59 protein-coding genes (2 of these 59 running past the window's edge) are annotated in these 55,784 nt (G+C 69.3%); 28 read left to right on the top strand and 31 right to left on the bottom strand.

Translation table 11 applies throughout. The features are described from left to right. Both NA8_RS07215 and NA8_RS07210 read left to right on the top strand, forming a co-directional pair. Window positions 1-52, top strand: partial view of a hypothetical protein gene (locus tag NA8_RS07215; RefSeq protein WP_063049566.1) — the end only. 425 nt of this gene lie to the left of the window's left edge; 52 of the gene's 477 nt are visible here — the last part of the coding sequence; the start codon falls outside the window, past its left edge; the stop codon is at window positions 50-52. Next, entirely contained in the window at window positions 52-273 is a 222-nt protein-coding gene (locus tag NA8_RS07210) for a hypothetical protein (RefSeq protein WP_063049565.1), read from the top strand. Before NA8_RS07215 ends, NA8_RS07210 begins: the two co-directional genes overlap by 1 nt. Before the next feature lie 66 nt (window positions 274-339). Here the strand turns inward: NA8_RS07210 and thiC are convergent, their stop codons facing one another. From thiC to NA8_RS07170, 8 genes are all read right to left on the bottom strand, one after another. Beyond that, a complete protein-coding gene (gene thiC, locus NA8_RS07205) occupies window positions 340-1,992 on the bottom strand; it encodes a phosphomethylpyrimidine synthase ThiC (protein ID WP_040870651.1) in 1,653 nt (550 codons plus the stop codon). Between the two features lie 304 nt (window positions 1,993-2,296). Further along, window positions 2,297-2,734: a hypothetical protein gene (locus NA8_RS07200; protein WP_063049564.1), complete on the bottom strand. Its 438-nt coding sequence runs from the start codon at window positions 2,732-2,734 to the stop codon at window positions 2,297-2,299. Between the two features lie 217 nt (window positions 2,735-2,951). Continuing rightward, window positions 2,952-4,130, bottom strand: coding sequence for a fumarylacetoacetase (gene fahA, locus NA8_RS07195; protein WP_063049677.1), 1,179 nt, complete (start codon window positions 4,128-4,130; stop codon window positions 2,952-2,954). Continuing rightward, window positions 4,127-5,323, bottom strand: coding sequence for a homogentisate 1,2-dioxygenase (locus NA8_RS07190; protein WP_063049563.1), 1,197 nt, complete (start codon window positions 5,321-5,323; stop codon window positions 4,127-4,129). Before NA8_RS07190 ends, fahA begins: the two co-directional genes overlap by 4 nt. A 65-nt stretch (window positions 5,324-5,388) precedes the next feature. Beyond that, on the bottom strand, window positions 5,389-6,015 hold the full coding sequence (locus NA8_RS07185) for a TetR/AcrR family transcriptional regulator (protein WP_063049562.1): 627 nt from the start codon (window positions 6,013-6,015) through the stop codon (window positions 5,389-5,391). Window positions 6,016-6,083: 68 nt separating this feature from the next. Next, window positions 6,084-6,914, bottom strand: coding sequence for an exodeoxyribonuclease III (locus NA8_RS07180; protein WP_063049561.1), 831 nt, complete (start codon window positions 6,912-6,914; stop codon window positions 6,084-6,086). Between the two features lie 34 nt (window positions 6,915-6,948). Next, window positions 6,949-7,956: an N-acetylglutamate synthase, CG3035 family gene (locus tag NA8_RS07175; protein WP_063049560.1), complete on the bottom strand. Its 1,008-nt coding sequence runs from the start codon at window positions 7,954-7,956 to the stop codon at window positions 6,949-6,951. Beyond that, entirely contained in the window at window positions 7,946-8,536 is a 591-nt protein-coding gene (locus tag NA8_RS07170; RefSeq protein WP_063049559.1) for a peptide deformylase, read from the bottom strand. Before NA8_RS07170 ends, NA8_RS07175 begins: the two co-directional genes overlap by 11 nt. Window positions 8,537-8,718: 182 nt before the next feature. Between NA8_RS07170 and napA the strand changes: the two genes are divergently transcribed. The 5 genes from napA (at window position 8,719) to NA8_RS07145 (ending at window position 13,128) form a co-directional block, all read left to right on the top strand. Beyond that, window positions 8,719-9,072 (top strand): nucleoid-associated protein NapA, encoded by a 354-nt coding sequence (gene napA / locus NA8_RS07165; protein ID WP_063049558.1) that lies wholly within the window; start codon window positions 8,719-8,721, stop codon window positions 9,070-9,072. Window positions 9,073-9,120: 48 nt separating this feature from the next. Beyond that, on the top strand, window positions 9,121-9,690 hold the full coding sequence (locus NA8_RS07160) for a LytR C-terminal domain-containing protein (RefSeq protein WP_063049557.1): 570 nt from the start codon (window positions 9,121-9,123) through the stop codon (window positions 9,688-9,690). Between the two features lie 162 nt (window positions 9,691-9,852). Next, window positions 9,853-10,536, top strand: a complete 684-nt coding sequence (gene sodC / locus NA8_RS07155) for a superoxide dismutase[Cu-Zn] (RefSeq protein WP_063049556.1) — start codon at window positions 9,853-9,855, stop codon at window positions 10,534-10,536. 11 nt (window positions 10,537-10,547) lie between these two features. Next, entirely contained in the window at window positions 10,548-11,693 is a 1,146-nt protein-coding gene (locus tag NA8_RS07150) for a glutamate--cysteine ligase (protein ID WP_063049555.1), read from the top strand. A 76-nt stretch (window positions 11,694-11,769) separates the two neighbouring features. Further along, window positions 11,770-13,128, top strand: a complete 1,359-nt coding sequence (locus NA8_RS07145) for a phosphatase PAP2 family protein (protein ID WP_063049554.1) — start codon at window positions 11,770-11,772, stop codon at window positions 13,126-13,128. 7 nt (window positions 13,129-13,135) lie between these two features. Here the strand turns inward: NA8_RS07145 and mnhG are convergent, their stop codons facing one another. The 13 genes from mnhG to NA8_RS07080 all read right to left on the bottom strand — a co-directional run bounded on the left by mnhG (window position 13,136) and on the right by NA8_RS07080 (window position 27,322). Beyond that, complete coding sequence (gene mnhG, locus NA8_RS07140; RefSeq protein WP_063049553.1) at window positions 13,136-13,471, bottom strand: monovalent cation/H(+) antiporter subunit G; 336 nt, start codon at window positions 13,469-13,471, stop codon at window positions 13,136-13,138. Further along, window positions 13,468-13,728, bottom strand: coding sequence for a monovalent cation/H+ antiporter complex subunit F (locus tag NA8_RS07135; RefSeq protein WP_063049676.1), 261 nt, complete (start codon window positions 13,726-13,728; stop codon window positions 13,468-13,470). Before NA8_RS07135 ends, mnhG begins: the two co-directional genes overlap by 4 nt. Continuing rightward, window positions 13,725-14,300: a Na+/H+ antiporter subunit E gene (locus NA8_RS07130; RefSeq protein WP_063049552.1), complete on the bottom strand. Its 576-nt coding sequence runs from the start codon at window positions 14,298-14,300 to the stop codon at window positions 13,725-13,727. The genes NA8_RS07135 and NA8_RS07130 overlap by 4 nt, the downstream gene beginning before the upstream one ends. Next, entirely contained in the window at window positions 14,297-15,910 is a 1,614-nt protein-coding gene (locus NA8_RS07125; protein ID WP_063049551.1) for a Na+/H+ antiporter subunit D, read from the bottom strand. The genes NA8_RS07130 and NA8_RS07125 overlap by 4 nt, the downstream gene beginning before the upstream one ends. Then, window positions 15,907-16,284: a Na(+)/H(+) antiporter subunit C gene (locus tag NA8_RS07120; RefSeq protein ID WP_063049550.1), complete on the bottom strand. Its 378-nt coding sequence runs from the start codon at window positions 16,282-16,284 to the stop codon at window positions 15,907-15,909. Before NA8_RS07120 ends, NA8_RS07125 begins: the two co-directional genes overlap by 4 nt. After that, complete coding sequence (locus NA8_RS07115) at window positions 16,281-19,175, bottom strand: Na+/H+ antiporter subunit A (RefSeq protein ID WP_063049549.1); 2,895 nt, start codon at window positions 19,173-19,175, stop codon at window positions 16,281-16,283. Before NA8_RS07115 ends, NA8_RS07120 begins: the two co-directional genes overlap by 4 nt. Before the next feature lie 110 nt (window positions 19,176-19,285). Next, complete coding sequence (locus NA8_RS07110; RefSeq protein WP_063049548.1) at window positions 19,286-20,587, bottom strand: hypothetical protein; 1,302 nt, start codon at window positions 20,585-20,587, stop codon at window positions 19,286-19,288. A gap of 135 nt (window positions 20,588-20,722) precedes the next feature. Beyond that, a complete protein-coding gene (locus NA8_RS07105) occupies window positions 20,723-22,969 on the bottom strand; it encodes an AAA family ATPase (RefSeq protein ID WP_063049547.1) in 2,247 nt (748 codons plus the stop codon). 63 nt (window positions 22,970-23,032) lie between these two features. Next, complete coding sequence (locus tag NA8_RS07100; protein WP_063049546.1) at window positions 23,033-23,473, bottom strand: hypothetical protein; 441 nt, start codon at window positions 23,471-23,473, stop codon at window positions 23,033-23,035. Window positions 23,474-23,545: 72 nt separating this feature from the next. Then, on the bottom strand, window positions 23,546-23,899 hold the full coding sequence (locus NA8_RS07095) for a UBP-type zinc finger domain-containing protein (RefSeq protein ID WP_063049545.1): 354 nt from the start codon (window positions 23,897-23,899) through the stop codon (window positions 23,546-23,548). Then, window positions 23,896-25,389 carry an ATP-binding protein gene (locus tag NA8_RS07090; RefSeq protein WP_063049544.1) on the bottom strand — a complete coding sequence of 498 codons (1,494 nt, stop codon included), beginning with the start codon at window positions 25,387-25,389 and terminating at the stop codon, window positions 23,896-23,898. Before NA8_RS07090 ends, NA8_RS07095 begins: the two co-directional genes overlap by 4 nt. A gap of 14 nt (window positions 25,390-25,403) precedes the next feature. Then, window positions 25,404-27,071 (bottom strand): NAD(P)/FAD-dependent oxidoreductase, encoded by a 1,668-nt coding sequence (locus tag NA8_RS07085; protein ID WP_063049543.1) that lies wholly within the window; start codon window positions 27,069-27,071, stop codon window positions 25,404-25,406. A gap of 53 nt (window positions 27,072-27,124) precedes the next feature. Then, window positions 27,125-27,322, bottom strand: a complete 198-nt coding sequence (locus NA8_RS07080; RefSeq protein WP_063049542.1) for a hypothetical protein — start codon at window positions 27,320-27,322, stop codon at window positions 27,125-27,127. Between the two features lie 207 nt (window positions 27,323-27,529). On the opposite strand from NA8_RS07080, the gene NA8_RS07075 reads away from it, so the two are divergent. Beyond that, window positions 27,530-27,985 (top strand): SRPBCC family protein, encoded by a 456-nt coding sequence (locus NA8_RS07075; RefSeq protein ID WP_063049541.1) that lies wholly within the window; start codon window positions 27,530-27,532, stop codon window positions 27,983-27,985. Window positions 27,986-28,043: 58 nt separating this feature from the next. On the opposite strand, the gene NA8_RS07070 is transcribed toward NA8_RS07075, so the two are convergent. Beyond that, complete coding sequence (locus NA8_RS07070) at window positions 28,044-29,072, bottom strand: beta-ketoacyl-ACP synthase III (protein WP_040870624.1); 1,029 nt, start codon at window positions 29,070-29,072, stop codon at window positions 28,044-28,046. 221 nt (window positions 29,073-29,293) lie between these two features. On the opposite strand from NA8_RS07070, the gene NA8_RS07065 reads away from it, so the two are divergent. The 7 genes from NA8_RS07065 to NA8_RS07035 all read left to right on the top strand — a co-directional run bounded on the left by NA8_RS07065 (window position 29,294) and on the right by NA8_RS07035 (window position 34,585). Continuing rightward, on the top strand, window positions 29,294-29,566 hold the full coding sequence (locus NA8_RS07065) for a GlsB/YeaQ/YmgE family stress response membrane protein (RefSeq protein ID WP_063049540.1): 273 nt from the start codon (window positions 29,294-29,296) through the stop codon (window positions 29,564-29,566). 102 nt (window positions 29,567-29,668) lie between these two features. Further along, window positions 29,669-30,397, top strand: coding sequence for a phosphatidylserine decarboxylase (locus tag NA8_RS07060; protein WP_063049539.1), 729 nt, complete (start codon window positions 29,669-29,671; stop codon window positions 30,395-30,397). Beyond that, the gene (locus NA8_RS07055) at window positions 30,397-31,323 is read left to right on the top strand and encodes a CDP-alcohol phosphatidyltransferase family protein (RefSeq protein WP_063049538.1); all 927 of its coding nucleotides are present in this window, start codon (window positions 30,397-30,399) and stop codon (window positions 31,321-31,323) included. The genes NA8_RS07060 and NA8_RS07055 overlap by 1 nt, the downstream gene beginning before the upstream one ends. 142 nt (window positions 31,324-31,465) lie before the next feature. Then, complete coding sequence (locus NA8_RS07050; protein ID WP_063049537.1) at window positions 31,466-32,395, top strand: RNA polymerase sigma-70 factor; 930 nt, start codon at window positions 31,466-31,468, stop codon at window positions 32,393-32,395. A gap of 81 nt (window positions 32,396-32,476) precedes the next feature. Further along, on the top strand, window positions 32,477-33,565 hold the full coding sequence (locus NA8_RS07045) for an NAD(P)/FAD-dependent oxidoreductase (protein ID WP_063049536.1): 1,089 nt from the start codon (window positions 32,477-32,479) through the stop codon (window positions 33,563-33,565). Between the two features lie 55 nt (window positions 33,566-33,620). Then, window positions 33,621-34,346, top strand: a complete 726-nt coding sequence (locus tag NA8_RS07040; protein WP_063049535.1) for a Clp protease N-terminal domain-containing protein — start codon at window positions 33,621-33,623, stop codon at window positions 34,344-34,346. A 5-nt stretch (window positions 34,347-34,351) separates the two neighbouring features. Beyond that, window positions 34,352-34,585 carry a hypothetical protein gene (locus tag NA8_RS07035; protein ID WP_063049534.1) on the top strand — a complete coding sequence of 78 codons (234 nt, stop codon included), beginning with the start codon at window positions 34,352-34,354 and terminating at the stop codon, window positions 34,583-34,585. On the opposite strand, the gene NA8_RS07030 is transcribed toward NA8_RS07035, so the two are convergent. Next, a complete protein-coding gene (locus NA8_RS07030; RefSeq protein WP_063049533.1) occupies window positions 34,586-35,260 on the bottom strand; it encodes a suppressor of fused domain protein in 675 nt (224 codons plus the stop codon). 60 nt (window positions 35,261-35,320) lie between these two features. Continuing rightward, a complete protein-coding gene (locus NA8_RS07025) occupies window positions 35,321-37,378 on the bottom strand; it encodes an NAD(+) synthase (protein ID WP_084466585.1) in 2,058 nt (685 codons plus the stop codon). 190 nt (window positions 37,379-37,568) lie between these two features. Here NA8_RS07025 and NA8_RS07020 point away from each other — a divergent pair, with 190 nt between their 5' ends. Both NA8_RS07020 and groL read left to right on the top strand, forming a co-directional pair. After that, on the top strand, window positions 37,569-37,859 hold the full coding sequence (locus tag NA8_RS07020; RefSeq protein WP_063049532.1) for a hypothetical protein: 291 nt from the start codon (window positions 37,569-37,571) through the stop codon (window positions 37,857-37,859). Window positions 37,860-38,073: 214 nt separating this feature from the next. Further along, window positions 38,074-39,699, top strand: coding sequence for a chaperonin GroEL (gene groL, locus NA8_RS07015; RefSeq protein WP_063049674.1), 1,626 nt, complete (start codon window positions 38,074-38,076; stop codon window positions 39,697-39,699). Window positions 39,700-39,777: 78 nt separating this feature from the next. On the opposite strand, the gene NA8_RS07010 is transcribed toward groL, so the two are convergent. After that, window positions 39,778-40,776, bottom strand: a complete 999-nt coding sequence (locus tag NA8_RS07010) for an SMP-30/gluconolactonase/LRE family protein (RefSeq protein ID WP_063049531.1) — start codon at window positions 40,774-40,776, stop codon at window positions 39,778-39,780. Between the two features lie 123 nt (window positions 40,777-40,899). Here NA8_RS07010 and NA8_RS07005 point away from each other — a divergent pair, with 123 nt between their 5' ends. After that, entirely contained in the window at window positions 40,900-41,352 is a 453-nt protein-coding gene (locus NA8_RS07005; protein ID WP_174550054.1) for a MarR family winged helix-turn-helix transcriptional regulator, read from the top strand. A gap of 147 nt (window positions 41,353-41,499) precedes the next feature. On the opposite strand, the gene NA8_RS07000 is transcribed toward NA8_RS07005, so the two are convergent. Beyond that, a complete protein-coding gene (locus NA8_RS07000; protein WP_218019414.1) occupies window positions 41,500-42,618 on the bottom strand; it encodes an MFS transporter in 1,119 nt (372 codons plus the stop codon). Window positions 42,619-42,718: 100 nt separating this feature from the next. Here NA8_RS07000 and NA8_RS06995 point away from each other — a divergent pair, with 100 nt between their 5' ends. The 4 genes from NA8_RS06995 to NA8_RS06980 all read left to right on the top strand — a co-directional run bounded on the left by NA8_RS06995 (window position 42,719) and on the right by NA8_RS06980 (window position 45,932). Then, window positions 42,719-43,039 carry an ArsR/SmtB family transcription factor gene (locus NA8_RS06995; RefSeq protein ID WP_218019413.1) on the top strand — a complete coding sequence of 107 codons (321 nt, stop codon included), beginning with the start codon at window positions 42,719-42,721 and terminating at the stop codon, window positions 43,037-43,039. A gap of 222 nt (window positions 43,040-43,261) precedes the next feature. Continuing rightward, the gene (locus NA8_RS06990; RefSeq protein ID WP_063049529.1) at window positions 43,262-44,086 is read left to right on the top strand and encodes an HAD-IIA family hydrolase; all 825 of its coding nucleotides are present in this window, start codon (window positions 43,262-43,264) and stop codon (window positions 44,084-44,086) included. 307 nt (window positions 44,087-44,393) lie between these two features. Next, on the top strand, window positions 44,394-45,026 hold the full coding sequence (locus NA8_RS06985; protein WP_245663697.1) for a TetR/AcrR family transcriptional regulator: 633 nt from the start codon (window positions 44,394-44,396) through the stop codon (window positions 45,024-45,026). A 48-nt stretch (window positions 45,027-45,074) separates the two neighbouring features. Further along, window positions 45,075-45,932 carry an alpha/beta hydrolase family protein gene (locus tag NA8_RS06980; protein WP_063049527.1) on the top strand — a complete coding sequence of 286 codons (858 nt, stop codon included), beginning with the start codon at window positions 45,075-45,077 and terminating at the stop codon, window positions 45,930-45,932. Window positions 45,933-46,005: 73 nt separating this feature from the next. Here the strand turns inward: NA8_RS06980 and NA8_RS06975 are convergent, their stop codons facing one another. Both NA8_RS06975 and NA8_RS06970 read right to left on the bottom strand, forming a co-directional pair. Continuing rightward, window positions 46,006-48,060: a prolyl oligopeptidase family serine peptidase gene (locus NA8_RS06975; protein WP_063049526.1), complete on the bottom strand. Its 2,055-nt coding sequence runs from the start codon at window positions 48,058-48,060 to the stop codon at window positions 46,006-46,008. Window positions 48,061-48,092: 32 nt separating this feature from the next. Continuing rightward, window positions 48,093-48,635, bottom strand: a complete 543-nt coding sequence (locus NA8_RS06970; protein WP_063049525.1) for an AMIN-like domain-containing (lipo)protein — start codon at window positions 48,633-48,635, stop codon at window positions 48,093-48,095. Window positions 48,636-48,856: 221 nt separating this feature from the next. Here NA8_RS06970 and NA8_RS06965 point away from each other — a divergent pair, with 221 nt between their 5' ends. The 4 genes from NA8_RS06965 to NA8_RS06950 all read left to right on the top strand — a co-directional run bounded on the left by NA8_RS06965 (window position 48,857) and on the right by NA8_RS06950 (window position 52,835). Beyond that, a complete protein-coding gene (locus NA8_RS06965; RefSeq protein ID WP_063049524.1) occupies window positions 48,857-49,831 on the top strand; it encodes a dipeptidase in 975 nt (324 codons plus the stop codon). Between the two features lie 337 nt (window positions 49,832-50,168). Continuing rightward, on the top strand, window positions 50,169-51,572 hold the full coding sequence (gene lpdA, locus NA8_RS06960; RefSeq protein WP_063049523.1) for a dihydrolipoyl dehydrogenase: 1,404 nt from the start codon (window positions 50,169-50,171) through the stop codon (window positions 51,570-51,572). Between the two features lie 5 nt (window positions 51,573-51,577). Beyond that, window positions 51,578-52,006: a hypothetical protein gene (locus tag NA8_RS06955; RefSeq protein ID WP_157106564.1), complete on the top strand. Its 429-nt coding sequence runs from the start codon at window positions 51,578-51,580 to the stop codon at window positions 52,004-52,006. A 121-nt stretch (window positions 52,007-52,127) separates the two neighbouring features. Next, window positions 52,128-52,835: a polysaccharide deacetylase family protein gene (locus NA8_RS06950; protein ID WP_063049521.1), complete on the top strand. Its 708-nt coding sequence runs from the start codon at window positions 52,128-52,130 to the stop codon at window positions 52,833-52,835. A gap of 304 nt (window positions 52,836-53,139) precedes the next feature. On the opposite strand, the gene NA8_RS06945 is transcribed toward NA8_RS06950, so the two are convergent. Next, window positions 53,140-53,568, bottom strand: a complete 429-nt coding sequence (locus NA8_RS06945) for a PPOX class F420-dependent oxidoreductase (protein WP_063049520.1) — start codon at window positions 53,566-53,568, stop codon at window positions 53,140-53,142. 47 nt (window positions 53,569-53,615) lie between these two features. Next, window positions 53,616-54,014: a winged helix-turn-helix transcriptional regulator gene (locus NA8_RS06940; protein ID WP_063049519.1), complete on the bottom strand. Its 399-nt coding sequence runs from the start codon at window positions 54,012-54,014 to the stop codon at window positions 53,616-53,618. A gap of 96 nt (window positions 54,015-54,110) precedes the next feature. Between NA8_RS06940 and NA8_RS06935 the strand changes: the two genes are divergently transcribed. After that, window positions 54,111-54,959, top strand: coding sequence for an SDR family oxidoreductase (locus tag NA8_RS06935; protein WP_063049518.1), 849 nt, complete (start codon window positions 54,111-54,113; stop codon window positions 54,957-54,959). Window positions 54,960-55,094: 135 nt separating this feature from the next. On the opposite strand, the gene NA8_RS06930 is transcribed toward NA8_RS06935, so the two are convergent. After that, entirely contained in the window at window positions 55,095-55,472 is a 378-nt protein-coding gene (locus NA8_RS06930) for a VOC family protein (RefSeq protein ID WP_063049517.1), read from the bottom strand. Between the two features lie 120 nt (window positions 55,473-55,592). On the opposite strand from NA8_RS06930, the gene NA8_RS06925 reads away from it, so the two are divergent. Beyond that, on the top strand, window positions 55,593-55,784 hold the 5' portion of the coding sequence (locus NA8_RS06925) for a TetR/AcrR family transcriptional regulator (protein ID WP_063049671.1). 591 nt of this gene lie beyond the right edge of the window; the window shows 192 of its 783 coding nt (coding positions 1-192); the start codon lies at window positions 55,593-55,595; its stop codon lies beyond the right edge, outside the window.

Genomic DNA, 55,784 nt, shown 5'->3' with positions numbered 1-55,784 from the left:
GTCCGCGCCCCCACCACCCGGTGACCACACCGGTGCGGGAGTGCGGGGGTGATGACCGGCCCGGCAGGGTCTCCGCACCCGGAGGAGCCCGACGTGCACCTGTCGGTCTACCTGCACGACCAGCGCATGGACTTCGCCGCCTGCCTGACCGCCGCCCTGGTGTTCGTGCAGGAATGGAACGCCCATCATCGCCCCGACGCAGTAACTGTGCTGCCCGGCGACCCGACCGGGCTTCCACGCTTACCCTGCGAACGGCTCTACCTCGAACCCTGACCAGGCGACGAACCGGCGTCCCGCCGCCCACCGCAGCGCAGGAATGCGGCGGGCGGCGGGTGGTCGTTACGAGACGACGGGCAGGTAGACGGCGTTGCCTTTGCCTGCGAACTCGGCGGACTTCTCCGCCATGCCCGCTTCCAGCGCCTCGACCTCGTTCAGGCCGTGGCGCTCGGCGTATTCGCGCACGTCCGCCGAGATTCGCATCGAGCAGAACTTCGGGCCGCACATCGAGCAGAAGTGCGCCGTCTTGGCGGGTTCGGCGGGCAGCGTTTCGTCGTGGTACTCGCGTGCGGTGTCCGGGTCGAGCGACAGCGCGAACTGGTCACGCCAGCGGAATTCGAAACGGGCCTTGGACAGTTCGTCGTCCCGCTGCTGGGCGTGCGGGTGTCCCTTGGCCAGGTCGGCGGCGTGCGCGGCGATCTTGTAGGTGATCACGCCGACTTTCACGTCGTCGCGGTTGGGCAGGCCCAGGTGTTCTTTCGGTGTGACGTAGCAGAGCATGGCGGTGCCCGCCTGCGCGATGATGGCCGCGCCGATGGCCGAGGTGATGTGGTCGTAGGCCGGTGCGATGTCGGTGGCGAGCGGGCCGAGCGTGTAGAATGGCGCCTCCTCGCACCACTCCTCCTCGAGCCGGACGTTCTCCACGATCTTGTGCATCGGCACGTGACCGGGGCCCTCGATCATCACCTGCACGCCATGGGATTTCGCGATCTTGGTCAGTTCTCCCAGGGTGCGCAGCTCGGCGAATTGCGCCTCGTCGTTGGCGTCGGCGATGGAGCCGGGCCGCAGGCCGTCGCCGAGGGAGAAGGTGACGTCGTAGCGCGCGAGGATCTCGCAGAGTTCCTCGAAGTGCGTGTACAGGAACGATTCCTGGTGATGCGCCAGGCACCAGGCCGCCATGATCGACCCGCCGCGCGAGACGATGCCGGTCACCCGCTTCGCGGTCAGCGGGATGTAGCGCAGCAGCACGCCCGCGTGCACGGTCATGTAGTCGACGCCCTGCTCGCACTGCTCGATCACGGTGTCGCGGTAGATCTCCCAGGTGAGCGCGGTCGGGTCGCCGTTCACCTTCTCCAGCGCCTGGTAGATCGGCACGGTGCCGACCGGGACGGGGGAGTTGCGCAGAATCCACTCGCGCGTCTCGTGGATGTTCTTGCCGGTGGACAGGTCCATGATGGTGTCCGCGCCCCAGCGGGTCGCCCACACCATCTTCTCCACCTCCTCGGCGATCGAGGAGGAGACGGCCGAGTTGCCGATGTTCGCGTTGATCTTGACCAGGAATTTCTTGCCGATGATGGTCGGCTCGAGTTCCGGATGCTTGTGGTTGGCCGGGATCACCGCGCGGCCGGCGGCGACCTCTTCGCGCACCAGCTCCGCCGCGACGCCTTCGCGCGCGGCGATGAAGCGCATCTCGGGGGTGACGATGCCCTCGCGGGCCCAGGCGAGCTGGGTGCGCGGGCCCGCCCCCTCGGATCTGGTCCAGGTGTCACGCAGCTTCGGTAGACCGCCTTCGAGATCGATCGTCGCAGTCTCGTCGGTGTACGGCCCCGACGTGTCGTAGACGTCGAAGTGTTCGCCATTGGTCAGATTGATCCGGCGCACCGGTATGCGCAGGTCTTCGACTTCGAGATAGTGCTTGACGCTGCCCTCGATGGGGCCGGTGGTGACGCTGTCGACTGGTGCGGTTGCGCCGTCGGACGCAGCGGCGGGTGCCATCTTTTCCTCCCTACGCCGGCATTACCCGGTCAGGTTCATACGGTCGACGGCCCTGACGCCTCTCGGCTAGCCGTCCTCTCAGCCCGCTGGTGCGAGCCCCCGTTGGTTGTGAAATTTTCCTGCCCGACCATACCCGGACCGCCCGGCCGCGTGCCCGGCGATTCGCCGCGATCGAGCGAACTCCCAGGCAGCGGCACCGGGGGGCGAGTGCCGAGGCGCGGTCGAAAGTCGCGTGCCGGGATGAGGCGCCGCTGAATACCCGGGCGACCGGTCAGGCGCTCGTGCAGGGGATTTCCGGTCGAGATCACGAGTCTTCCGGCTCGGCCGAATGGCCGGGCGCGCCGCGGGTGCGGCGGGCTTCTTTCATCTCGGCTTCGTAGAGGTGGCGGCGACCGTCGAGCAATTCGTCTCGGGCGGCCCGTTCGATGTCGCGGAACAGGGCGTAGTAGCCGTCGTCGTATTCCTCGATGATCTGGAACGTCCAGCGTCCGGCCAGCACGTTGCGACCGATCAACTCGGTGGATATCCGGTCGGCGATGCGGGCATGGCCCGCCTCGCGGAACAGCTCCACGGCCTCGTCGAGCGCCAGGTCGCCGCCGCCGGTCAGCTGGTGGAAGGCGTACAGGTGACCGCGGGCGCGTTCGATGATCTCCAGGGCCTCCGAGAGTTTGCCGGTGGCGGCGACGGTGGTGTCGTCGACGCCATCGGGCCTGCGGTGCGCTACGTCCGGCCGATCGGTCATGACCTCGCTCCTTGTCTGGCGGATGCAACCGTAGCCGCGGCGTACCCAGAAGGGGGCGAGCTCAAGCGCTGGAAGATTGCTGCTGCGCTCGGCGGAGCGGGGGACTCTCGCGGCCGTCGGCGCGTTCCACCAGGATCGGTGGAGAGCCTTCAGCGACGGCCGGACCGATGCCGAACGGCCGGCGACAGACCGGGGCAGCACCGCTCGGTAGCGGGGCTCAGCGCGGATGCGCGGGACCGATGCGGCCGGTGACCTCGCCCAATCCTATGCGGGACGTGCGGGGACCGGGAGCCGATGCCGTGATCGTCACTTCGTCGCCGTCTTCGAGAAAGGTGCGTTGCCCGTTGTTCAGCGGAATCGGTCGACTCCCACCCCAGGACAACTCGATGAACGACCCGCGCTGGTCCGGTTCGGGGCCGGAGATGGTGCCCGAGGCGTACAGATCACCGGGACGAGTAGAAGCTCCGTTCGCGGTGAGATGAGCGAGCATCTGCGCCGGTGACCAGTACATCCGGGCATAGGGCGGGTGCGCGACCGGTTGCCCGTTCCACGCCACGGTGAGCTCGATGTCCAGGCCCCACGCCTCGTTACCCAGCAGGTAGGGCAGCGGCGCGGGCGACTGCTCGGGCAGCGGTATGCGCGCGGACTCCAGGGCGGCCAGCGGGGTGATCCACGGTGCGAGCGAGGTCGCGAACGACTTACCGAGGAAAGGCCCGAGCGGTTGATACTCCCAGGCCTGGATATCGCGTGCGGACCAATCGTTGACCAGCGCGACGCCGAAGACCCGGTCGGCGAACTCGTCGATGCCGACCGGCACGCCGAGCCGCGAGCCGACACCGATCACGAAGCCGAGTTCGGCCTCGATGTCCAGCCGCCGCGAGGGGCCGAACTCCGGGGCACCGGATTCGGACCGGCGCTGCCCGCACGGCCGCGCCACCTCGGTGCCGGACACCACCACGGTCCCCGCCCGCCCGTGATAGCCCACCGGCAGGTGGCGCCAGTTCGGCAGCAACGGGTCACCGTCCGGCCGGAACAGGCGACCGAGATTCGTCGCGTGATCGATGCTGGCGTAGAAGTCCACGTAGTCGCCGATCCGTACGGGCAGCCGCAGTTCCACCTCGGACAGGGGATGGACGGCGGCGCTGTCCAGCTCGCCTTCGACTGCCTCGCGAATCCGGTCGCGGACCGCGCGCCAGCGTGCGGGCCCCTGCGCCAGGAAGGCGTTCAGGCTCGGTTCGGCGAACACCGGATCATCCAGGAGCGCGAGCACATCGATGACGTGTTCGCCGAGCCGCACACCCACCCGGTGGCTTCTTCCGCGCGGCGCGAACACCCCGTACGGCAGGTTGTCAGGACCGAACAGGGACTCCGGGGATACCTCGACCCTGGTCCTCACGCGGGGCCCCGCCCGGACCAGGTCCACGCGTAGGTCGGGTCCTCGCAGGCCAGGGCGCCTTCACCGAGTTCCAGCGGGCGGAAGGTGTCCACCATGACGGCCAGCTCGTCGAAGTAGTCGATGCCGATGCTGTTCTCGTAGGCACCGGGCTGCGGACCGTGGGCGTAGCCGCCGGGGTGCACCGACACCGAGCCCTGGGTGATCCCGGAACCCTTGCGCGCTTCGTAATTGCCGCCGCAATAGAACATGACCTCGTCGGAATCGACGTTGGAGTGGTAGTACGGCACGGGAATCGACAGCGGGTGGTAGTCCACCTTGCGCGGCACGAAATTGCAGATGACGAAGTTGCCGCCCTCGAATGCCTGATGGACGGGCGGCGGCTGATGGATGCGCCCGGTAATCGGCTCGAAGTCGGCGATGTCGAACGTGAACGGATACAGGCAGCCGTCCCAGCCGACCACGTCGAACGGGTGGGTGGCGTAGACCATCCGGGTGCCGACGACCTGCCCGCCGGCCCGGTGCTTGACCAGCACTTCCACCTCGGTGCCGGTCGCGGTGATCGTCTCGGCCGGTCCGTGCAGGTCGCGCTCGCAGTACGGGGCGTGCTCGAGCAGCTGACCGAACTTCGACAAGTAGCGCTTCGGCGCAGTGATGTGGCCGGTCGCCTCGATCACATACGCCCGCAGCGGTTCCGGGCCGGTGGGACGCCAGCGATGCGTGGTGGCCCGCGGAATGAGCACTTGGTGGCCCTGCCGCGCGGGCAGCGCGCCGAACACGGTTTCGACCACCGCCGCGCCGGCCTCCACGTACACCAGCTCGTCGCCGATCGCGTTGCGGTACAACGGCGATCCGCCCTTGGCGACGACGTAGGAGATGCGCACGTCGGCGTTGCCGAGCAACAACCGCCGCCCGGTGACCGGATCGGTCTCCGACGGCGTGTCGCCGGGAAACAGGTTGTGCAGCCGCAGATGACGATGGCGCAACGGATGATTCGGCGTGGTCCGCTGATCGGGCAACTCCCAGACCGTCGAATCGACCAGCGCAGGCGGAAGGCCGCGGTGATAGAGCAGCGAGGAGTCGCCGGAGAAGCCCTCCTCGCCCATCAGCTCCTCGTAGTAGAGCCGGCCCTGCTCATCGCGATGCTGGGTGTGCCGCTTCGGCGGTACCGCACCCACTTGCCGATAGAACGCCATGACCGTTCCTCCGCCAACCGGTGGTCGGATAGTTGATCACCATCGTAATGCGGCCGCGTCGCCTATCAGGCGTTTCGCAGGGCGCGGTAGACCGCGGCCCCGACGAACGCGCCGAGATCCGCCGGTGTCCAGCCGTCCTGGTCCGCGAGCAGCGCGCGCACCGCCCCCTCACCCGCGGAGACCCACTGCTCCACCAGCACGGGCAGCTTGCGCTCGGCGTCCGCGGTGCCCCAGGCGCGCAGCGTCGGTCGCAGAAGCTTGGCGCAGCGCTCGATGACCAGCTTGCGGCCACGACCGAACGAGTTCGCCACGGCGGGGTCGGGGTTGCCGTAGACCAGCCGCCAGGCGTCGGGGCGGCTCGCGGCCTTGGTCAGCAGCGCGCGGAACCCCTCGACGAATACGGTCTCGTCCGCGTCCACGTCGCGCGGCGTCACCACCTCCAGCACGCCGCTGACCAGGTAGCCCTCCTCGCGCTGGATGAGCGCCTCGATCAGCTCGACCCGATCGGCGAAGCAGGCGTAGACCACCGGCCGGGTCACCTTCATCCGCTCCGCGATCGCGGCCATGGTGACCGCGGCGATGCCGTTGTCCACGGCGATGGCCAGCGCGGTGTCGAGTACCTGCGGGCGGCGGCGCTCCGGGCCGAGGTGCTGCGCCCGCTGCCGTTGCCCCATGGCCGAGTCGCTGTTCACACCGCCCAGGCGGGCACCGGTTGCCCGGTTTCCGCTGCGGCGCGGGAAGGGTGGCTGCGCCGGGCGGGTCACGAGGGCCCGGGTCCGTCGGCGAATTCGGCGATTACCGGAGCGTGGTCGCTGGCGCCCTTGCCCTTTCGTGCCTCGCGATCGACCGTCGCGTCCGTCACGGTGGCGGCGAGCGCGGGGGAGGCGAGGATGAAATCGATGCGCATCCCCTCCTTGCGTGGGAAGCGCAGCTGGGTGTAGTCCCAGTAGGTGTAGACGCCCGGCCCCGGCGCGAACGGTCGCATGACGTCCGCGTACCCGGCGTCCACGACGGCCTGAAAGGCATCGCGTTCCGGTATCGACGTGTGCGTCTTGTCGGCGAAGTACTCCACGGACCACACATCGTCGTCGGTCGGCGCGATGTTCCAGTCGCCCACCAGCGCGATCTCGGCCTGTGGGTTCTCGGCCAGCCAGCGTGCGCCGTTGTCCCGCAGCGCGGCAAGCCATTCCAGCTTGTAGGCGTAGTGCGGGTCGGCCAAGGTGCGGCCGTTGGGCACGTACAGGCTCCACACCCGCACGCCACCGCAGGTGGCCCCGATCGCGCGGGACTCGACGACCGGCGTGCTGATCAGCGACTCGCCCGCGTCCTTGTCGAAACCAGGTTGACCGGGGAAGGCGAATTCCACGTCGGCGAGGCCGACCCGGGAGGCGATCGCCACTCCGTTCCACTGGTTGATGCCCAGGTGGGCCACTTCGTAGCCCAGTTCGTCGAAGCGCTCGAACGGGAACTGGTCGTCCCGGCACTTGGTCTCCTGAAGGGCCAGCACGTCGATGTCCTGGCGGTCGAGCCAGTCCACGACACGATCGAGCCGGGAACGGATCGAGTTGACATTCCAGGTGGCGAGACGCACGGCGGCCTTCCTTCGCGCGGGTGACAGGTCTGTTCTACCGCAGGCCGCCGGGCCCGGCGAGGGGTTCCGGCGCGGCGTAGCGGTAGGCGTGGTGTTCGACGAAGCCCAGTTCGCGGTACATCGCGCGGGCCGCCTCGTTGGTGGCCTCCACCTGGAGGTAGGCGTGGGTCGCGCCGCGGTCGTGGCCCCAGCGCACCAGCTCCGCGCAGACCAGCGAGCCGAGCCCGTGCCTGCGATGCGCGGCGGCGACGGCCACACAGGTGAGGCCGACCCAGCGGCGTCCGTCCGGGGCGGTGGTGAGCGCGCCGCGGCCGATCGCGATGGGACGCGGCAGGCCGAGCGAGGCGAAGCCGAGTTCGCCGTCGAGGACCGCGGTCAGCACCTCGGGATCCGGTGCGGGCGCGGGAATCGCCTGCGCGGCGGGAACTTCGCCGCCGTAACGGTGTGTCTCGAGCCAGTCGGCGTCGGGGGCGGCGGCGATCCGCACCATCGAAGGACCCTGGGGCAGAACGAAATTGTCGATGTCGATGGCGAGCATGAGCGTTTCTCGCCAGCTGTGCCAGCCGGGCGGCACGGGGGCGAGCCGATCGGGCAGCGCGAGCTGCAAGGGCAGGCCGTGCGCGGTGTACCACGCGCCGATCCGGTGCAGCGTCTCCGCGGACACCGTGGGGGGCACCTCGGAACTGCCCAGCGGCACAGCGGAGTTCGCGCGCCCGGTGTATCCACGACCCGCACGTGCCAGCCAGCCGTCGATCCACGCGTGTTCCACGCCCGGCCAGGCGTAGGCGGCCGCGGCCTCCAGCGCGCGGATCTCCTTGGTGCGAATCGGCCTGGGGCCGAGCGCTTTCAGCGCCACCACGCGCTCCGGCGCCACCGAGACGACCGTGCCGTCGGCGCCGCGCACGGTGGGCGGATCCAGCGCGACGAGTTCGCCGATCACGTCGGTCAACGGTTGGGGATAACCCGCGGGCAACCGATAGCGCAGCACCACGCGGCGGCCGAGCGGAATATCGGGCAGGCCGGCGGCGGGGTCAGTCGTCATGCCCGAACGGGTCGGGATCGGTGCCGGGCAGCCAGCTCAAACCCGGTGTGCCCCAGCCGTTGCGTTTGATCGCCTTCTTGGCGGCCCGTGCGTTGCGGCCGATCAGCACGTCCACGTAGAGGAACCCGTCCAGGTGCCCGACCTCGTGCTGGAGCATGCGGGCGAAGAAACCCTTGCCCTCCACCTCGACCGGCTCGCCGTGCTCGTCGGTACCGGTCACCTTCGCCCATTCGGCGCGGCCGGTGGGGAACTGCTCGCCGGGTACCGACAGACAGCCCTCCTCGTCGTCGTCCGGGTCGGGCATGGACTCCGGGACCTGCGAGGTCTCCAGTACCGGGTTGACCACCACGCCGCGGCGCCGGGTCGCGGCGCCGTCCGCGCCCAGGTCGGGGCAGTCGTAGACGAACAGGCGCAGCGGAACGCCGACCTGGTTGGCCGCGAGACCGACGCCGTGCGCCGCGTCGAGCGTCTCGTACATGTCCGCGATGAGCGGAGCCAATTCCTCCGGCGATTGGGTGACCCGTTCGGTGGGGTTGTGCAGAACCGGGTCGCCGACGATCACGATCGGGAGGATTGCCATGGGCCAATTATTGCCGGGCGTGCCACGTCACAGCGCTCCGGGTACCGGAGCGGGGACCGGAACTACCGGCAGGTAGGGAACACGCCGCGTCGTGCCCCGGGCGATTCCCGGGCTGCGTGGTTGAATGTTCCGCGACGTACAAGCACCATTTTCGTCTGGTGGTTACTCGGCGAGGGAGCGAGATGGACGGCGCAGCGGCACGGAATCTTTCCGAGAGCCAGGACGGCCCTTCCGCGAGCGAAGATGTCACGACGGGGCAGGCCGCGGCCGACCAGGCGGACGGCTCCGGGCTGAGCCGTCGCGAACTCGACATCCTGGCTTTCGAGCGACAGTGGTGGAAGTACGCGGGGGCCAAGGAGGAGGCGATCCGCGAGCTGTTCGCCATGTCGCCGACCCGCTACTACCAAGTGCTCAACGCGGTGGTCGACCGGCCGGAGTCGCTGGCCGCCGACCCGATGCTGGTGAAGCGGCTGCGCAGGCTGCGCGCGAGCAGGCAGAAGGCGCGTGCGGCGCGGCGGCTGGGATTCCAGGTCTGACCCGGCGATGCGGACCCTGACCCGCCTCGTGCGACTAGGCTCGCGAGGGTGAGCTACCCGAATCCCACCTCCGGTGGGCCACCGTTGCGTGCCCTGGCGATGGTGCTGATCGCGTTGGCCATCGTCTTCGCCGGCCTGGGCGCGATGTCGTTGTCGAGTTCCGACGCCGACAGCGACGCCTCGGGGACCGGCGAATCGCCCACCTCGAGCGCGACGGCCGCGCCCCAGATCCCGGCCGGCACGACCACGCCCAAGGCGGCGGCCTCGGTCGCGTCCTCGTCCACCGCGGTGGCGACGGCCAAGCCGACCACGACCGCCGCGCCGACCACCTCCACGGCGGCCCGTTCGGTCCCGGTGCGCGTGCTGAACAACAGCATGGTGCCCGGGCTCGCCGCCAAGACGGCGGGCCAGCTCTCGGCGAGCGGGTGGACGATCGCGGAAACGGGCAACTACCCCGGCGCGAGTATCTCGAAAACCACTGTGTACTACGGCACTTCGCCCGGCGACAAGGAGGCGGCGCAGGCCGTCGCGGACGAGCTCGGCGCGTCGGTGGCGGCGAAGTCGGACGGAATCGGGGACACCGGACCGGGTGTAACGGTGATCGTCACGGGTAACTGACCCGTGTGGCCGCTGTTCGCACGCTCGGACCGGCGAACGTGAGGTGAGGGCGCGCCGCCCTGTCGAGGGACACGGCACGGCGGCGTGGCATCATCTTGTCCGGTAACGAACGTGTCCACCCAGCTTTACTCGTAAACTCGGTACTCGTAAAGGAGTTCCCCGATGGCCCCGTCCACAACTCGACGCCCGTCCTGGCGGACTGTGACCCCGGTGCTCGCGGTCGCGGTGTTCGGCCTCGCCGCCTGCTCGAACAGCCAGGAGTCGAGTGACGTCCAGGGAACCACTCCGCCGGTGTGGACCGGGTCCGGCGCCCCGGCCGGGCAGTCGAGCTCCGAGCACGGCGCTCCGAATTCGGAGCAGGGGGTGAACGTGCAGTTGAAAGACCCCTCGGGCGCCTCGGTCGGCACCGCGAACTTCGCCAAGGACGGCAACCACCTGCAGGTCACCGTCGAAGCCCACGGGCTGCGCCCCGGCTTCCACGGCCTGCACGTGCACCAAGTGGGCAAGTGCGAGCCCAACTCCGTCGCACCGACCGGCGGCCCGGCGGGCGATTTCCTGTCCGCCGGTGGTCATCTGCAGGTCGGCAGCGCCAACGCGCACCCGGCCAGCGGTGATCTGACCTCGCTCGAGGTGCGTGGCGACGGCGTCGCCAAGCTGGTCACCAGCACCGACGCGGTGACCCTGGACGACGTGAAGGGCAAGGCCCTGATCATCCACGCCGACGCCGACAACTTCGGCAACATCCCGAATCGTTACAACCGCGCCGATGGCGTCGCGGGTCCGGACGAGACGACCCTAGCGACGGGCGACGCGGGCGGCCGTGTCGCTTGTGGCGTGATCCAGTAGCGCGGTGGTATATGGCCGGGGCAGGAATCGAGCACGTTCCCTTCGAAGGTTCGCCCCGGCCCACGATCGGGGTCGAATGGGAGATCGCCTTGGTGGACAAGGTGACCCGCGACCTGTCGAATACCGCCGCCGCGGTGTTCGATTCGCTCGGTGAGCTGCGGGCCCACGACGGCACACCGCAGGTGACCAAGGAGCTGCTGCGTAACACCGTCGAGTTCGTCACCGGCGTGCACGAGACCGTGGGTGCCGCGGTGGAGGACCTGACCGGCACCATGAACACGGTGCGGCGCGCGGCCGACTCGCTCGGCGTCGACCTGTTCTGCGCGGGCACCCATCCGTTCGCGCAGTGGTCGGCCCAGCAGCTCACCCGGTCGGAGCACTACGACGAGCTGATCGAGCGCACGCAGTGGTGGGGTCGCCAGATGATGATCTGGGGCGTGCACGTGCACGTCGGAGTATCCCACCGCGACAAGGTGTTTCCGATCCTCAACTCGTTGCTGCTGTCGTATCCGCATCTGCTCGCGCTGTCGGCGGGCTCGCCGATGTGGTCCGGATCGGACACCGGCTACGCCAGCAACCGGACGCTGATGTTCCAGCAGCTGCCGACCGCGGGCCTGCCGTTCCAGTTCGAGAACTGGACCCAGTTCGAGCATTTCGTGCACGACGAGGTCAAGACCGGTGTGTTCACCCAGCTGGGCGGTATGCACTGGGATATCCGCCCGGCGCCCAAGTGGGGCACCATCGAGGTGCGGGTTTGCGACGGCATCTCCACGCGCGCCGAACTCGCCGCGCTGGCCGCGCTCACCCATTGCCTGATCGTCGACCTGGACCAGCGAGTCGAGAACGGCGAAACCCTGCCCACCCTGCCGCCGTGGCATGTGCAGGAGAACAAGTGGCGGGCCGCCCGGTACGGACTGGACGCGATCATCATCACCGATGCCGACAGCAACGAGCGCTTGGTCACCGACGACCTGGACGATCTGCTGAACCGGCTGGAGCCGACGGCGGCGCGACTGGGCTGCGCGGACGAGCTCGCGATGGTCGCCGAGATCCCCAAGCGGGGCGCGTCCTATCAACGGCAGCGCCGCGTCGCCGCGGCGTCGCAGGGCGACCTGATCGCCGTGGTGGACGCGCTGGTCGAGGAGCTGAAACAGTAACGTCCGGGCGCGGATAGGTCGGCTGTCGTTCAGCTGGCCAGGGGGATGGCGTTCATCCCCCGTTTACTATGGTCGGATGCTAGTCGAAGACCCGGGTGCCAAAGCAGGAAGCGCGGTATCGCGCCGTCCCGTTCCGCGGACTCGGGTCCGGGTCACCGCGGCGGTGGCCGCGGTGCCTGTCCTGCTGATCGTGTTGCAGGTCGTCGCCCTCTGGCAGGGGTTCGACGGCCCGCTGGAGAGCGTGGCGCGGGACTACATCGGCACCCCCAAGTCCATGTCGGTGCCCTGGGCGGGGCTGGTCCTTGCGCTGGTGGGTGTTTCGGCCCGCCGCAGGCTGGTCGCGGTGGGCGCCGCGGTCGCCGTCGACGTGGTGTGGGCGGGCGCCCGCTTGCTGGCCGGAGAGCCGTTGGTGATCGGGAACGGACCGGTGATCGTGCTGACCGGCTTGGCGCTGGTGGCCTGGCTGCGCTGGTCCGGCGCCGAACGGCGCAACGCGCTGCACGCGGCCGCGCTCGGCGCGCTGCTCATCCTGGCCACGAAGGTCGGCGACGTCTGGCTGCACGTCACCGTGATCGGTAGTCCCTCGGTCCTCGACGAATACGTGATCTTGGCCGACCATGCGCTGGGCGATCCGTCGTGGGTGCTCGGCCGGGCGGTCGACGCGCTCGGGCCGGTGGTCTACGCGGTCCTGCACTGGGTCTACATCGAACTGCCCGTGGCGGCCATCGTCGTGGCGGTGTGGCAGCTGCGCGGGGTGGTGTCGTCGGGCCGGTGGCCGTCGCACTATCTGGTGCGGACCTTCCTGGTGCTCGGATTGATCGGTCCTCTGGTGTATGTGATGTTCCCGGTGGTCGGGCCGATGTTCGCGTTCGGACCCGACGGAAACGGGCTGCAACTGGGCAATTACTGGCCGGGTGTGGTGCCGCCGATCGACCGGAATCCGCTGCCGCTGCCGTTCGACGCGGCCATTCCGCGCAACTGCATGCCCTCGATGCACACGGCCTGGGCGCTGTCGGTGTTCCTGCACACCCGCCGCGACTCCGACGGCGAGCCCGCCCCGGCCTTGCTGCGCTGGGGCGGCGCGTTCTGGCTGCTGGCGACCCTCATCGCGACCCTCGGTTTCGGCTACCACTACGGCGTCGACCTGGTCGCAGGGGCGGTGCTTTGCCTCACCGTCGAATCGGCGCTGCGCGAGCCGGAGCGCGGCTGGGGATGGTTCCGGGTCCGGCTGGTCGGCTCCGGTGTCATCGTGCTGGCCGCGCTACTGCTGTCCTACCGCTACCTCGCGGTACCGATGGCCGAGTACCCGGTGCTCGCGGGCACGGTGGTGCTCGGACTGCTCGCCGGACTGGCGGCGGCGTTCCACGCGACGTGGTTCGCGACCGTGCGGCAACCGCTGCGGGCCGAACGCGAAGTCGAACCGGCCACGCCCTGAGCGGGGGCTATTCCACGTCGTCCTCGCGCAAGGCGTTGACGCGCAACAGTCCGTCACGGTAGCGCTGCTCGCGGTAGGCGGTGCGGCCGATGAGGTGGGCGATCACCGGGGCCGTGAGCAGGGTGAACAGCCCGACCAGCACCAGCGTCCAGACGTTGCCGTGTCCGCGCAGCTGGATCGCGGCGCCCGCCAGCACCAGGATCAGCCCGATGACCTGCGGTTTGGTGGCGGCGTGCATCCGGGTGAGCGTGTCGGGGAAGCGCACGATCCCGATCGCCGCGGTCAGCGCCAGCGTCGAGCCGAACAGGATCAGGGCGCCCGCGAGCGCGTGCCAGAGGTTCATTTGTCGTCTCGCACCCGGAATCGGGACACCGCGGCCGAGCCGAGGAATCCGACCAGCGCCAGCGCGACGATCGCCGGCACCACGGTGGTGTCGGCACTGTAGGCCGCCCACACGGCCAGGCCGGAGGCGGCGATGGCCATCAGCGAGTCGACCGCGACGACCCGGTCCAGCGTGCTGGGCCCCACAACGACCCGGTAGGTGGTGAGCAGCCCGGCCGTGGTCAGGATGACGGCGGCGATTACGGCGACGACGGTCACGATGGCACCTCCGGGAGCGCGGCGGTCCGGGAGCGCGGCCATCCGGTCGGACGCTCGAACGCATCGATCAGCAGGCGCTCCAGCCGCCGGGTGATCCGGTGGAACTCGTCCACGGCGGCGTCGCTGCCGACGTCGAGGACGTGGACGTAGACGACCCGGCGCCTGCGATCGATTTCCAGCACCATCGTGCCGGGGATCAGGTTGAGCACATCGGTCCACAGCACCAGCACCAGATCCGATCTGGTGCGGGCGTATACCCGCAGCACCCCGGACACCGGCATCGGAGCCGGGCGGATCGCGAACCAGGCGACCTGGAGGCTCGACTCCAGCGCGTAATACCCACTCGACACGATCAATGCGACCAGCGGAAGCGGGTTCAGCCGACCGGATACCGGCACGCGCGGCAGCGGCAGCGCCACCATGATCAGGGCGGCGACCACCATCCCGCCCAGCAGGTTCGCCACACTGAGATCGCCCCACAGGGCGAGCCATACCATGGTGAGCCACGCGAGTACGCCGATTCGGACGACCGCCTCGCGCCGCCGACCGCGCCCGCCCTGCTCGACGCTCATCGCGGTTCTCCCCTCTCACCGCGCGAATCACCCAGTACCGCACCGATGTACACGCCGGGGTCACGCAGGTCGGCTGCCGCCCGGTCGGCGATCGTGAGAATCGGGCCGGCCAGCACGGTCAGGCACAACCCGACCGTCACGAGCGCCGCGGTGGACAACACCATCAGCGGCGGCATCCGGCCGGGGTCGGTGCGCTCGTCGTAGTGCACGTCGGTCGCATCCTCGATGAGCGTCGGGGGCTTCGCCGCCGTGAGATGGCCCTCCGGCGCGTCCGCGCGGGGCCGCCAGAACGCTTTGCTCCACACCCGGGCCACGGTATAGAGCGTGAGCAGGCTGGTGAGCACGGCGCCCCCGACCAGCACCCAGGCCAGCACGCTGCCGCGCTCGGCGCCCGCCTGCAAGAGCGCGACCTTGCCGATGAATCCGGAGAACGGCGGTATTCCGCCGAGATTCAGCGCGGGGATCAGGAACAGCACCGCCAACAGCGGGCTGGCCGCGGCGAGCCCGCCCAGTCTGCGCAGCGAGGTCGATCCGGCTTGCCGCTCGATCAGGCCGGCCACCAGGAACAGCGCCGTTTGCACCAGAATGTGGTGCGCCACGTAGAACACCGCGCCCGCCAGCCCGGACGCGGTGGCCAGCCCGACTCCGAACACCATGTATCCGATGTGGCTGACCAGCGTGAACGACAGCAGACGGCGGATGTCGCTCTGCGCGATGGCGCCGAGGATGCCCACGAGCATGGTGAGCAGGCCGCACACCAGTAGCACCGAGTCGAAGCCGCCGTCGGGGAACAGCAGCGAGTGGGTCCGGATGATCGCGTATACACCGACTTTGGTGAGCAGACCGGCGAACACGGCGGTGACCGGAGCCGGGGCGGTCGGGTAGGAGTCGGGCAGCCAGTTCGATAGGGGGAAGACAGCCGCCTTGATGCCGAACGCCACCAGCAGCACGGCGAAGATCGCCGTGCGGGTGCCGTCCGGCACGGCGCCGAACCGGACGGCGAGCTGGGCGAGATTCAGCGTTCCGGTGGCCGCGTAGGTCAGCCCGATGCCGGTGAGGAAGATCAGCGACGAGACCATCGACACCATCACGTAGGCCACGCCCGCGCGGATGCGCTCGGTGGTCGCGCCCACCGTCAGCAGCACGAACGAGGCCGCGAGCAAAATCTCGAAGCCCACGAAGAGGTTGAACAGGTCGCCGGCGAGGAAGGCGGCCGAGACACCGGCGGTCAGCACCAGATACGTGGGCCGGTAGATGGAGGTGGGCTGCCGCTCGTCGCCGTCGCGGATGTTCTGGCCCGCGCCGTAGAGGGCGACCGAGAGCAGCACGATGGACGAGACGACCAGCATGGCCGCGGAGAGCCGGTCCACCACCAGCGTGATGCCGATCGGGGCCGCCCAATTGCCGACCTGCAACGCGGTGGTTCCGTCCCGGTCGGCCAGATACAGCAGCAACCCGCAGATCACCACGACAGCGGTGAGCGCGCCGACGATGACCACGCTCTGGATACGGGGCCTGCGGCCGAACACGAGGGTGGCGGCGGCGCCTAGCAGCGGAACGAGCACCGGCAGCGGCGCGAGGATCGGCAGCAGGCCGGGCGAGAGGCTCACGTCGCCGGATCCTCTCCGGCACGCCGCCGGGCGACATCCTCGTCTTCCTGGTCGTTGGCGACGTCGTCGCTGGTGGTGAGCATGTAGGCGCGGTAGGCGAGGGCGAGCACGAATGCCGCGATGCCCATGGTGATCACGATGGCGGTGAGCACCATCGCCTGGGCGAGCGGGTCGGCCATCTCCTCGGTCTCGGCCGCACCGCGGATGGGCGGCTTGCCGTTGCCGCCGCCGGCGGTGAGGATCAGCAGGTTCACCGCGTTGCCGAACAGGATCAGCCCGAGCAGCATCTTCGACACGGCGCGTTCCAGGAGCAGATACACCCCGCACGCCACCAGGATGCCGATCACGATCAGCAGGGTCAGATTCGCCGTCATGCGCCGGAACCGCCCTTCGTGGCCGGGGTATCGGCGTCGGCCAACTCGCTGTCCAGCCGCGCGCCGAGGCTGCGCAGCACGTCCAGCACCAGGCCGACCACGATGAGGTAGACGCCCAGATCGAACAGCAGCGCGGTGACCACTTTGATGTGGCCGACCACCGGCAGCGAGACCTCGATGATCGCCGAGGACAGCGGCGGCGCGCCGAGCAGCAGCGACGAGACCGCGGTGCCCGCGGCCAAGGTGAGGCCCGCGCCGAGAACATGGCCCGCGTCGACGGGGAGCGCCTCGCCCAGTTCGTAGCGGCCGCCCGCGAGATACCGCAGGGTCAGCGCGAGCCCCGCGGTGAGTCCGCCCGCGAACCCGCCGCCGGGCGCGTTGTGGCCGGAGAAGAAGAAGTAGACCGACAGCACCATGATGGTCGGGAACACCAGCCGCGTGGTGATCTGCAGGACCATCGACCGATCGGCCCGGTCGACCAACCGGCCGGCGGGCAGCCAGCTCACCAGTTCCGGGTCGTAGTCGGGGGAGTCCGCCGCGCGCGGGGCGCTGCCGAAACGCCTGCTGCGGAACACCAGGGAGGCGACGCCGGTGGCGGCGACGACGAGCACCGAGATCTCGCCGAGGGTGTCCCATGCCCGCAGGTCGACGAGCAGGACGTTCAGGGCGTTCTTTCCACCACCGAATGTGTAGGCGGCCTCGGGAATCCGGGGCCAGACGGGTTCGGCGGTGCGCGCCGCCACGGCGAATCCGGCCAGGACCGCGACCACCGTTCCGGTCCCCGCGGCCAGGATCGCCCTGCGGATCTTGAACGCGGTCCTGCGGCTGGCCTCGATCCGCGCGGGGAAGGCGCGCAGGACCAGAACGAAGATCACCAGTGTCAGCGTTTCCACCAGGAATTGGGTCAGCGCGAGGTCGGGCGCGCCGTGCAGCGCGAAGATCACGCCGCTGCCGTATCCGGTCACGCCGACCACCAGCACGCTCGCCAATCGGTTGCGCAGCACCGTCGCGGCGAGTGCGGTCACCGCCATGATCGCGCCGACGGCCGCTTGCAGCGGCGAATCCCACAGGCGCAGCGTGACGCCGGTGCGGGTGCCGAGCGCGAGCAGGACGGTCGGCAGGATGATCAAGGTGACCAGGATCGCCGCCTGGCTCAGCGGCAGCGATCCGCGTTGCACGGCGCCGGTCATTCGCAGCGAGAGGGTGTCCATCGCGCGCAACGTGGCGTCGTAGGCGCGGTCGGCGTTGCCGAGGCGCGGGTGCGCCGATTCGGTGAAGCGGGCGCGCAGCCGATACAGCCCGACACCGACCGCGACGATCAGCAGCGTCCACGCCGGCGCGGGGGTGAAGCCGTGCCACAGCGCCAGATGGGAAAACGGGGGTCCGGCAAGCGTTTCGGCATAAGGGCGCAACCGCGCGTCCAGCCAGGACGGCGCGAGTCCGGCCACGAGGCTCGCGGCGGCGAGGATCACCGGTGCCGCCAGGAAAAGAGCGCCGGGCGGGTGCCAGCGGAGGCGATCCTCGGATTCCCGGCCGGCGACGGGCACTTCGCTCGGATGGCGGGCCAGGGGCGCGGTGCCGGGAGCGGGGTCCGGCTCGACGCCCTTGTCCGCGAAGGCGCCCCAGACGAACCTGATGCTGTAGCCGACGGTCAGCATCGAGCCGAGCACCACCCCGGCGAAGACCGCGCCGCGGGCGGGCGCGGCGAGTATGTCCGCGTCCAGCACGGCGCTCAGTGCGCTCTCCTTACCGACGAAGCCGAGCAGCGGCGGAATGCCCGCCATACTGAGCGCGGCGAGGACCGCGGCGGCGCACAGCACCGGCGCCCGGCGGCCGAGACCGGACAACCGGCGTAGGTCGCGCGTTCCCGCACCGTGATCGATGATCCCGACCACCAGGAACAGGCTCGCCTTGAACAGCGCGTGCGCGACGATCATCGTGACTCCGGCCAGCGCGGCGGCGGGCGTACCGAGGCCGACCAGCACGATCAGGAAGCCCAGCTGGCTCACCGTGCCGAAGGCCAGCACCAATTTCAGATCCACGACCTGCAGGGCGCGCAGCCCGGCCAACAGCATCGACGCCAGGCCGAGGGTGAGCACCAGCGGGTGCCACACCGGGTTCTGCGCGAACGCCGGTGCGAGCCGGGCGATCAAGTACACACCGGCCTTCACCATCGCCGCGGCGTGCAGGTACGCGCTCACCGGCGTCGGCGCGGCCATCGCGCCGGGCAGCCAGAAATGCAGGGGCACCACGGCGGATTTGGTGAGCGCGCCCACCAGCAGCAGCGCCACCGCTACGTCGACGGCCGTCCCGCTCGGGGCGCCGGACAGCAGATCCGACAGCAGATAGCTGCCGTTCGCGGCGCCGAGCACGACGATGCCGGCCAGCATCGCCAATCCGCCGGCCCCGGTCACCAGCAGCGCCTGGATCGCGGCTCGTCTGCTGGCCGCCTGCTCGGCGTTGTGGCCGATCAGCAGGAACGACAGCACCGTGGTCGCTTCCCAGAACACGTAGAGCAGCACCATGTTGTCGCTGGTGACCAGCCCGAACATGGCCCCGGCGAACGCGACGAGCTCGGCGGCGAACACCCCCAGCCGCGGCTCGTCGTTGTCGAAGTACCTGGCGCAGTACACCAGCACCAGCGCTCCGATACCCAGCACGAGCGCGCACAGGACGGCCGCGAGCGTGTCGAAACGCAGATCGATGTTCAGGCCGATGCTCGGCGCCCAGGTCAGCCGGACGCGCTGCGGCTCGGACCAATTCGCGATCACCCAGGCCGAACTGCCGAGCGGCACCGCGGCCAGCAGGTAGAAAGCATTGCGCCCCAGTGCCCGCACCCCCAGCGGAGCCACCAGGGCGGCTGCGGCGTGCACGAGCAGGATCGCGAGCAAACTTCACTCCGTCGAGTCGGGGCGGCGGGGTGTTCGGGACAAGCCTACGGAAAGCCTGGGTCTTTCGCGGCAGGGGTGGGTATGGCGTCCGCCATCCCGGCGAATCGGGGCTATATATCCGCTAACGATTCGCTTTCCGGTTGCCCTTTCGGTTGCGGCTTGCAGCGCGGCCGCAATTTCCGCAGCATGACCAGCCCGATCGCGCTGCCGATGACGATGGCCAGCGCGGTGCGCCCCGGCGTCGCGTCGTGTACCGCCACATCCTCGCGCCAGTCCTTGACTCGGTCTGGCATCACCGACACCGCCGAAGGAAGGTAGAGCGCGGTGAGGGCGAGCACGCCGCCGGGCGCGTAATGCGGTCGCGCCGTCCCGCAGCAGTAACCCGCGGTCAACGCGATGATCCCGCTGATCACGGCGAAGGCGACGGTACCCGAGGACGTCGAGGTGAGCTGGGCGACGACCGTGATGCCGACGAGGAACAGGATGGCGAGAGCGGTCGAGGGCATCCGGGAGCCTACGAAGAGTCCGGCGGCGGTCAACGCGATGAGCACCGCGGAGGTCCAGCCGGGCCGGACGGCGTAGCCGACGGCGTCGACCGCCGCGGTGAGGCTCACGGCCAGGTATACGCCGGTGCCGTCGCGGCCGGGCAGCAGCATCGCCGCGGCGGTGGCGCTGACGATGGTCGCGGCGACGACGATCCCGATCTCGATCGCGTGACTCTCGGCGGGCAGTTTGCTGTACTGGCGGCCCAGCCATTCCGTGCCGGCCAGTACCACCAGCGCGAGCACCATGGCGGCGAGGATCGGGGTCACCGGCAGAGCGATCGCCATCCGCGGCGTCTCGGGCTCCTTGATGCGCTTCCAGTTGTGCGAGGTGCTGATCACCAGCAGGGCCAGGGCGACGCCGATCATCCAGCGGGTCGGGGTCTCCAGGACCGCGTACGGATCCGCGTTGATGCCGAGCAGGTTCGCGAGATCGCCGAACGCGAAGAATCCGACGCCGCCCACCGCGAACGCGGCGCCCGGCCACGGTCTGCGCAGCACCACGGCGCCCAGCCCGCCGAGCAGCACGGCGGCGCAGATGGAGTCGATGTAGTTCTGCGTGGTGAGCATCTCGGCCGTCGCCACGTGGCGTCCGGCGAAGTGATTGATCAGCTGGGCCAACGCGGCGGCGGTCGCCGTGGCCCACCCGGTCAACGGCCGCTTGGTCGTGGTGACCAGTACGGCGACCGCCACGGCGACGATCACTCCCAGCGCCGCGCTGCGCGGCACGCTGTTGAGCAGAACGGCGATCCGGTACGACGTGGACTGGCCTCGGGTGCTGACGGTGACAGGCAGGAACAGCGTGACACCCGCGACCGCGGCTCCCGTGAAGGCCGTGGTCGCGTCGACAATGTCGCCGACCCTGCGCACGGTTGTCGAACATACCCGTGGTGCGGGCGCGATCTAGAGATTGCCGAATATTCGCTCGATAGTGTCTCTCATGAGAAAAGAGCGGATCACGCGAATTTGCCACAGATTGACTGCGGAGCGCTGATTGCTCGTCGCCTACCCGCGGCTGTCCGCATAGCGGCGCAACGTGTCGATCTGCGACGGATCCAGCGAGGGCCGGACCACCGTCTGGGCGGCCAGCACGTCCGCGGCGCTGACATCGGCGGCGTGCATGTCCCGGCGCATCGCCGTGAGCGCGGACTCACGTAGCAGCGCGGCGCAGTCGGCGGCGGAGTAGCCCTCCAGTTCCTCCGCGAGAGCGTCGAGATCGACGTCGGCGGCCAGGGGCACCGCGCGCCCCGCGGTGCGCAGGATCTCCCGTCGGGCGGCGGCGTCCGGCGGCGGTACGAAGACCAGCCGTTCGAGCCGGCCGGGGCGAAGCAGCGCCGGATCGATCAGCTCCGGCCGGTTGGTCGCCCCCAGCACCACCACGTCGCGCAGCGGCTCCACGCCGTCGAGTTCGGTGAGCAGCGCCGCGACCACCCGGTCGCCGACACCCGCGTCGGCACTTTGCCCGCGGCGTGGGGCCAGCGCGTCCACCTCGTCCAGGAAGATCAGCGACGGCGCGGAATCCCGTGCGCGCTGGAACAGTTCTCGCACCGCGCGCTCCGACGAGCCGACCCACCGGTCCAGCAGTTCGGCGCCCTTGACCGCGTGCACGCTGAGCTGACCGGTGCCGGCCAGCGCGCGCACCAGGAAGGTCTTGCCGCAGCCTGGCGGGCCGTAGAGCAGCACCCCGCGCGGTGGCTCGATGCCGAGGCGGGCGAAGGAGTCGGGGTGCCGCAGCGGCCAGAGCACCGCCTCGGTGAGCGCCTGCTTGGTTTCCACCATGTCGCCGACGTCGTCGAGGAGCAGGCTGCCGATGGCGAGTTCCTCCATGCCCGAGCGCGACAGCGGCCGGATGACCTCCAGCGCACCGACCAGGTCGGATTGGGTGAGCTGTGGATTGCCGTGCTCTCTGGCCCGCGACGCCGCGCGCAGCGCCGCCTCCCGGCACAGTGCCGCCAGATCGGACACCACGAATCCCGGCGTACGCGCCGCGATCTCCTCCAGTTTCAGCTCCGCGGTCGGCACCCGGCGCAGCAGATGCTCCAGTAGCGCCTTGCGCACGGCGGCGGTGGGCAGCGGCAGCGCGAGTTCGCGGTCGCACAGGTCCGGCGCCCGCAGCCGCGGATCGATGCCGGCGGGATGCGCGGTGGTGGCGATGAACGCGACGCAGGGCTCGGCGATCGCGGCGCGCAACTGGTCCAGGATGAGCGTGGCGACCGGCTCGGCGTCGGCGGGCAGCAGCGCGTCGATGTCGGTGATCAGCAGGACGCCGCCCTTGCCGCAGCCGATGTCGGCCACCGCCTCGGCGACCTCGCGCAGCCGCGCACCGCTTTCGGCCGCGCCGATGGTGGGGCCATCCAGTTCCACTATGCGCCGCGGCGTCGCGACCGCGCGGGCCAGCGTGGTCTTGCCGACGCCGGCCGGGCCGGTGATCAGCACGCCGAGATGTGGTCGCGCGCCGAGGGTGCGCAACAGTTCGGGTTCGTCCAAGGCGAGGCTGAGCCACTCCTGGAGCTTCGCGGCCTGGGTGCGCGCGCCCGCCAAGTCTTCGACCGAGATGCTCGGTGTGACATCGCCTGCCACCACGACGCCGTCGGCGCCCGTGACCACACCTGGGGCGACGGCTCCGCCCACGCCGCGGGATGGCTCGTCCACCGTGAGCGGTGATCCGGCCGAAGCCGGGATGTCCCACCCGGCGACCGCGCCCGCACCCCAGGTCACCGCCGTATTCGGCTGCACGCTCACCGGGCCGCGCGGATCGGTGGCGGTGACGGTGAGCAGCTCTGTGGTCCAGGCGATGCCGAAGGTGCGCGACAGCGCCTGGGTGGCCGCCGCGGAGCTGATGTCGGGACCGAGGTCGCGCGGCAACAGAGAGACCGCGTCGCCGACCGTGACGACCTTCCCGAGCAACGCCTGCCGCAGCGTGGCGGCCGGAATCGTGCGGGTGGCGTGCATCGAGCCGCTCACCGTGATCTGTTTCGCGCCGTAGACGGTCGCGGGGGAGACCACCACGGTCGCGTCCTCGCGTAGCCCGGCGTTCGACAGCGTCACGTCGTCGAGCAGGGCGACTCCGGCGGGCGTTCCCTGACGGGCGACGCCGACCACCGCGGCCGTGCGGCGGGAGCCGACCAGCATGATTCCGTCCCACTCGCGCAACCCCAGCGCGGTCAGCGCCTCCGGATGCAGCCGGATCACCCCCCGGCGGGCATCGGCGGCCGAGGGATTCAGGCGGGCGGTGAGTGCCAGTTCTGCCACTGTGCCATTCTGCCGCGCGGCCGGCGATCGGTCACGGTTCGTCGTCGGGGAATACGCGGACGGCTACTTCTTCACGATTCCGGCCGCGACCGCGACGGAGGTATCGGCAACGCTCGGCGCGAGACAGACCAGCTTGGCGGTGCCCAGCGCGACGTTCGGGCTGCCGTCGAACGGGCCGCCGGGGTTCTCCGCCAGAATCTGCTCGATCAGCGCTTTCTCCTGGTCGGTGTCGAGCTTGCGGAACTCACCGCAGGTGGTGCTCGACGCGGGCCCGAGGGAGGAGTCGCGCTGCTTGGTCGTGACCGGGGCGTCGGTATCCGACGGGGAGCTGGGCGTCGCGGCGCCGGGAGCGGTCGTGGTGTGTGCGACCGAGGTGGACGCGGTCGTACTCGCGTCGCCCTTGCGCAATCCGTTCGCGTCGGCGGACTCGTCCCCTCCGCCGCAGCCTGCCAGCAGGAAACCCACCGTCCCGGCGATCAGGACGATGGCGGAAGTTCGTTTCATACCGTGCTTTCCCGGGTGGATCGTGGTGCCGGAGGCCCCGGCGTTCGCAGCAGCGTACCGGTTGCGGCGGGGTCAGTGGATGTGTGCCTGCCAATCCGCAGGCACCCGTCCGCGCGGGCCCGGCACGCCCTGATCCGCCGGATGACTGCGCGGTGGCGCCAATTCCGGTCCGCCGCTGTACATCTCCTCGGTCTCGAAGTTGTAGAACCACTCCTCGCCCGGTTCGAAACTCTGGATGAACGGGTGGCCGGTGCTCTCGGCGTGCGCGGTGGCGTGCTGCGCGGGCGAGGTGTCGCAGCACCCGACGTGCCCGCACTGGGCGCAGCGGCGCAGATGCACCCACCACCCGGAGTTCTGCTCGCACTCCAGGCAACCCGGGCCGCTGGGGGGGACCGCGGGGTCGATGCCTGCGAATTGCTCGGTCATGACTGCCCTTCCGTGTGGGTTGCGGCGACAGGCTCTTGTTCGGGGCGGCGCAGCGGTAGCCAGACGGTGAACCTGGTGTCGCCCGGCTCGGAGTCCACCCGGATGTCGCCGTTGTGCTTGTTGACCACGATGCGGAACGAGATGTCCAGCCCGAGGCCGGTGCCCTCGCCCATCGGCTTGGTGGTGAAGAACGGTTCGAAGATGCGGTTGCGGGCCTCCGGCGCGATGCCCGGCCCGGTGTCGCCGATCTCCACGACCGCGCAGTCGTTCTCGTGCCTGGTGCGGATGGTCAGCGTACCGGCGCCGTTCATCGCGTATACCGCGTTGTCGATCAGGTTGGTCCACACCTGGTTGAGCTCGGCCGCGTAGCACGGCACCTGCGGCAGGGTCCGGTCGTATTCCTTGACCACGCGCACGCCGTCGCCGATCTTGCGGCTGAGCATCACCAGCGTGCTGTCCAGCAGCTCGTGGATGTCGACCACCTGGAATGGCGCACGGTCCATCTGCGAGTATTGCTTCGCCGCGCCGACCAGCGAGGAGATGCGCGTCGTCGAGTCGGCGATCTCGTTCATCAGCAGCTCGGTCTCGATGGTGTAGTTCAGCCAGCGGATCGCGCCTTGGAACACCTGCTCCGGAGCGCCCTCCAGGGTGGCGGCCACTCGTTCGAGCCAGTCGGTGTCGAATCCGGCCTGCACGAAGTTCGGCGCGAGGTTCCAGCCGTCGGCGATGCCGTGCTCCTCGAGCCATTCCCCGAGCAGATCCTCGCGGTCGGCGGCCTCCATGGGCGTGAGTTCCGGCGCCTTCGCGACCTGGGCGGCCGCCTCCTCCTGCAGCCGCACCAGCGCGCCGAGGGAAGACGGGTCGAACTTGCCGTCCGCCATCATCGCCAGCTTGTGCCGCATGCCCGCGACGCGTTCGCGCAGGCCCGAGGTCGCGCGCACCGCGGCGGCGGCCGGGTTGTTGAGCTCGTGGGTGAGGCCCGCGGACAGCGAGCCGAGCGCCAACAGCCGCTCCCGCTCGCCGATCCGCGCGTTGGTGTTGCGATTACCGAAGAAGACGCCCTCGAGCAGGTGCACGGCCATCGGGAACCACTCGTGCATCATCCTGGCGAAGACCTCGGCGTCCAGCACGTAGAACCGCGACGGTCGTGTCACCTGCATCGTCCCGTTGTAGGTCTGGTCCACCTTGTCGCCGATGTAGGACATCCACGCGCCCGCGTAGGACCCGCGGTGTTCGGTGCGGACCAGCTCGATCTCTGCGCCGCCGGACTGCTTGGTGAGCACCACCTCGCCGTCCATCAGCACGTAGAAGCAGGTGGCCGGTTCGCCCTCGCGGAAGACGACGCCCGGTTCGATGGTCTCGATCCGCCCATCGGCGCACAGCCATTCCAGCTGCTCGTCGGTCAGCTTCTCGAACAGGAACAGGGTGCGCAGCTCGGCGGGGTCGCACACCGACCGGCTGCTGCGGTCCGCGGTCTGGTTCGAAGTCATCTGCGGCCTCCTGGTTACGCGAGATAGCGGTGCACGAGCATGACGGCCATGGCGCCCTCGCCGACGGCGGAGGCGACGCGCTTGGCGGATTCGGCGTGCACGTCGCCCGCCACGAACACGCCGGGCACGCTCGTCTCGAGATGATGTGGTGGCCGCGACAGCTCCCAGCCCGCGGGGCGCGCGCCGTCCACCATGAGGTCCGGCCCGGCGAGCACGTACCCGGCGCTGTCGCGGATGATCACTCCGTCGAGCCAATCGGTCTGCGGCGCGGCGCCGATGAACAGGAACAGCCGCTCCGCGTCGGCCTTCTCCTCGGCGCCGGTCTTGTTGTCGCGCAGCACGATCTGCTGCAGGTGATCGTCTCCGTCGGCGGCGATCACCTCGGTGTTGGTGTGCACCTCGATGTTCGCGATCTGCGCGATCTGCTGGATGAGGTAGTGCGACATGGACTGTTGCAGCGAATCCGCCCGGACCACCAGGTGCACGGTGCGCGCATTACGGGACAGGAACACCGCCGCCTGGCCCGCGGAGTTCGCACCGCCCACGATGTAGACGTCATGATCGGCGCACTCGGACGCCTCGGTCATCGCCGAACCGTAGTAGACGCCGCGCCCGGTGAAGTCGTCGACGCCCGGCGCCGGGTGGCGGCGGTAGTCGACACCGGTCGCGATGATCACGGTGTGCGCGCACAGGCTGCCGCCGTCGGCGAACCGCACGGTGCGCGCGGACCCGTGCACCTCCAGCCCGACCACCTCGCGCGTCGTGATGACCTCGGCGCCGAACTTCGCCGCCTGCCGCCGGGCCCGATCGGCCAGCTGCGCGCCGGACAGGCCGTCGGGGAAACCGAGATAGTTCTCGATGCGCGAACTCTGCCCCGCCTGCCCGCCGGTGGCGGTCCGCTCGACGAGCACGGTGCGCAGACCCTCGGACGCGCCGTAGACCGCCGCGCCGAGACCGGCCGGGCCGCCGCCGACCACGATCAGGTCGTAGAACTCGCCCGCCGGATCGACGGTCAGGCCGACGTTCTGGGCCAGTTCGCTGTCGGAGGGCTGCACGAGCGCTTCGCCCGCCGAAGTGATCACCACCGGACAGCGCTCGGGGTCGGCCCCCGCCGCTTCCAGCAGTCGCGCACCCTCGGGCTCGTCGGCCAGGTACCACCGGTAGGGCAGCTGGTTACGGGCGAGGAACTCACGCACCTGCGACGATCGCGGCGACCAGCGATTGCCGATCACCTTGGTCTCGGTGACGGGCCGGTGCTCGCTGCTGCGCCAGGCGTCCAGCAGGCCGTCCAGCACCGGGTAGAGCTTCTCCTCCGGCGGGTCCCACGGCTTGAGCAGGTAATGGTCCAGGTCGACGACGTTGATCGCGTTGATCGCGGCGTTGGTGTCGGCATAGGCGGTCAGCAGCACGCGGCGCGCGTACGGGTGCAGGTCCATCGCCTGCTCCAAGAATTCGATGCCGTCCATGCCAGGCATCCGGTAGTCGGCGATCAGCACCGCGACGGGCTGGCCGCGCAGCTTCATCTCGCGCAGCGCGTCGAGCGCCTGATCCCCCGATTCCGCACGCAGAATCCGGTAATCGGCGCCGTAACGGCGGCGCAGGTCGCGCACGACCGCCCGGGAAACCCCCGGGTCGTCGTCGACACTCAGGATGGCCGGTTTCGTGGCAGCGGGTGAAGTCACCAGACGAGTATGGAGCCTCTCGGCCCGGTCTGTCGTGGGCGTTCGCGCAGGGCTCAGAGCCGATGACGCAAGACGAGATCCAGCTCACTCGGCGTGAGCAGACGCTCCAGGCGTTCTTCCCGGGCCGCGGCGCGAACGCCGTGGGGGAATGCCGACCCGGCGCGCGCTGTCCGCCCGTCCTCGGGCTCGACAGCGGGAAGCAGCGGAACCTGGTCCGCCGGTTGCCGATGCAGCAGGGAGCGCAGTTTCACGGCCGATCACCTCACGTTGGTACGCCGAAATGTTGGAGGCAGTGTCTGTGCTTCGTGTATCTGTGATTGTGCGTCGTTCATTACAGCGGCCGGGGCGCGAGTAGCGAAAATGTGACGCAACTGCCCGTCCGTTTAAAATGTGCGCGACCAGTCCCACCGCGGTCGGACGGATTGCCGTCGGCCCGTCGCTCGTATCCGGAGGCAGCGTTGCCCAAAAACCTCGAAGCCAGCATCGACATCTCCGCGCCCCCGGAGCGGGTGTGGGCGGTGGTCTCCGATCTGAAGCGAATGCCGGAGTTCAGCCCGCAGTGTGTGCGCATGATGGCGCTCGGCTCGCCCAAGACGGGCACCTGGACGCTCAACTTCAATCGCGACGGCAAGAAATACTGGCCGACGACCTCGCGGATCGTGCGCTTCGAGCCGAACCGGGCGTTCGCCTTCCGGGTCAACGAGAACCGGACGGTGTGGAGCTACACACTGGAACCGACCGAGTCGGGCACGCGGCTGATCGAGCGGCGGGACGTGCCCAACGGCACCACCTGGTTCTCCCGCAAGGCGATCGAGGCCGCGCTCGGCGGCGAGGCCCCCTTCGAGGAAGCGCTGGTGCGCGGCATGAACGAGACGCTGGGCAAGATCAAGACGGCGGTCGAGGCCGGCGCCTGAGCGCGGATCGCGTCACGCGACGCTCGCCGCGATGGTGTCACCGCGGCGAGCGGCCGGCTTACTTCCAATTGGGCAGGTTCACGACCTGAGCCGCGTAGGACAGGCCGGCGCCGAACGCGATGAGCAGCGCGGTGTCACCCGGCTTGGACTCGCCCTTCCGCAGCAGCGCCTCCATGGCCAGCGGGATCGAGGCGGCCGAGGTGTTGCCCGCCTCCTCGATGTCGTTGGCCAGCGCGCAGTGCTCCGGCAGCTTCAGCACCCGGGCCATGATCTCGATGATCCGGCCGTTGGCCTGGTGCGGGATCATCGCGTCCAAGTCCTCGGGGGACAGGCCCGCGCGGTCGATGGCGTCGCGGCAGACCTTCTCCAGCGAGTGGGCGGCCCACCGGAAGACCGCGGTGCCCTCCATGGCCAGATAGGGCCGCACCGCGTCCAGGCCCTTCTCGTCGATCTCGTGGAAATACTCCATCCAGTCCTTGTCCTGCCGGATGGCGTGGTGCTGGGTGCCGTCCGAGCCCCAGACGGTGGGGCCGATACCCGGCTCGTCGGAGGGGCCGACGATCACCGCGCCCGCGCCGTCGGCGAAGAGGAAGGCGGTGGAGCGATCGGTCGGATTGACCGTGTTCGTCAGTTTCTCCACGCCGATCACCAGGACATGGGCGGCGGTGCCTGCGCGGACCAGGTCCGACGCCAGCGCGATCGAGTGGCAGAAGCCGGCGCAGCCGGCCGAGACGTCGAAGGCGGCGGCGCCGTTCATGCCGAGTTCGGTGGCGATGCGCGGGGCGGCGGCCGGCGTCAGCAGCAGATGGGTCGACGTGGCAACGATCACGCAATCGACTTGATCCACCGCGATACCCGACGACTCCAGCGCGCCGCGCGCGGCCGCGACGCTCATGCTCTGAATGGTCTCCGATTCGTCGGCGAACCGCCGGGTCTTGATGCCCGACCTGGTCCGGATCCACTCGTCACTCGAGTTGATCGGACCCGCCACCTCGTCGTTGGTGACCACTCGAGCAGGGCGGTAAACGCCGAGCCCGAGGATCGCCGTGTGCTCTGCCCCGGTGGTCTGGGCGATTCGAGCAGCCATCTGCGTCTCCTATGTACCTGCGGCGGCGCCGCCGGGGATTCCCCGAAGCATCGAAATCGGTCCCTCATCAGCCACTGCCCATCAGCGGGATAGACATGAGGCTTCCTCATATTAGCTTGAAAGTCGCTCATCTGCCGCGCGTATTCCGACAATCGGTGGGTATCTCGTCCTCGCACGCCACTGCTGTAGGAGGCGTGGCCCAACTAGGATGCGAGGACACCATGCTCGGTCTCGGGATTATCGGATGGATCATCATCGGAGGTCTTGCCGGATGGATCGCCAGCAAGATCATGAAGACGGACGCCCAGCAGGGCATCCTGCTCAATATCGTCGTCGGCGTGGTCGGCGGCCTGCTCGGTGGGTTCCTTCTGAAACTGTTCGGAGTCGACGTCGAGGGCGGCGGGCTCTGGTTCAGCTTCTTCACCTGCCTGGCCGGGGCGGCCATCCTGCTGTTCCTGGTGCGACTGGTCACGGGGTCCCGGGTCAGGTCGTGACCGCGCGTGCCACAGGCTCCTTCCCGTAAGGTGTGAACGCTTGCGCCCGGCCTATCGTTGGGTAGGCGCAACCCGTTTGCATCGAGCACGAAAGAGGAGCCTGTGGCCCGCCGTCCCACCCCGCCCGGCACGCCTGAAACGACCGGAGTCGGCCATGTCGTCGACCTGGTCCGCAACGCGATCCCTCCGTTGCATCCCGCCGGGCTCCCGTTCGTCGCCGCACCCCTCGCGGTCGCCGTCGTCGGCGGCAAGCGCAAATGGGTGCGGCGCACGGGTCTGCTCGCCGCGGCGGCCTGCGCGACCTTCTTCCGTCACCCGCATCGCGTGCCGCCGAACCGGCCGGGCGTCGTAGTCGCCCCCGCCGACGGCGAGATCGCGTTGGTCGACACCGCCGCTCCCCCCGCCGAGCTGGGTCTCGGTGACGCGCCGCTGCCGCGGGTGAGCATCTTCTTGTCCGTGCTGGACGTCCACGTGCAGCGCACGCCGGTCTCCGGCGTCGTGCGCACGGTGCTGCACCAGCCCGGCCGATTCCGTTCCGCGGACCTGCCCGAGGCGAGTTCGGTGAACGAGCGCAACAGCATGGTGCTGGAGACGCCGGAGGGCAATCAGGTCGTGGTGGTGCAGATCGCCGGACTGCTCGCGCGCCGGATCGTCTGCGACGCCCAGGTCGGCGACGTGCTGACCATCGCGGACACCTACGGCCTGATCCGCTTCGGCTCGCGGGTCGACACCTACTTCCCGCCGGGCACCGAACTACTCGTGCAGCCCGGCCAGCGCACTATCGGCGGCGAGACCGTCCTCGCCGTGCTCGGCTCACCCGCCGACGCCTGATGGAAGCGGCGGTACCCACCCAGCGGCGCAGGCGGCGGAGCATCCGGCTGCTGCCCAGCATCGTCACCATCCTGGCGCTGTGCTCCGGGCTGTCGGCGGTGAAGTTCGGCCTGGACGGCAAGCTAGGTATCGCGCTGGCCATGATCGGCGCGGCGGCCGTGCTGGACACCCTCGACGGCAGGCTGGCCAGGATGCTCGACGCCACCACGAAGATGGGCGCCGAGCTGGACTCGCTGTCGGACGCCATCTCCTTCGGCGTCGCTCCCGCGCTCGTCCTGTATGTGACCCTGCTCAGCAGCAACAGCGTGGGATGGATCGTCGCGCTGCTGTTCGCGGTCAGCATCGTGCTGCGCCTGGCGCGGTTCAACACCCTGATGGACGAGGACAACCGGCCGGACTGGGCGCGGGAGTACTTCGTGGGTGTGCCCGCCCCGGCGGCCGCGCTCATCGCGATGGTCCCGGTGGCGCTGTTCGTGCAGTTCGGCGACGGCTGGTGGGTCGGCTTCTACGAGGTCGCGGCATGGACGGTCTTCGCGGCCGCACTGGCGGTCAGCACCATCCCGACGCTGGCCATGAAATCGGTGTCGGTGGTGCCGCAGGCCGCGGCCGGGCTGCTGGTGCTGGTCGCGCTCGCCGCGGCGGCGCTGGTCACCTATCCGATCGTGCTGCTGCTGGTGCTGGTCGTGCTGTATCTGGGGCATATCCCGTTCGCCTGGCATTCCCAGCGCTGGGTGGCCGCGCGTCCGGAGACCTGGACGCACAAACCCGCCGAGCGGCGTGCGCAACGACGGGCGGACCGGCGGCTGCCTGCGATCCGTCGTCCGGCCATCCCGCGTCCGGCGATCCGCGGCTCGGCGCGTCTGCGCCTGCGCAGGCCCGGTGCGAAGCAACGTGAGAACGGCCATCCGCCCCGGGACGCCGATTAGTCGGACGGACAATCGATCTCGTGAGCACATGGGTAACTCGCCGGGTACGCCCGAAGCCCGAGCGGCGCCGAACGCAGGACCTGCACGCGGATCTCGCGGCACCGACAGGTACGGCCTGAATACTCGGAGAGGCGGGACAGCGATGGAGTCCGACGGATTGCGGGAATTCGAACTGCATCGGCCGCGCCTGTTCGCGCTCGCCTACCGGATGCTCGGCTCGGCGAGTGAGGCCGAGGACGCGGTGCAGGAGACCTACCTGCGCTGGGACGGCGCCGACCGAGCCGGTATCCGTTCCCCTGAGGCGTGGCTGACCACCGCGCTGGTGAATCTCTGTCGCACCTGGCTCGTTTCGGCGCGGGCGCGGCGGGAGAGCTATATCGGGCCGTGGCTGCCCGAGCCGGTGCCGACCGCGCGCGGCGAACTCGGCCCGCTGGAGACCGTCGAGGAGCGTGAACAGGTCTCGCTCGCGCTGCTGACGGCACTGGAGCGGCTGACCCCGGTCGAGCGCGCCGTCTTCGTGCTGCGCGAGGCATTCGGATACGCGCATCGCGAGATCGCCGACATGCTCGACGTCACCGAGTCGAACTCGCAGCAGATCTTCCGCCGGGCGGGCCAGCGCGTGCGAGAAGGCCGGGCTCGCTTCGGCATTCCGCCGGAGCACGCCCGCGAGCTGATCGAACGATTCCTGAAGGCGGCGCGCGACGGTGACATCGCCGCGCTGGAGCGGATGCTCGCCGCCGACGTGATCGCGACGGCCGACGGCGGCGGAAAGATCACCGCGGCGCGGCGGCCGATACGCGGCGCCAATCAGGTGGCGCGATACCTGGCGGGTCTGTTGCGCTGGGAGGTGCCGGGGACGCAATTGCTCGTGGAAGAGGTCAACGGCGCGCCTTCCCTCGTCGCGCGGGTGGACGGCGCGCCGCTGGTCGTGCTGGGGATCGATGCGGCCGACGGCTTGGTCACGGCGCTGCGGTTGATCGTCAACCCGGACAAACTCGCCTATTTCGCCGGCTCGGGCGGGTCGGACGGCGCGGTGGGCACGCTGCCGGACCGGCGTCGCCGTCCGCTGTGACACGCTTCACGGCGCTGGACTGTCAGCAATTGGGTGGCTGTCCGGTCTGAAGGGTGATGGCCGATCGAAAGGAGCCACATCATGACCGGACAGCATCGGATCGTCGTCCTCGGCGCCGGGTACGCGGGGCTGGCGGCGGCACGCAGGCTCGCTCGCACGGCGCGGGATGCCCGGATCACCGTGGTGGACGCCCACGCGTCGTTCGTCGAGCGAGTGCGACTGCACCAGCAGGCGGCCGGGCAGCGGATCGCCGCGTTGGATCTGCGGGAATCGCTGGAAAGCAAGGATATCCGCTTCGTGCGCGCCCTGGCGACGGAGATCGACACGGTGGCGAAGCGCGTGGTGCTCGACGCGGGGCCCGCCGTCGAGTACGACGCGTTGGTCTATGCCCTCGGCAGCATCGCTGATGTCCAGAGCGTCCCCGGCGTCGCCGAGCACGCGTATTCCATTGCGACGCAGGAAGACGTGCACGACCTGTCCACCCTCGGCGGTCCGGTGGCGATCGTAGGGGCCGGAGCGACCGGCATCGAACTGGCGGCGGAACTCGCCGAATCGCGGCCGGGGATCAAGGTGCTGCTGCTCGGTACGGAGGAGCCCGGCGCCTGGCTGTCGGCGCGGGCGCGGGCGCACATCAGGCGGACGCTGGAGCGGCTCGGCGTCGAGATCGTGTCCGGCGCCAAGGTGATCGAAGTGACCTCCGAGGGGCCGCGCTTGGCCGACGGTTCGCTGGTCGAGGCCGCGGCGACGGTGTGGACCACGGGTTTCCGGGTGCCCGACCTGGCCGCCCGCTCCGGCCTGGCGGTCGATTCCGACGGCCGGGTGCGCACCGACGCCACCCTGCGTTCGGTGACGCACCCGGACATCTTCGCCGCGGGCGACGCCGCCGTCATCGCGGGGCCGGGCGGGCGAGATCTGCGCATGGCCTGCGCCACGGCGCTGCCCACCGGCAAACACGCGGCCGATGCCGTCGTCGCGCGGATGCGTGGTCGCGAGCCGAAGGAACTCCGGTTCCGCTACGTGCTCCATTGCCTCAGCCTGGGCCGCCGTGACGGGGTCGTGCAGGCCGTGCACGCCGACGACGCACCGGCCCGGACGGTGCTGACCGGGCGGACGGCGGCATGGGTCAAGGAGCGCATCGTGCGCTTCGCGGCTGGGGCGGCGCACCCCTGACCTCCATCGTCAACTAGTGGTTGACGTCATCGTATCGTCAACTTATGGTTGACGCATGACCTCGCCATTCCGCCTCGACGACCTGATCGACGGCATCAAGAAGGCCCGTCCCGACAATGTGCTCGAGCAACTGTCCGATGCCGTCGTCGTGGCGAATCACCTCGACGAAGTGGCCGACCACCTGATCGGCCACTTCGTGGACCAGGCCCGGCGCTCCGGCGCCTCGTGGACCGACATCGGCGCCAGCATGGGCGTCACCAAGCAGGCCGCCCAGAAGCGGTTCGTGCCGAAGGTGCCCGAGCCGGGCGCGGCGGCGGCCATGGACCCGAACGCGGGCTTCGCGCGCTTCACTCAGCGGGCGCGGGCGGTCGTGATGGCGGCGCAGGAGGCGGCGCGCGCGGCGGGCAACCGCGAGATCTCGGTCGGGCACGTGGTGCTGGGGTTGCTCACCGAACCACAGGGCCTCGCGGTGCACGAACTCGTCCACCAAGGCGTCGCCGTCGACGTGATCTCCGCCGCCGCCTCCGCGTCTCTGCCGCCGGGTGAGGGGGACGTCCCCGCGCTGGTGCCGTTCGGCGCGGAGGCCAAGAAGGTCCTCGAGCTCACCTTCCGGGAGGCGCTCCGGCTGGGGCACAACTACATCGGCACCGAGCACATCCTGCTCGCCCTGCTCGAGCAGGAGAACGGCGCCGGTCTGCTCAGCGATCTCGGCGTCGACAAGGCCAAGGCCGAAACGCATCTGGGCGAACTGCTCGCGTCCATCACCTCCGAGAAGCCCTGATCCGCGTGGGCGGTGGGAAGTTCCGTGCGCGGATCGCACTCGCCCTCGCGGTGTCCTCGCTGGTGATCGGCGTGGGCCGCCGATCGGCCGGTCACGGCGTCCGCAACGTCGTCAACGGAGTGCGCGGCGCGCACGCCGCGCGGGCGCGTCATCGCCGGGCGCTGCGCACCCGGGGAGCCGGTATCCCCGGGCCGCGCCGGGCCGCGCCGGTCGAACACCGCACGACCCGAGCGGCCTGATCACCCGCGCCCGGCCAGGCCGCCACCCCAACGGGGCCAGCGGGCCTGCGGTTTCGGCTCGGCGACCAGCGGCTCGCGGTGGATGTCGGTGATGTAGAGGGGTAGTCGCGGTTCCAGTTCGGCGAGCAGGGGCAGTGCGCGTCCCCCTTGTGCCGCACGGTATTCCGGCATGGTCAGCCCGACGATCTGCAGGAACCGGACGCGGCCGTTCGGGCTGTCTACGGCGCCCAGCTCGGGGTCGGTCGTGAAGCAGACGGCGTGACAGGTGCAGTCGGGGTGGTCGGCCGCAATCGGCCCGTTCGTTTTGATGGTGTGTCCCGGTTCGAACCACTTGCCGGACTGGAAGACGTAACGGGCCAGGTTCTGCATGAAATTCGCCGGCCACGCGGGCGGTTCGGTGTCCTCGGGCCCGCGCGCCAGCCGGAAGGTGAATTCGAAGCACCAGCCGGACTCCGCCGGGTCGTCCCACTCCTTCTCGTGCAGCTCGGTCATGCCGTAGCTGATGTAATGCCAGTGCGGCGCCGGGTCGGTGCGGGAGTACGCGCTGATCCCGTCGAGGGGGTCGGACCCGCCGAGGGACCACGGGTGGTCGGAGGCCCAGTGGAAGGGCTCGATATCGCCGTACAGCGGCCGCAACGCATCGTCGATCGCATCCCAGCCGGGTTGTTCACTCACGCAGCCACCATAGGCAGGGCGCATCCGGCCAGTAGTCGGGGTGTCGAGCGCTGCGGCGCCTCAGGCGTCCGGCACGTTGCGGGCGAGCTCATCGAGCCAGGCCGCCGCGGACGCGTCGCTGGGCGCGCGCCAGTCGCCGCGCGGCGAGAGCGAACCGCCGGAGCCGACCTTCGGCGCGTTCGGCAGCGTCGAGCGCTTGAACTGGCTGGTCTGCACGAAGCGCAGCAGGAACTCGCCCAGCCAGTGCTTGATCGTGGCGAGGTCGTAGGCGTTGCGCTGATCGGCGGGGACGAGATCGGGCCAGCGGCCGGTATCGGCATCGGACCAGGCGTGCCTGGCCAGATAGGCCACGCGGCTGGGGCGGTAGCCGAAACGCAACAGGTAATAGAGGTGGAAGTCCTGCAGTTCGTAGGGGCCGACGGTGGCCTCCGAACTCTGGCCCGGCGCGGCGGAGTCGGCGTTCGGGATCAGCTCGGGAGAGATCTCGGTGCGCAGGATCGAGGAAAGCACCTCGCCCGCCTCCGCGCCGAACTGCTCGGTATCCACCGCCCAGGCGATCAGGTATTTGATGAGTGTCTTGGGCACCGACGCGTTGACGCTGTAGTGCGCCATATGGTCCCCGACGCCGAATGTGCACCAGCCCAGCGCCAGTTCGCTGAGGTCACCAGTGCCCACCACCAGCGCGCCGTGCATATTGGCCAGCCGGAACAGGTGCGAGGTCCGCTCGCCCGCCTGCACGTTCTCGTAGGTGATGTCGTACTGCGGCGCGCCGTCGGCGGCCGGGTGGCCGAGGTCGCGCAGCATCTGCGTGGCCGACGGGCGGATGTCGATCTCGCGCGCCGTGACGCCGAGGGCGGCCATCAGCCGGTGCGCGTCGGTCCTGGTCCTGGTGCTGGTCGCGAAGCCGGGCATGGTGTAGGCCAGCACATTCGCCCGCGGCAGGCCGAGCCGGTCCATCGTCTTGGCCGCGACGATCAGCGCCTGGGTGGAGTCCAAGCCGCCGGACACCCCGATCACCACGCGCTGTGTGCCGGTGGCGCGCAATCGCGTGCTCAGGCCCTCGACCTGGATGTGGTGCACCTCGGCGCAGCGCTCGTTACGCCGGGCCGGGTCGGCGGGGACGTAGGGGAAGCGCTCGATCTCGCGCTCCAGCGCGATCGGGTGCTCGGGGATCGGCAGCCGCACGTCGATGCGCCGCAGCGCGGCCAGCTGGTCGCGGTGGTCGTGCACGTTGTCGGCGAAGCTGGTGGTGCGCAGACGATCCGCGGCGAGGCGGCGTAGGTCCAGGTCGGCGGTGACCAGCTGGGGATGATCGCAGAACCGCTCGCCCTCCGCGAGCAGGTCGCCGTTCTCGCAGATCAGCGCCTGCCCGTCCCAAGCGAGATCGGTTGTCGACTCCCCGGTCCCGGCGGCGGAGTACAGGTACGCCGCGAGATAGCGCGCCGAATGCGAGGTGCACAGCGATCGCCGGTAGTCCGCCTTGCCGATCACGATATTGCTCGCGGACAGGTTGACCAGCACGGTCGCCCCGGCCAGCGCGGCGAAGCCGCTGGGCGGCAACGGAACCCACCCGTCCTCGCAGATCTCCAGGTGGAAGACGAAGTCGTCCAGATTGCTCGCGCGGAACAGCAGATCGGAGCCGAACGGCGCCCGGTGCCCGGCGACGGTGACGTGATCCTCCAGTGCCTCCCGCGCCGCCGCGAACTGGCGCTTCTCGTAGAACTCCCGATAGTTCGGCAGGTAGCTCTTGGGCGCGACGCCGAGCACGATGCCACGGCAGATCGCGATCGCGCAGTTGAACAACCGGTGGTGAGCGCGTACCGGGGCGCCCACCACGAGCACCGTATCGATGTCCGTGCTCGCCGCGACGAGCCGGGCCAGCGCCGCCTCGACGGCGGCGTCCAGCGCGTCCTGGTGGAACAGGTCGTCGGCGGTGTACGAGGACAGTCCCAGCTCGGGGAACACCGTCAGCACGGCACCGGCCGCCGCGGCCCGCGCGGCCAGCTCCACGGTCTGCTCCACGTTATAGGCGGGGTCGGCCACGCGTACCCGGGGGACCGCGACCGCCACCCGCGCGAAGCCGTGCCGGTAGAGCGAATCGAACGGCAGGTCGGTCACCCGCGTCCCCTTCCGGGATGAGGTTGATCATGATCCCCTCGGAATCTACGCCGCCGCGGGCGAGCGGGCGCGGCGGCGAATTCCGGGATGACTCCCCGGTGATTTCCTTGACCAGCGCTTCCGGTGACCGTCCGGGGTGGCGCGAATCGTCCGTCCGGAGATGTGAACCGCTGGCGGCTAAGCTATAGCAATGGCGGATGAAATGGATTCCGACCTAATAGCGGGGGAACGGCGCGCAGATCTACTGCGCGCTCTTCCGTATGTGTCCACCGAGTCCCAGCCGGACGGCGGCACTGTGGTGAACGGCGACCTGCCGCCCGACGTCGCCCCTCCGTTCATTCGCGCCATCATGCGGGTCGAGGCGGAGCTGCTGCTGCGCGACGCCGAACTCGTCAACGAGGACGGCGAGCCCCGCACGCCGGAGGAACGCCGCAATGACGCCATCATCGCGCTGCTGTTCCGCGTCGACGACCGCCGCTAGAACCCGCGCCGACCTTGCACTCGCCACCCTCGAGTGCTAAAAATGCTTTTGGCACTCCCTATCGGCGAGTGCCAGGTCGGGACGGTGAGACCGGGTTCCGTAGACACCCTCGGTCGTCCGTCGCGGGCACCGAACCTGGCCAGCGTAACTGGGGCGACCCGACCAGCGGTCGTCCTGTGTGTCAGCCATCCACATGGAGGATCTCAACAACGCCATGGCCAAGACAATTGCGTATGACGAAGAGGCCCGCCGCGGCCTCGAGCGGGGCCTCAACAGCCTCGCCGACGCGGTCAAGGTGACGCTGGGCCCCAAGGGTCGCAACGTTGTCCTGGAGAAGAAGTGGGGTGCCCCCACGATCACCAACGATGGTGTGTCCATCGCCAAGGAGATCGAGCTGGAGGACCCGTACGAGAAGATCGGCGCCGAGCTGGTCAAGGAAGTCGCCAAGAAGACCGACGACGTCGCGGGTGACGGCACCACCACCGCGACCGTGCTCGCCCAGGCGCTGGTGCGCGAGGGTCTGCGCAACGTCGCGGCCGGCGCGAACCCGCTGGGCCTGAAGCGTGGCATCGAGAAGGCCGTCGAGGCCGTCACCGCCAAGCTGCTCGACACCGCCAAGGAGATCGACACCAAGGAGCAGATCGCTGCTACCGCGGGCATCTCGGCGGGCGACTCGTCCATCGGTGAGCTGATCGCCGAGGCCATGGACAAGGTCGGCAAGGAAGGCGTCATCACCGTCGAGGAGAGCAACACCTTCGGCCTCCAGCTGGAGCTCACCGAGGGTATGCGCTTCGACAAGGGCTACATCTCCGGCTACTTCGTCACCGACCCGGAGCGTCAGGAAGCGGTCCTCGAGGACCCGTACATCCTGCTGGTCGGCTCGAAGATCTCGACCGTCAAGGATCTGCTGCCGCTGCTGGAGAAGGTCATCCAGGCGGGCAAGCCGCTGCTGATCATCGCCGAGGACGTCGAGGGCGAGGCCCTGTCGACCCTGGTCGTGAACAAGATCCGTGGCACCTTCAAGTCCGTCGCCGTCAAGGCGCCCGGCTTCGGTGACCGCCGCAAGGCGCAGCTGGCCGACATCGCCATCCTGACCGGCGGCGAGGTCATCAGCGAAGAGGTCGGCCTCTCGCTGGAGAGCGCGGGCGTCGAGCTGCTCGGCCAGGCGCGCAAGGTCGTCGTCACCAAGGACGAGACCACCATCGTCGAGGGCGCGGGCGACCCGGAGGCCATCAAGGGCCGGGTTCAGCAGATCCGCACCGAGATCGAGAACTCCGACTCGGACTACGACCGCGAGAAGCTGCAGGAGCGCCTGGCCAAGCTGGCCGGCGGTGTTGCGGTGATCAAGGCGGGCGCGGCCACCGAGGTGGAACTCAAGGAGCGCAAGCACCGCATCGAGGACGCCGTTCGCAACGCGAAGGCGGCCGTCGAGGAGGGCATCGTCGCCGGTGGTGGCGTGGCCCTGCTGCAGTCGGCTCCGGCGCTGGATGAGCTGAAGCTCTCCGGTGACGAGGCCACCGGCGCGAACATCGTGCGAGTCGCGTTGTCGGCGCCGCTGAAGCAGATCGCGTTCAACGCGGGCCTCGAGCCCGGTGTGGTCGCCGAGAAGGTGTCGAACCTGCCTGCGGGTCACGGCCTGAACGCCGACTCGGGCGAGTACGAGGACCTGCTGGCCGCCGGCGTCGCCGACCCGGTCAAGGTCACCCGTTCGGCGCTGCAGAACGCGGCTTCGATCGCGGCCCTGTTCCTGACCACGGAGGCCGTTGTCGCCGACAAGCCGGAGAAGGCCGCCGCTCCCGCCGGCGACCCGACCGGTGGCATGGGCGGCATGGACTTCTGAGTCCGGCCACCCGGCAACTTAGTTCGAACCGGAAGCCGGTCCACCGCGAGGTGGGCCGGCTTCCGGCGTTTCCGCGCGTCAGATTCCGTCGAGGGTGACGACGGCGAACGGCGTCCTCGGGCTGCCGGGCCCCATCGGGCCGCCCTTGTCGAACTGGGAGGAGACGATCAGGGTTCGGTCACCGGCGCGGGCCAGGGTCGTCGGGATGGACAGCGCCTCGTCGGTGCGCTGCTGTGCCAGCGTCACGGTGGCGCCGTTGTCGGAGACGGTCCACCGGCTGATCGTGTTGGTCGTGTTGTGGACGGCCCACAGGGTGCTCCCGCGCAGTTCCAGTCCGTCGCCCTGCCGGAGATCGCCGCCGCGCAAGGCGACCTTGCTGATCGGATTCGCTTCCGGCGTCAACGCGATGCGGTACAGGTCGCCGCGCGGCATGTCGACCGTGAGCAGGTAGTGGCCCGCCGGATCGGCGACGATGCCGTTGAGGCTGAAGCCGCCCGGTTCGATCGGCGGCAGTATGGAGCGCAGGTCGAACTGCGGAGTCAATTCCCCGCGCCCGCCCTGTGCTCGGGCGGCGGCCAGTTGATCGGGAGTGACGCGATAGACCACCGCCCGCGTGCTGTCGGTCAGATACGCCGTGCCGTCCGGGGTGATGGCGAGATCGTTCACGAAGCGGGGATCGCTTCCGGGCACGGTGAAGTCGGCGAGCAGGGCGCGGGTCGCGACGTCGTACACCGCGACGCCCGTGGTCGAGTCGGTCACCCACAGCCGCCCGGCCGCGTCCACTTTCAAGCCGTTGGCGGTCTTGTGGTTGTTGGCGCCTTCGGGCAGGAAGACCTCGGCGCGATGGGCATCCGGTGTCGCGCGATAGACCGCGCCGGTGGTGTAGGAGCCGACGTAACTGTCTCCGGTGCGTGCGTCGACCGCGATTCCCTCCGGATAGACGCGGTCGCCCGGCAGTTCGTAGGCGGTGTGGACGGGGCTGCTCGGCGTATCGCCGGTGCCGCAGGCCATGAGCGTGATGCAGGCGCTTCCGGCGGCCAGGCTCGACAGCAGGCGGCGGGGTAGGGCGTGGGACATCGATCTACCTCTTAGGGTTCGCTCTAACGAATGTGTTCGCATTCAAATATGGCTGCAAATCTAAGTTAGAACTCTAATGATCGTCAAGGCAGGAACGATGAGTTGTGCGGATACCATGCGCTTATGACGTCCTTGCCCGCCGCCGAACGGATCGGTTCGTACCTCAAACGTGCCGAGCAGTCCCTCAACACGGCCAAGAACGCCGCGTTGAAGCCGGCGGGCGTCACCGTGCCGCAGTACGCCGCACTGCTGTTCCTCGCGGAGAATCCCGGCATCTCGGCCGCCGCCCTCGCCCGGCTCTGCGGGGTCACCCCGCCCTCGATGAACACCGTCCTGAGCAACCTGCAGGACCGCGGCCTCATCGAGCGCACGCCGCATCCGTGGCACAAGAACGTCCTGGAGACCACGCTGACCGAGAAGGGCGCGGCGGTGATGCGCGACGCGGACGCCCGCGCGGTCCGCGTCGAACGCGCGTTGGCCGAGGAGTTCACCGACGACGAACGGGCTACCCTGCGGGAGTTGCTGACTCGATGCGCGGACCGGCTGGACTCGATTCGCCCCGATCCGGCCGATTAGCCGCCACCGGCCGGTCCGGGTCGGGTGGGGCTGCTCGGACCGGCCGTCGGTCGCCCGGTTCGGCGGCCGCTTGCCGGTGATCTCGGGTGGGAACCGTAAGTCGATCGCAGGCGGCGCGACTGGTGGTCGCGCCGCTTGTGGATCGGGTCAGGCGGGAATCGGAGTCTTGGTGGGCGACTCGGCCCTCTGGAACGCCAGCGCCAGCGCCAGGCAGGCGATGAGCGTGGAGGTCCACGGCAGCCACTCGCTACCGGAGGAATCCAGCACCGCCGCGCCGATGATCGACCCGATGCCGGCGCCGAGGTAGATGGCCGATCCGTTCAGGCCGAGAGCGACGGTGGGCGCGTCGTGGGCGATGCCGAACAGGCGATGCTGCTGCGGGACCAGGATCGCCGCACCGAACAACCCGGTGACGGCGAGCACGACGAACACCGCCCACGCGGCGTCGACGGCCACGCCGAGCAGGGCCAGACCGGCCAGTGCGCCGAGCAGCCCCACCGTCAGCGTGCGCTGCGGGCCGTACCGGTCGACCGCGCGCCCGGCCTGCGCGTTGCCGATCACCTGGCCGATGCCCATGGCCAGCAGCAACCAGGCGAGCATGCTCTGCGGCACCGAGGCCGCGACCACCACCGGCAGGTAGACGACGGTGGTGTAGACCGCGGTGATCTGCGTGGTCGTCACGATCAGCACGCGCAGCACCGGCGGACGGGTCAGCACGCCGATCCGGGCACGCAGGCCGGTGCTCGGCAGCGTCACCCTGGGCAGCAGGAGGACCAGCGCCGCCGCGACGGCTCCGCCGACCGCGATTCCCCACAGCACGCCGCGCCAGCCGATCCAGCGCTCGGCGAAGATGCCGATCGGCACGCCCGCGACGCTGGAGAGCGTGATGCCCGCGGTCACGATGGACAGCGCCCGCCCCCGGTGGGCGTCATCGGCGACCACGCCCGCGACGGCGAACGCGTTGGCCTGGAAGGCCGCCGCTCCGATGGCCGCCACCACGCGCGCCGCCGCCATGACGCCGAAGCTCTCCGCGGCGGCCTGCCCGATCATGCCGAGCACGAAAAGCGCGGCGCCGCCGCCGAGTAACCCGCGGCGATCCCAGGACCCGGTCGCGGCGGCGATCAGGGGCGAGGCGATGGCGTAGGTCCAGGCGAACATCGTGGTCAGCTGGCCCGCGGTGGACACCGAGACGTGCAGGTCGGCGGCGATCAGCGGGAGTAGGCCGCTGAGCACGAAGCCGTCGGTGCCGAGCACGAAAGTGCCCACGGCGAGCGGTAGGAGCGATCGATAAAGATTGTTCGATGATTGTCGAAGCATCATAGGATGAGAGTGGGATATGATTCGATTGTTGTCAAATGATCGGAGAATGGAGATGCGCCCGCTGCCGCAGCCGAGTACCGCCGACATCGACCTGGTCCGGGTGCTCAGCGCCCTCGCCGACCCGGTCCGGCTCGAACTGGTGCGCGCGCTCGCGGGCGAGCGCGAACCGCTGAGCTGCAATGTCCGGGAGTTCGACGTGGAGATCACGGCGGCGACCGCCTCGCATCACTGGAAAGTACTGCGGGACGCGGGCATCACGACGACCTTCGTCTCCGGCCGCAATCGGCTGGTCGAATTACGGCGAGACGATCTGGAGCAGCGCTTCCCCGGTTTGCTGGACGCGGTCATCGCCGGCGCCCAGCGCTGAACCGGCCGCCGGGCGCGGCCTCGGGCCGCGCACGAAGGTCACGACAAACTTCGCCGCCGTGGACATTCCGAGCGTAGGCCGCCTCCGCGGCAAGCCCCCGGCGCAGCGAGCCGTCCGTCACCGCGATCGTCGCGCTGCCCGCGAACGCCTGACTGTGCAAATGTTCGAGGACATCGCCCCGGCCGTCGTGCCCGCCGGGCGGCCCGGTCGTACGCTGAAGCCATGCCTGATCGCGGTCGGATCCGAGGCGTGCTCTACGACATCGACGGCGTCCTGGTGACCTCCTGGCAGGAGATCGAGGGCGCCGCCGCCGCGGTGCGCCGGATCGGCGAGAGCGGACTGCGCCGCGCCTTCCTGACCAACACCACCTCGCGCACCTGCGCCGAGATCGCACAGCGCCTGTGCGACACGGGCATCGAGGTCGACCGGGCCGAGATCGTCACCGCCGCAAGGCTCACCGCCGAGTTCGTGCGCGGACGCTACCCCGATGCCGCCGTCTGGGTGCTCAACCACGGCGACGTCACGGCGGATCTCACCGGCATGACGCTCGACGACGATCATCCGGACGTGGTCGTGATCGGCGGAGCGGGACCGGAATTCGATCACGCCGCGCTGAGCCGGGTGGTGGAACTGATGCTGGACGGTGTGCCCGTCGTCGCCATGCACAGCGGACTGACGTGGGCGACAGCGGAAGGGCTCCGCGTCGACGCGGGCGCCTACCTGCCCGGTCTGGAGGCGGCGGGCAACGCGCGCATCGAGGTGGTCGGCAAGCCCGCCGCGGCCGGCTTCCGGACCGCCGCGGCGCTGATGCGGCTGGACCCTTCGGAGGTCCTGATGATCGGTGACGATCTGTATTCGGATGTGCTCGCGGCGCAGGACGCCGGGTTGACGGGGGTTCTGGTACGCACCGGTAAATTCCGTCCCGGCGTACTGGCGTCGGCCGACCGGGCGCCCGATCACGTCATCGATTCCGTGGCCGCGCTGCCGGAATTACTGGCCGGGTCGGGCGAGTCGGGCGAACTTGCCGTAACCGACGAATCGGAATGAAACAAAAAATTCTACAGTTTCCCTCTAAAATTGCCCGCAAACGCGACGCCGCTAGGTATCGTCTGTTCCGGCAAATGGCCAGTGACAAGGAATGTCTCACGGACAGATCGGAGTTGCCGGATGCTCGATTCGCTGATGAGCGTGCTTGTGCGCAAACTACTATGGTCGCCGGGCTTCGGCTCGGCGACCGATCAATGAGGTAGCAACTGCTCAGCCAACTTTCGGCTAACGCGATGTAGGCCGCAGGTTGTAACGAAGGGCCCGATCGATGACGATGAGTTCGGGCCCTTCTGTATTGTCTGCCCCAATGTCACAGGATGCGAATACGGGTCGAATGTATGCCGGGCAACCCGTGGAGGACCGGCAGCGTCAGCGGCGTGCGCGTTTTCTGGAGTCAGGCCTGACGGTTTTCGCGCGGGACGGCTACGCCAACAGTTCGGTCGGCGCCATCTGTAAGGACGCCGGCCTGTCCTCGCGACAGTTCTACGAGGAGTTCACCGGTCGCGAGTCCCTGCTCCTAGACCTGTACGAACAGATCGATCGGCAGTCGCGCGATGCCGTGAAGAAGGCGTTGGACGCGAAGTCCGGCGCCAAGTCGCTGGACGTCATCGATGCCGCGGTTCGCGCGTACGTCGAATCCATCGGATCCGATCCGCGCAAGGCGCGCGTCGCCTTGGTCGAAGTGGTCGGCGCGGGCCCGAAGGTGGAGAAGTTCCGTCTCGCGGTGCGCCGGGAGTGGGGTTCGCTGCTGGCCGGCGCCGCCGAAGACGCCGCGCTGCACGGCGAGATACCCGCGGGCGACTACGAGATGCGGATGCTCGCCATCATCGGCGCCGTGAACTACGTGGTGGACTCGTGGAGCGGTGCGGAGCCGCGTCCGCCGCTCGACGACGTGATCCGGGTGCTGAGCAGAGTGATCATCGGCGCGGTCCGCGCATAGCGTCCCGGCCTGCGGGACCAGGAGCGACGAGCGCGGTAGCGTGCGAGGATGCAGACAGTTCCGATCCAGATGCCGGACGGCACCACGGTTCCGGTGCGGTTGATCCCCGCCGGTGGCGTGCACCGCCACCCGGTCACCCCGGACGCGCCGCGTCCGGTGCTGGTGATCGTGCCCGGACTCGGTGTTCCGGGGGGTTACTACGAACTGTTCGCCTCGAGCCTGGCGGCGCGCGGGTTCGACGTGGCCATCGGTGAGCTGCGCGGCAACGGCGACAGCAGGCCGAAGCCGAGTTCCGCCAGCACCTTCGGCTACCACGAGCTGGTCTCGGTGGACTTCCCGGCGATCTTCGAGGTGGTCCGCGAACAGTTCCCGGACAGCACGCCGTACCTGCTCGGCCACAGCATGGGCGGCCAGCTCGGCGTCATGTACGCCGCGCGCATCCGCGGCAGGCTCGGCGGGCTCATCCTGGTCGCGTCCGGCACGCCGTATTACCGTGGCTATCGCGGACTTTCGGGCCCGGGCATGCTGGTCGGCACCGCGGCGATCTCGCTGACGGCCAACTTGGCGGGCTTCTGGCCCGGCGACCGGGTCTCGATGGGTTTCGGCCGCCAGTCCAAAGTGCTGATCTCCGACTGGGCACGGCTCGCGCGCACCGGCCGGTTCGTCCCGGTCGGCGCGGACATCGACTACGAGGAGCGCATCGCGCGGCTGCGGCTTCCGGTGCTGTCCATCACGATGACCGGCGACGACCTCACCCCGCCCAGCTCCGCCGAGCATCTGCTGGAGAAGCTGCCCAACGCCGAGGTGACGCGCTGGCGACAGCCGGAACCGCTGGGCCACAACGGCTGGATCCGGCAGTGCGCGGGCACCGTCGACCAGATCGAGAAGTGGCTGCGCGACCGCTGAACACACCTCCGCCTCCGCCTTCGCCGCGGCCGTGCGCGGGCCGAGCACGGACCGCGTCCGGCCCGGCCATTCGTCAGGCGCGTCGCTCGATCAGCATCTGGGTGAAGAACTCGTAGATCAGCGTCGCCTGGAAAGCCGACTGCTTGTTGTCGGCGGCGCCGCCGTGGCCACCCTCGATGTTCTCGTGGTACCAGAACTCGTGGCCCTGCTCCTCCAGCAGCGCGGCCATCTTGCGGGCGTGGCCGGGATGCACCCGGTCGTCCCTGGTCGAGGTGGTGAGCAGGATCGGCGGGTAGGCGCGGTCGGCGCGAACGTTCTGGTAGGGCGAGTACTTGGCGATGTACTCCCATTCCTCCGGCTTGTCGGGGTCGCCGTACTCGGCCATCCACGAGGCGCCCGCCAGCAGCAGGTGGTAGCGCTTCATGTCCAGCAGCGGCACCTGGCAGACGATCGCGCCGAACAATTCGGGGTAGCGGGTGAGCATCACGCCCATGAGCAGTCCGCCGTTGCTGCCGCCGACCGCGCCGAGCTGATCCGCGGTGGTGATCCCGCGCCCGACGAGGTCTTTCGCGATCGAGGAGAAGTCCTCGTACACCTTGTGCCGGTTGGCTTTCTGCACCGAGGTGTGCCATTGCGGCCCGTACTCGCCACCGCCGCGGATGTTCGTCATCACCCAGGTTCCGCCGCGCTCCAGCCAGCCCATCCCCGAGGCGCCGCTGTAACCCGGAGTGCGCGACACTTCGAAACCGCCGTAGCCGGACATCACCGTCGGCCCAGGCTGGTCCTTGCGGTCGCGATGGCGGATCACGAAGTACGGCACCGGCGTGCCGTCATCGGACGTGGCGAAGAACTGCTCGGTCTCCACGCCGTCGGCGTCGAAGAATCCGGGCTCCTGCTTGAGGCGCTCGGTGCGCCCGCCGACCGCACTGGCCAGCAGCGTGGCCGGAGTGGTGAACCCGCTGGTGCTGAGCATGAACTCGTCGCCGCCCTCCAGCGGGTCGAGATTCAGCACGCTGGTGGTGGCCATCGGCGGGGTGTCGGTCAGTGGCTCGCGACGCCAGCCGTCCGTCCCCGGCGTGAGCACGTGGAGCTTGGTCTGCACGTCCTCGAGCGTGACCAGCAGCAGGTGATTCTCGGTCCAGCCGTAGCCGTGCAGCGCGGTGTGCGCGTCCGGGGTGAAGAGGACCTCGAAATCCCGTGCGCCGGCCAGGAACTTCTCGAAGTCGGCGGCCAGCAGCGCACCCGCGGGATAGCTCGCGCCGCCCACCTCCCACGGCGACTTCAACCACACCAGCAGCCAGTCCTTGTACCAGGATTCCGTGGCGTCGCTGGGGATGTCGAGATGCCGCAGCGTGCCGTCGTCCGCCAGCAGGTACACCTCTTCGTTGAAGAAGTCGGTGGCGCGGCCGACGTAGTGCCGTTCGTAACCCGGTGTGCGATCGTAGCCCGCCGAGACCGCGACATCGCCGGTCTCGCCCTCGAAAACGGTGGCCGCCTCCTCCAGAGCGGTGCCGCGCCGCCAGCGTTTCGCGATCCGCGGATACCCCGAATCGGTCAGCGAGCCGGGGCCGAAGTCGGTGCCCACGTACACCGTGTCGATATCGATCCAGCGGATCTCCGACTTCGCCTCGGGCAGGAAGAAGCCGCCGTCGGCGGGGTCGAGGAACACCCGTCGCACGAGGTCGAATTCGCGGACCACCTTCGCGTCCGCGCCGCCGCGCGACAGGCTGATCAGCGCGCGGGACTGTTCCGGGCGCAGCACGGCGGCCGCGCCCCACACCCAGTTCTCGTCCTCGGCGGCGGCCAGCGCGTCGAGATCGATCAGCACGTCCCAGTCCGGCGAGTCCTCGGCGTACTCGGCGAACGTGGTGCGCCGCCAGAGGCCGCGCGGGTGCTCGGCGTCACGCCAGAAGTTGTAGAGCCAGGGGCCGCGGCGAGATGGGTAGGCGATCTTCGTATCGGTGTCGAGCATGTCGAGGATGCGCCGCTCCAGCTCGCGGAAGCGATCGGAGTCGGCGAACCGGGCGTGCGCGACGGCGTTGTGCGCGCGTGCCCAGTCCAGGGGCCGCTCGCCGGTCACTTCTTCCAGCCAGAGATAGGGGTCGGTCACATTCTCAACACCGCTCATCCCCACATTGTGGCCGAGCCGCCCGGCGCGGGTTACCAGGAGTGCGCTACGTCGACCACGATGCGCGATCCGCTGCCCGGTCCGTCGAGGGTGTAGGTCTGGAACGGCAGCCGGGCGCGCGTGCCGAGACCGACCGTGGTCTGGCCCTCGAAAGAGCCGGCCCAGGCCACCTGACGGAAGGTCCGGTAGCCCCGCACGTCGGTGAGCTCGGCCCGGTTCGCAGGGTTGTAGGTGGGGGTGAACGAGTCGTCGTAGGCGGGGGCGTTGACGGTGATGCTCAGATACGCCTCGCCGCGCAGCGCGACGGGAGCGCCGGAGCCGTCCATGGTCACCCGCTCGACGTAGCCGACGTGGTAACCCGTCACGGGCCCGGCGACGTCGAACACCAAACGGTCGAAGCAGTCGTGCCGCCCGGCGCGGACTCCGGTCAGCGCCGCGGGCGTGCGGGCTTGGCTCGTCTTGGGCATCGAACCCCAACCGGACGCACACGCCGGGGCGGCGGAGGCCGGAGCGGGCGCGGTCCAGAGACCGGCGACGGTCAGCAAGGAGAAGAAAAGGGGAAGCAAGCGACGCATGGTCGCACCGCCTTCGGGGCACGGGGGATTGATGTACTACGTGCATCGGTCGAGGTGAGCGCGCTGTTACCGTCGATCGCAGCGAAAAGTGTTGGCGAACGGGACAACTCGACCATCGCGGCCGGATGGCGGCGGCTCGCCGTTCGCTGCGGGCCGATGCTCGCTCGGCGCGGACAGTAGGATCGCTGCCGGCGAGGCCGATCCGAACAGGAGGTTCGAGGTTGCCACCGTTTCTCTGGGAGCAGCACTGCTGCCTGCCGCTCTCGTCCGCCGCGCGCATCGGCGACCTCGCGCGCTACCCGTCCGGATCGTACTTGTCGGTGAACGTCGGTTACTCCCGGCAGTCGACCGCGGACTCGCTGGCGTTGCTGGACCGATTCCGCCGGGAGGCGTCGGCGGACGGCCGTTTTCGTCTGGTTCGCGGCATCGATGACATCGGGGCGCCCGGCGCCATCGCGCTCGCGTTCGATCTGGAGGATTCCGGCCCGCTGGGCGGCGACCTGGACAACGTCGGGCGGTTCTACGACCTCGGCGTGCGGTCGTTGCTGCCCACCTACAACCACGCCAACGCCGCGGGCTGCGGATGCCTGGACCCCGAGGACACCGGACTCACCAGGTACGGCCGCGATCTCGTCCGCGCGCTCAACGAGGTCGGTATGTTCGCCGACGGCTCGCATTGTTCCCGGCGCACCGGGCTGGGAGTGGCCGAGTCGAGCGTCGTCCCGATGATCTACAGCCACTCGAACTTCGCCGCCCTGTGGGACCACCCGCGCAACATCACCGACGAGCAGGCGCGGGCCTGCGCAGCGACCGGCGGCGTGATCGGAATCAACGGCGTCGGAATCTTCCTGGGCCGCAACGCCGCCGACGAACGCGCCGAGCGGATCGCGGCGATGGCGCGGCACATCGAATACGGCGCCGAGCTGGTCGGCATCGAGCACATCGGAATCGGCTCCGACTACTCCTTCGACGCCGAGGACTTCAACGCCGAACTGGCGAGCAATCCGGACGCTTTCTCCGAGGCATACACCACCTGGGGCGCGCTGCAATGGGTGCCGCCGGAGGATCTGACCGGGGCCGCCGACGTACCCGGCCTCGACGAGGTGCTGGCCGGTCGTGGTTTCACCACAGCGGACCGGGCAGCGGTCTTCGGCGAGAACTTCCGCCGCGTCGCCCGCCAGGTCTGGCGAACCTGACCCTCAGCGGCTTGCCCGCCTGGGCGTGACCCCCGCTAGGGCACATCACGGAGAGGTCTACTCGCGTTCTGCCGCAGCCAGGTGCCACTCACGGATGCCCGAGGACGGGCGGGCCGGCCGGGCCAGGTGGCGCGACGTGGTTCCGGCGAGTGGATCAGGGGACGTTCGCGCCGGGGTGCCGGGATCGGCTCGACACGGCTGCTCGGGCGGCATGCTAACCCGGCGACACCACCGGATTCTTCCCGATCACGGAAAGTTTGCGGGTGGGTGTGGCCCACGCCTCACCAGGGTGGGGGATGGGTGGGTGAACATACCGCTGCGGAGTTAGGCTCGGTTCGTGACTTCCCACTACGATGTCGTCGTTCTCGGTGCTGGTCCCGGCGGATACGTCGCCGCGATCCGCGCCGCTCAACTCGGCCTGCGAACAGCGATCGTCGAGCAGAAATACTGGGGCGGTGTGTGCCTGAACGTCGGCTGCATCCCGTCCAAGGCGCTCCTGCGAAACGCCGAACTTGCCCACATCTTCACCAAGGAGGCGAAGACCTTCGGCATCTCCGGCGAGGTGAACTTCGACTTCGGGGTCGCCTTCGACCGCAGCCGCAAGGTCGCCGACGGCCGGGTCAAGGGCGTTCACTTCCTGATGAAGAAGAACAAGATCGACGAGTTCGACGGTAAGGGCACCTTCACCGGCCCGAACTCGCTCTCGGTCGAGCTCTCCAAGGGCGGCACCGAGGCGATCACGTTCGACAACGCGATCATCGCGGCGGGCACCGTCACCAAGCTGCTGCCCGGCACCAAGCTCAGCGCGAACGTGGTCACCTACGAGGAGCAGATCCTCACCCGTGACCTGCCCGGCTCGATCCTCATCGTGGGCGCGGGCGCGATCGGCATGGAGTTCGGCTACGTCTTGAAGAACTACGGCGTCGACGTGCGCATTGTCGAGTTCCTCGACCGCGCGCTGCCGAACGAGGACGCGGACGTCTCCAAGGAGATCACCAAGCAGTACAAGAAGCTCGGCATCACCATCACCACCGGTGCGGCCGTGCAGTCCATCGAGGACGACGGCGCCAAGGTCACCGTCTCGATCAAGGACAACAAGTCCGGCTCGGTCGAGACCGTCACCGTCGACAAGGTGCTGCAGGCCGTCGGCTTCGCACCGCGTGTCGACGGCTACGGCTTGGAGACCACCGGCGTGGTGGTCACCGACCGCGGCGCGATCGGGATCGACGACTACATGCGCACCAACGTGCCGCACATCTACGCGATCGGCGACGTCACCGCCAAGCTGCAACTCGCGCACGTCGCGGAGGCTATGGGCGTGGTCGCGGCGGAGACCATCGCGGGCGCGGAGACCGTCCCCCTCGGCGACTACCGGATGATGCCGCGCGCCACCTTCTGCCAGCCGCAGGTCGCCAGCTTCGGCCTGACCGAACAGCAGGCCCGGGACGAGGGCTACGACGTGAAGGTCGCGACCTTCCCGTTCACCGCCAACGGCAAGGCGCACGGCCTCGGCGACCCGACCGGTTTCGTCAAGCTCGTAGCCGACGCCAAGTACGGCGAGCTGCTCGGCGGGCACCTCATCGGCCCGGACGTCTCCGAGCTGCTGCCCGAGCTCACCCTCGCGCAGAAGTGGGACCTGACGATCAACGAGCTGACCCGGAACGTGCACACCCACCCGACACTCAGCGAGGCCCTCCAGGAAGCCTTCCACGGCCTGGCCGGCCACATGATCAACTTCTGATTCGCGTGTCGTCCTCGAACGGCCCGGCCCGGGCGGTCATGCCCCGGACCGGGCCATTCGCGCGGTTGCTGCTCGGCGCCGTGCTCGGCTGTGTCACGCTGGCGATCATCTTCGCGGACACCGGCTTTCACCGGTTCGAGGCGATGCAGCGCATAGCGCAGCCGGAGCACGTCGAGTATCCCGAGGACACCGCCACCCATTACGTCGGCCTCGTGCGGACACGCAGCTGGCTGCTCGGCCGTCACCGGACCTACGAGGTGTACACGGGCCGGTTCCCCGATCTGACCTACGGACATTTCGTCGAGATCGCCATCACCGACGTCGAGCGTCCGGTCCTGCGGGAGGCGGACTGGCGGCCGGAAGGCGTGCACATCCGATTCGAATCGGGTCACGAGTTGTTCGTCCCCGCGAAGGCATTCCTCGGCGGACGCTGAGCGGGGATCGTCCGTTCCGTCTCGCGAGCGGCGAGCATCTTTGCTTCTCGGGCAAGGGTTTCCGCGTCGGTAAGGACTTCGGGAGTCGGCGTCGGCGCCGGTGGTCTGCTATACAGCGTGCATGCTTCGCAGGTGGTTGATCGGAAGTGTGCCGGTGCTCGTCGTGGTGGTGCTGCTGGGGACGGGCACCTTCTACCTGATGAACGCGCGCACCTTCCAGTTGGCCGGTCACGTGGTCAGCAGGGTGGACACCGACGCGCGGGTGGTCGCGCTGACGTTGGACGACGGGCCGTCCGATCGTGCCCCCGAAGTGCTCGAAGTCCTTGCCGCCGCGCGAATTCCGGCCACGTTCTACCTGAACGGGCGTGATCTCGCCGCGCACCCCGAGCACGGTAGGGCGATCGCCGCGGCGGGCCACGAGATCGGCAACCACACCTATTCGCACCGGCGGATGGTCTTCGTCACTCCGGGCACGGTCCGGGACGAAGTGGAGCGCACGGACACCGAGATCACGAAAACCGGTTACGCGGGCCCGATCACCTTCCGGCCGCCCTACGGCAAGAAGTTGTGGGCGCTGCCGCACTATCTCGCCGAGCACGGCCGGGTCACCGTGACGTGGGACGTCGAGCCCGATTCGGGCCGGGCGGGCGTCACCGCCGACGACATCGTCGCCGAGACGCTCGGTAAGGTCCGTCCCGGTTCGATCGTCCTGTTGCACGTCATGTACGGGAACGCCGAGGCGTCGATCGCCGCCATCCCCCGCATCGTCGCCGAATTACGCTCCGCCGGTTATCAATTCGTCACCGTCTCCGACCTGATGTCCCGCTGATTCGACCGGTGTGCCGAGCCGGTCGAGCAGTCGCGTGGCACGCGGCAGCCGGACGGCGGCGCGCGGCGGCAAGGGCCTACCGGACGGCCGCAGCGCCCGCTGTGTGGCAATCACTGCGTGCGGAGTTCGCCGGCCGCGACCAGGTCGGCGAAAGCAGCGCCCCGGCGCCCGGGCGCCATCGTGTGGGGTGCTCCATGCACCTGCGCCACCGCGCATGCGGTTGCTGCGAAGAAGAATCGCGCGTAGTCGCGGGGCACGCAATGGCAGGGTGTCGACGCAGACGTTGCCGACCCTGGCCGGTCCGCTAACCGGCGGCCGGGAGCATGCCGTAGGCGTGGGTGGGGGTGAACAGGACCAGGGCGCGGCGGTCGGTGACCATCGCGGCGCGGTACTCGTCCCAGTCGGGGTGTTCCCCGTTGGCGGTGCGGTAGTAGTCGACGAGCGCGTCGACGGTGGGGTCGCCGGGCTCGGCGGCGACCGCAGTGAGTTCCACCGAGCCTTCGAGCACGGCGTAGGCGAAGAAATCCTCGCGGGTCACGTGCAGCGCCGCCCATGGATCGCGCACGAGATTGTGATACTTCGCGCGGTCGGCGGTGATGGAGATGCGGATCCGGCCGTCGTCGCCGACGACGTGCAGCACGTTGGACAGTTGCGGGCGCCCGTTGCGGCGGATCGTGGTGAGCACGGACCTGCGATGTTCGCGTGCGAAATCGACGGCGGCGGCGAGTTCCATGTCCGTGTAACCCGCGGCGCGGAGAGTCTCTTCCCTGCCGCGCCCGGTCAGTCGCGGTGGTAGGCCGCCTGCGCCTCGCGCACGCGGGGCATGTTGGTCTCCAGCACCTGGATCAGCGATTCCAGGTGTGCGGCGACCTCGGCGCCCAGTTCGGTGAGGGTGTATTCGACGCGCGGCGGAATCGTCTCCTGTACCTCGCGATGCACCATGCCGTCGCGTTCCAGCGCTTGCAGGGTCTGCGACAACATGCGTTCGCTCACGCCGTCGACCCGCCGCCGCAGGGCGCTGAACCGGTACGGGCCTTCACGCAGCGCGACCAGCGCCAGGGTGCCCCAGCGACTGGCCACGGTCTGCAAAACCGGCCGTGAGGCGCAGTTGCGCGCGAAGACGTCGGCTTCCAGCGTCGGGTCGCCGGCCTCTGCCGAGCCGGTGTGCTGGGTCGTCATAACCGCCATCGTACCCAACTTGACCGCAGTGGGTGCGGAATGCATAGTACTTATGAATAGTTAGTACATGCAATCCGTACAATTCTGGAGGTAGTCATGACCATCGCCGTAACCGGAGCGAGCGGGCAGCTGGGCCGACTCGTGGTGGAGGAGTTGTCGCGCGCGGGATCAACTCCCGTCGCGATCGTGCGTGATCCCGGGAAGGTGGCCGAACTGGCCGAACGCGGCGTGGACGTCCGCTTGGCCGCCTACGACGACCCGGCCGCGCTGGAGCGTGCCCTCCACGGCGTCGAGCGGGTGCTGCTCATCTCGGGCAACGAGTTCGGCGCGCGAGTAGCGCAGCACACCAATGTCATTCGCGCGGCCGAACGCGCGGGCGTGGAACTGCTCGCCTACACCAGCATTCCGGGCGCTACCGACAACCCGCTGATCCTCGCGCAGGAACACAAGAGCACCGAAGCGGTGCTCGCCGAATCGGCCGTGCCGCACGTCCTGCTGCGCAACGGCTGGTACTGGGAGAACTACGTGGGCGGTCTCGCGCACGCGGTGGAGTCGGGCGTACTGCACGGCGCCGCGGGCGAGGGGCGCGTGGCGGGCGCGGCGCGCGCCGACTACGCCGAAGCGGCCGCCCGGGTGCTCACCACCGACGGTCACGCGGGCCGGGTATACGAACTCGGCGGTGGCGAAAGCCTCACCTACAACGAACTGGCGCAGGCGATTTCGGAAGCCGCAGGCAAGCCGGTGCGCTACGAGAACCTGCCGGAGGCGGACTACGCCGCCGCGCTGATCCAGGCCGGGTTGCCGCAGGCCTACGCCGAGGCGCTCGCCGACGCCGACGCGGGCATCGCCGGTGGCATCCTCGACGTGCGCTCCGGGGACCTGGAAAAACTGCTCGGCCGACCGGCTACCCGGGCTGTCGAGGTCTTCCGTGCGGCGCTGGGCTGACACCGATCGGCTGCGCGTAGGGCCAGCGCCTCGCGGCGGTCGCGGTCGGGAGTGGCGGTGCGACAACGCCATCGCGAATCGAGACGGCCCACTTCCGGCGCAGTTGCCCGCGTAGCGGCAATCGAAGCCTGCGTCCTACACCCACTGCACCAGCTGGATGATGATCCCGTTCGGATCGCTCATCTGGAAGTACCGCTCGCCCCACTCCTCGGTTTCGATGGGCGTCACGATCGGCACCCCCTCGTCTCGCAGCCGGGCGTATTCGGCATCGATGTCGTCGACGACGAAGACGACCAGCAGCCCGTCGCCCGCACTGCCCGCCTTGCTCTTCGGCTTGAAACTCGCCAGTCCGGTGCGCAAGTAGATGACGTTCAGGCCGGCGTCGCCACGGTCGAGTGAGACGAACCCGTCGGCCGACACCTTCTCCTCGAAGCCGAGGTGGTCGATGAGGAATTTCGCCGAGGCGGCCGGGTCGGGGACGTTGAGTGAGACGGCGGAAGCGGTGATGTTCATGAGCTCTCCTCGGCGGCAAAAGTCCGTACTAAGTACACTGTACTTTGTAGAGTGTTTTGGTGCATTATGAGTTGGGTCACACCGATACCATCGGTGTTCCAGGTGGTCGAGGAGGCAGCGGTGGGACAGCCGAGGGAACGCAGCGGCGCGGGCGACCCGGTTCGCACGCTGGAGCTGCTATGGCGGATCCCGCCGGAATCGGGCGTCGGCCGGGGCCCGAAGCAGCGCAGCAGCGTCGAGGCGGTGATCGCCGCCGCGATCGAGATCGCCGATGCAGAGGGGATCGGAGCGCTCACGATGCGCGCGGTCGCC

This window comes from Nocardia arthritidis NBRC 100137 (assembly GCF_001612765.1).
In the GTDB taxonomy this organism is placed as follows: domain Bacteria; phylum Actinomycetota; class Actinomycetes; order Mycobacteriales; family Mycobacteriaceae; genus Nocardia; species Nocardia arthritidis.
The sequence above is the reverse complement of the archived record's forward strand: the minus strand, read 5'-3'. Positions and strand labels throughout refer to the sequence as shown.

Excerpts from the sequence above, each read along its gene's own strand:
- NA8_RS07210 (WP_063049565.1), top strand. The coding sequence starts at position 52 with ATGACCGGCCCGGCAGGGTCTCCGCACCCGGAGGAGCCCGACGTGCAC.
- thiC (WP_040870651.1), bottom strand. The coding sequence starts at position 1,992 with ATGGCACCCGCCGCTGCGTCCGACGGCGCAACCGCACCAGTCGACAGC.
- NA8_RS07200 (WP_063049564.1), bottom strand. The coding sequence starts at position 2,734 with ATGACCGATCGGCCGGACGTAGCGCACCGCAGGCCCGATGGCGTCGAC.
- NA8_RS07190 (WP_063049563.1), bottom strand. The coding sequence starts at position 5,323 with ATGGCGTTCTATCGGCAAGTGGGTGCGGTACCGCCGAAGCGGCACACC.
- NA8_RS07175 (WP_063049560.1), bottom strand. The coding sequence starts at position 7,956 with ATGACGACTGACCCCGCCGCCGGCCTGCCCGATATTCCGCTCGGCCGC.
- NA8_RS07170 (WP_063049559.1), bottom strand. The coding sequence starts at position 8,536 with ATGGCAATCCTCCCGATCGTGATCGTCGGCGACCCGGTTCTGCACAAC.
- napA (WP_063049558.1), top strand. The coding sequence starts at position 8,719 with ATGGACGGCGCAGCGGCACGGAATCTTTCCGAGAGCCAGGACGGCCCT.
- sodC (WP_063049556.1), top strand. The coding sequence starts at position 9,853 with ATGGCCCCGTCCACAACTCGACGCCCGTCCTGGCGGACTGTGACCCCG.
- NA8_RS07150 (WP_063049555.1), top strand. The coding sequence starts at position 10,548 with ATGGCCGGGGCAGGAATCGAGCACGTTCCCTTCGAAGGTTCGCCCCGG.
- NA8_RS07145 (WP_063049554.1), top strand. The coding sequence starts at position 11,770 with ATGCTAGTCGAAGACCCGGGTGCCAAAGCAGGAAGCGCGGTATCGCGC.
- mnhG (WP_063049553.1), bottom strand. The coding sequence starts at position 13,471 with ATGAACCTCTGGCACGCGCTCGCGGGCGCCCTGATCCTGTTCGGCTCG.
- NA8_RS07130 (WP_063049552.1), bottom strand. The coding sequence starts at position 14,300 with ATGAGCGTCGAGCAGGGCGGGCGCGGTCGGCGGCGCGAGGCGGTCGTC.
- NA8_RS07120 (WP_063049550.1), bottom strand. The coding sequence starts at position 16,284 with ATGACGGCGAATCTGACCCTGCTGATCGTGATCGGCATCCTGGTGGCG.
- NA8_RS07100 (WP_063049546.1), bottom strand. The coding sequence starts at position 23,473 with ATGAAACGAACTTCCGCCATCGTCCTGATCGCCGGGACGGTGGGTTTC.
- NA8_RS07095 (WP_063049545.1), bottom strand. The coding sequence starts at position 23,899 with ATGACCGAGCAATTCGCAGGCATCGACCCCGCGGTCCCCCCCAGCGGC.
- NA8_RS07090 (WP_063049544.1), bottom strand. The coding sequence starts at position 25,389 with ATGACTTCGAACCAGACCGCGGACCGCAGCAGCCGGTCGGTGTGCGAC.
- NA8_RS07070 (WP_040870624.1), bottom strand. The coding sequence starts at position 29,072 with ATGGCTGCTCGAATCGCCCAGACCACCGGGGCAGAGCACACGGCGATC.
- NA8_RS07065 (WP_063049540.1), top strand. The coding sequence starts at position 29,294 with ATGCTCGGTCTCGGGATTATCGGATGGATCATCATCGGAGGTCTTGCC.
- NA8_RS07055 (WP_063049538.1), top strand. The coding sequence starts at position 30,397 with ATGGAAGCGGCGGTACCCACCCAGCGGCGCAGGCGGCGGAGCATCCGG.
- NA8_RS07050 (WP_063049537.1), top strand. The coding sequence starts at position 31,466 with ATGGAGTCCGACGGATTGCGGGAATTCGAACTGCATCGGCCGCGCCTG.
- NA8_RS07045 (WP_063049536.1), top strand. The coding sequence starts at position 32,477 with ATGACCGGACAGCATCGGATCGTCGTCCTCGGCGCCGGGTACGCGGGG.
- NA8_RS07040 (WP_063049535.1), top strand. The coding sequence starts at position 33,621 with ATGACCTCGCCATTCCGCCTCGACGACCTGATCGACGGCATCAAGAAG.
- NA8_RS07020 (WP_063049532.1), top strand. The coding sequence starts at position 37,569 with ATGGCGGATGAAATGGATTCCGACCTAATAGCGGGGGAACGGCGCGCA.
- groL (WP_063049674.1), top strand. The coding sequence starts at position 38,074 with ATGGCCAAGACAATTGCGTATGACGAAGAGGCCCGCCGCGGCCTCGAG.
- NA8_RS07010 (WP_063049531.1), bottom strand. The coding sequence starts at position 40,776 with ATGTCCCACGCCCTACCCCGCCGCCTGCTGTCGAGCCTGGCCGCCGGA.
- NA8_RS07005 (WP_174550054.1), top strand. The coding sequence starts at position 40,900 with ATGACGTCCTTGCCCGCCGCCGAACGGATCGGTTCGTACCTCAAACGT.
- NA8_RS06995 (WP_218019413.1), top strand. The coding sequence starts at position 42,719 with ATGGAGATGCGCCCGCTGCCGCAGCCGAGTACCGCCGACATCGACCTG.
- NA8_RS06990 (WP_063049529.1), top strand. The coding sequence starts at position 43,262 with ATGCCTGATCGCGGTCGGATCCGAGGCGTGCTCTACGACATCGACGGC.
- NA8_RS06985 (WP_245663697.1), top strand. The coding sequence starts at position 44,394 with ATGTCACAGGATGCGAATACGGGTCGAATGTATGCCGGGCAACCCGTG.
- NA8_RS06980 (WP_063049527.1), top strand. The coding sequence starts at position 45,075 with ATGCAGACAGTTCCGATCCAGATGCCGGACGGCACCACGGTTCCGGTG.
- NA8_RS06975 (WP_063049526.1), bottom strand. The coding sequence starts at position 48,060 with ATGAGCGGTGTTGAGAATGTGACCGACCCCTATCTCTGGCTGGAAGAA.
- NA8_RS06970 (WP_063049525.1), bottom strand. The coding sequence starts at position 48,635 with ATGCGTCGCTTGCTTCCCCTTTTCTTCTCCTTGCTGACCGTCGCCGGT.
- NA8_RS06950 (WP_063049521.1), top strand. The coding sequence starts at position 52,128 with ATGCTTCGCAGGTGGTTGATCGGAAGTGTGCCGGTGCTCGTCGTGGTG.
- NA8_RS06945 (WP_063049520.1), bottom strand. The coding sequence starts at position 53,568 with ATGGAACTCGCCGCCGCCGTCGATTTCGCACGCGAACATCGCAGGTCC.
- NA8_RS06940 (WP_063049519.1), bottom strand. The coding sequence starts at position 54,014 with ATGACGACCCAGCACACCGGCTCGGCAGAGGCCGGCGACCCGACGCTG.
- NA8_RS06935 (WP_063049518.1), top strand. The coding sequence starts at position 54,111 with ATGACCATCGCCGTAACCGGAGCGAGCGGGCAGCTGGGCCGACTCGTG.
- NA8_RS06930 (WP_063049517.1), bottom strand. The coding sequence starts at position 55,472 with ATGAACATCACCGCTTCCGCCGTCTCACTCAACGTCCCCGACCCGGCC.